Genomic DNA, 57,671 nt, shown 5'->3' with positions numbered 1-57,671 from the left:
AATATACTAATCAAAAAACTGAATAAATAAAAGTATTTATTATCTATAGTTAATTGTTTCCAGCTAGATTGCAAGTAATCCATATAAGTTTTGTTTTTACTAAATTTATTGTTAAACAGCATTTTTCACTTCCATATAATTGATCGCTTTACATACCACTGTTCGGGTTTTATCAGCCTCGTTATTACTATGAATGTTAGCCATCGATATTTTGTCCTATTATTAATTATTAAAAGATCGAATTATGTTCCTTGAAGTCGAAAAAATGAACATTATAACTTATTTCGTCAAAATTGTATCCGGAGAGCATTGGTACATTTTCACGTATTAAGGTAATAGTATTATTGTCACGATAAAATTTCGCAAACTTAGTTTGCTCATATCTCATCTTATTATCTTTTAGGGAGAATATCAACAAATCTTCAGCACAATCTTTTTGATGATTCCGCACATTTGATTTGATGTATATATCATTATTTGATATAGATTTGCAATTACAGCAAAAAGCATTACATTTTTTACTATGTGAAAAATAAAACAATATCATAAAATTAAGTTTTGGTTGATTAGAAAACTAGTATGCAAAGCATAATATGTTCACTAAATTTTAAGTTTATACCCTAAAGTATAATAATTACATTAAATATTAAAAAAATATTCAAAACAAACGTTTGCGTAATTTTAAATAAAAATCAGTCTCGCAAAATGGCAGAATGATAGCTATTTAAAATATTACATTTAAAGCAAAACAACCTACAATACATTGTATTTATAAGATTTTGATGAGATATGAAATTATAGCTAAAATCTAAAAATCAAATATCCTTTTAGATTGAATATCTTGGTTTATACATATAATAGTTAGAATTGCAACAATAAAATGAACATACAACTAGGCAGTAATTATTTGTTTACTTAAGTTTATACCTAATTCCTCAGGAGTGTAGTACGCAAGTACCTGTCGCTTTCAGAAAAAGATTTCCATGACTGGATCTCACGGCCCAGAAATCTCCCCAAGAAACTTTCGGTCTATTACAGTTATGTGAAAGAAACCCTGGAACTATCCGCAGCGCAAGTTGAAGATCGCCTTATGGAGCGATATTCCGACCTCACTGATCATGGATTAAAGGATGAGATAGTACTGCAAAATGTTATGCTGATCCGTAAGGAGCTTCCCCGGTTAGGTACACATAAACTGCATATCAAGCTAAAAAGATCCGTTAAAATCGCATAATATTGTAATTGGAAGAGACTGTTTATTTGACCTGATGAGAAACTACAATCTGCAGATCAGAACCCGAAGACGACATACGTTAAAGACCAACTCCAGACACTGGATGCATAAATACGCCAATCTTATAAAGGAGCTGGATGTATACAGATCGGAGCAATTGTGGGTATGTGATATTACTTATATCCGCCTGTCAGATCGCTGGGGATACTTAAGTCTGATTACCAATATATACTCCAGGCAGATTATGGGCTTCGCTTTCCGCACAGACCTATCGGCCATAGGATGTATCGACGCGCTTAAAATGGCATTGAAAAACCAGCAATATGAAGGCTCTGATCTGATACATCATTCAGATCGGGGCTGCCAGTACTGTAGCAAAGGATATGTGGAACTATTGATCCATCAGCAGATAGCCATAAGTATGATCCAGAACGGAGATCCTTACGGAAAATGCGCTAGCTGAACGTGTAAATAGAACTATCAAGTCTGAATTTGGACTTTATACCTCTAGAAAAGGGCTAAAAGAGACAACAGCTAAAATACGGGATAGTGTCACTGCTTACAACGAAATAAGACCACATAGCGGCATAGATTTATTAACTCCTAAAAAGGCACATAACTGCTCCGGAAAACTGAAAAGACACTGGAAAGGCAACACTGAAAGAGCAAAAAATAAAGTGTGTATAGCAGAAGAAGCAATCACAGAATTGATGTATAGCACAATCAGTATTATTAAAACAACGTGTATAATAATATCAGTAATAATTTATAAATCTGTAAAGCTATAATAGGACGATACAAAAGGTGGAAACATTCTATCCTTATTCGAGACTCCTTTGCCCCTTATTCGGTAAAAGAATACCGATCTTATACCATCCCTATACCTCCCCTATACCCAAACAGTATACTTTTGGTAGACATTTCCCGAAGCCATCCCGAACCGCATGCGAATAAGTACTGAAGATGCATTCCTGAAAAGCTCTGCTTGAAGAAGAAAAGAAAACCTTTTTTATACCAAACTAGAATAGATGAATGATAGATCTAAGGCAATAATTTATGAAGAGCAGGTTTTCTCTGTCGGTTTGGATACTTTTATAGGCTCTACTGCTGAAAATAACAATGTAGTTATATGTGAAGACAATATGAAACAGGAAATTGATTTTAAAGAGTTTATTTCCTATACATCAAAGGTGAAATCCCTGTATATTTTTTGAAATAACGACAAAACATAGAAGAATCAGAAAAATATAATAGTTCTGTTATTTCGGATACAGATAGATCTGTCGCACTTAAATATGATTTGGCTTTTATAATAACTAATTCTGTAATAATAATAGAGATGGATCTTCCGGTACGTTCACGAATTAAAGTGGTTAGATATTTAGGGGTAAGCTTTAACTGATCTGCATAATATTGTACTGAGCGTTCGGAAACATAATATTGATGCACGAGATTAAAAAACTGAAAGACTATTTTCTCTTTTCTCGATGCAAGTTTGAGTGTGTCTTCTTGTTGTTTATAGCATATATTAATTTGACCAATCAAGGAAAATAAGAGATACTTTAATATGCTATCATGAAATACTGAATAGGCATTATCATAATTGGCTTTCAATAATTCGAAATAACGAAAATACATTTCCTTCTCACTTTCGGATAAAGTAAGAACAGGGGTTTGAAGCAAGGTCTTTAAAAAATTATAATCGGTAGGCAGGATCAATTCGGAGATTTCATCAAAAGAAAACAATAAACATAGAAATGAAGAATTTTCATGACAATCTTTTGTATTGACAATACTTTGAGGTAGTAATACAAATAAATCGTCAGCTTGCATCACTACTTTTTGAGAGTTTGCTTGTACATTAATTGAACCTTTTACACATAATGATAGCAATATACCATCTAGATGGTATCCCTGTTCGTAAAACTGATTTGGTATTAGTTTTTCTGATATTATAATTAATAAGGGCTTTTTCTTCAAAGAATGTTTATTGGGGGCTTTCATGTATGTCAAATATGTGGATTTAACAAAACTAGTTTATTTCCAGTAAAAAAGAACTATTTGCACATTGTTTAGTGGTTTATATCCACTGTTCTATAAAATAGATTGACTTATTTTGTAAAAAAAGATGCAGATAGAAAAAATTTCACTCAACGAACAGGTATTTACATTATATATTCAATACCAGTCTGACGATAACTTACGTAAAGAGTTCAATAAATTGAAAAATGAGGTCTGGGAGTTTGATTTTGAAAATTATTATGAATCAGGCTTTTGGGATGATAACTGCATCATATATTCTTTGTTTCATGATAACCAGATTGTTGCCCATACCACTGTAAGTACATTAGAAACTATTGCTGGAAACGAGCATATTGTATTGGCACAATTAGGAATGGTAATGACTCGTCCTGATTATCAAAAACAAGGATTGTCTCGTTATTTAATGGAAAGAATTCAGCAAGATTATAAGGAAAAAGTAAACGGTATGTTTCTATTTGCTAATGATTCTGTTTTAGATTTTTATCCTAAATTTAATTTTTCACCTGTACACGAATTCCAAGCGAGTGCACAAATAAAGTTTAGTGCAAGTAGTCACCTAGTGACAAAACTAAATCTAGATGATTTTGATCAACGTAAGCTATTGGAATCATACGCAAATAATTCAATACCTACTTCATCCTTGTACTCTAAAAATTTTGGTTTGACATTTTTTTACTGTTATGCTTATCCTGATTTTGGGTTTAAAGATGCTGTATATTATATCGAATCCTTAAAGACAATTGCCATAGCACAGAAAGAAGAAAATACATTGACTATACTTCAGCTTTTTCAGATGGAACAACAAAATCTGGATAATATTATTCATGCCTTAGCTACTCCAGAAATTGATACTGTAGTATTCGGATTCAGTCCCTTAAATACAGACTTTAATTATACGATTCATAAGGAAGAAGATTTGACATTATTTGTTTCTGCAGAATTGACAGAACTATTCAATAAACAAAAACTGATGATTCCACTATTATCCCATACTTAGTATTGCAATGATAAGCGAAACTTAAAACTTCATTATGATGCTCAATCTTAGGGTTGGCTTTTAAACTGGTTGTCTTTACAGGCTATATTATGTATTATTTGTAATTGAAGCATCTATAACTTCTAGCATAAATTTACCTAATTCTTGATTATTTGGCAATCGGTCTCATCCGCCTATAGGTTGACAAAAGACAAGTAATTTCAGGACAAGACATCCCTAATTCCATTTTCATAATGATAATGATCTTGACTTGCACTTGTAAATTGTTGGATAAAATTTGGCGTCATTTGAGATTGTTTTTTCACATTGAAAAAACTATTAAATAATGCCCAGTCGTACACTCCTTCATCAATAGGATATTCTGTTAAAACTCCTGATAATTTATGTCTATTTATCCATATTTCTGCCTTTTCAATTGAAGTAAAAACGCCACTTGAAAACCTTCCTCCTTCACCATGAAAAACCCAAATTGTATTTAACGTATCATTCATTTTTATTGATAATTGTAATTAAATAACAGCTTCATATGCTAAAATCTTTAATGATCGATAGCTGTTGACAAACATTGCCAAAACTGTATACCTAAATTATACTGACATCTGCCTTTATCACTAACACTAGTTTTTTTCCGTTTGGATTTGCAAATAAAATCGACATTATAAGCTAAGCAGTTCTTTTTAAATTCTCATTTAAAGTATTCCGGTTCAATAGGGAATTGAAATTAATCTTTAAATAAGTCTTCCATAATTAAAAGTCCTACATTACCTAAAATCCCTTCGGGATCATCAATTATTATCTTTCCAAAAATATCTTTTTTTATAGTTGCCCTATTTCCATTACTGTCACTGGCATCATAATTTCCGAATATATCTTTTTTTACGGATATACGATTACCCTTATCATCAGAAATTGTTTTTCCACCTAAAATATCAGTGCTTATTTTCTTATAATTTCCTTTGTCATCACGAATATTTATATTACCCATGATATCTTTTGATACTGTCGTATTATTCCCTTTGTCGTCACGAAAATTTACATTACCCATAATATCTTTTGATACTGTTGTACGATTCCCTTTTTCGTCACTTATCTCTAAATTGCCCATTGTATTTTTACTTACTGTGGTCTGAGTAGCTTGATCTTTTATTACCACGATATTGCCTGAATAATCTTCCTTAATACGGATTTCAGAACCATTATTAGTCACTTTCGTAAGATTGCCAAAATAGTCTTGCTTGTATTTGATATTTTTAGACCACTGATCTGAAACAGTAATATTACCCCAGCTATCAATTGAAATTTTTATATGGTTTTTATCTAAACCATCCGAAATTGCTGATTTTATAATGTAGTTTTTCAGATTATTACTCAGGGTATCAGCATCGTGAGAAAATAGGTTCTGTACGGGACAGAGCTCAGCCTTAATTGCAGTTGTAGAAAATATCAATACAAAACTAAATATGATAAATAAACGATCCATATATGTGTGATTTATTATTAAATATACACTTTTTTGTGATTCTAAATTGAAGAGGAATAGATTGAAAAATTGATAAACCTTGTGCTAAGTAAGAGCAGATTGGATTTGACAAGAAGGTATGTCTTACTAAACTGATATAGCGTTTAAAGGACTCTGCTATTTACAGTATAATGAAGAAATTGATCAATGTTATAAAAAGGAGTTTGTTGAATGGTGGAAATGGCTAGGTGAAGTGGTCGAGCTTAGAATGGGGTTATTTTTTTATAATTTCAAGTGTAATTTTAGCAATTTCCCGAACCAACTCAGTGGGTGAGTGACAATCACAGTTGCTCAATCCAACGATATAAATATCTCTACTGGGAATGTAAACGGCCATAGATTTAAATCCAAAAATACTGCCCCCATGTTCTCTAGTAGGGATACCATTAATTTCTTTTATATGCCAGCCAAATCCATATGAACTTATTTCACCATTATTTAATCTGTATGATTTAAACGCTTGACTAAGACTTGATGAATCCAATACCTGATTATCATTTAATGCATTTTGCCATTTTAATAAATCTTCTAATGTTGACATCAAAGAGCCTGAAGAAAATGGGACACTAAAATTGATCCATGTTTTATTAACAAAACCATCTGCTTTTTGATGATACCCATATGCCCTAGATTTTATAATTTTTCGGTCTGAAGCATAATAGGAATTATTCATTCCAATTTTTTGAAAAATATTCTTTTGTATAAAATCTTCATAAGTAATGCCCGACACTAATTCTATTATATATCCAAGTAAAACATAACCTGAATTATTATACTCAAATTTTTCTCCGGCTTCAAAATTAACAGGCTCATCTTTAAAAAAGTTAACCATCATTTCAGGGGTCATCTGTTTTTGAGCAATATCTGATATAGATTTCATTTTAGTGAAATCTTGAATTCCCGACGTATGTGTTAACAAATGTTTTATCGTAATTTTATGAGCAGATGGATAATTAGGAATGAACTTAGAGATTGGATCATTTACAGTTAATTTCCCTTGTTTTTCAAGCATTAATATGGCAACAGCGGTGAACTGTTTGGTCATGGAACCTATTTGAAAGACATGGTCGATAGTCATATCAACATCTAATTCCAAATTGGCTTTCCCGAAAGATTTTGCATAAAGCACTTTTCCATTTTTAGCAACTAAAAACGCTCCACCAGGTTCGTTTACCTGCTTAAATTCTGTTTTAATAATGTTATCAATTTTTTCTTTAAAATCTTGAGCTGACAAAATGCCAAAAACAGAAATTAAAATTAGTATTAAAAAGAATCTTCTCATCAGTTAGGTATTCATTAAGAATTAAAACAGTTATCTAAAAATGTACAACAATAAAACTATAATAATATTACACGATATGACAGCCAAAAACGGTGAATATCATCTTATTCTCGGTAAATTAATCTAAAAAGTCGGTTAATCAACATTAATTTAACAGGTTTATTGTTTTTGTCATAAATTTTAAATCATGTCTTACTAAGAATTTCTTTTATTAGCACAAAAAAACCGCTTGGTCATCCCAAACGGTTCTGTATATTTTAGAACACTGTTTTATTTCAGTTTTTCGATCTCTTCAATGGAAAGTCCGGTACCCTTGGCAATTTGCTCTACAGGTAAACCCATCTCTTTAGCCTCAAAGCTGTTTCAATGGCTTTTTTGTACTCGCCTTCAGCAATACCCTCTACTTTAGCTGTTATTGAAACTCTTTTAGCTTCTTTTTCTGCTTTCTTAGCTTCTCTTATAGCTTCTTCCAATTGCTTTTCCAGTCCTTCTTGATACATCCGCACAGCTTCAGCATCCCACTTACGTTTTAAACTAATATCATACATAGTCCGTTCCTCCTTTATCAATTTTACGTAGCTGTCCAACTGAAAGAAGCGTTGAAATACTTCGGAATTCATAATCCTTGGCAAGGTCTTTAACGTAGACATATTCTTAAGCATAAAGTTTTGCAAGCATATAAGCAGAGGAGCGATTTCAAGATAGACCACAAACAGCAACAAGAAAGGTATAGGGCGCATAATAATATTGAAATATAATCAATAATCAACTTTTTAAATTTTAATTTATTATAAGGTATTCCCGATCTCATCAAAGTCGAAATACAATAAACTAAAAACATCAGCTTTATTAAGGTTTAACTGTTGGACCGTCCACTATAAGCTGACCGTTAGGTAAAATTTTCAGTTCATCTAAGAATACTAAGCGCTGACTGCCTGTTTTGGTCGTGCGGGCATGATATACACACCATACTTTACCTTCTTTATCTTTCAAAAGACTGTTGTGCCCCGTCCCTGAAACAATACCTCCATTGGATATATTTTTTTGTAATATAGGGTTTGTTGCAGACTTTTCGAATGGGCCTAGGGGATTGGAGGCTGTTGCATAGCCAACAGCATAATTTTCTCCTCCGAAATGATTTGCGGAGTACATCATATAATAGAGATTGTTATGCTTAAAGAGATAGGATCCTTCTGTCCATCTTCTATTCACTTCACCTGAAGTCACAGACCTACTCTCCCATTCAGATTGTTTATCATCCCTTGAGATAGGAGGACGTAACAATAAGGTTGGCTCTCCTATTACATGTGAAAAATCTGAAGCTAGCTCTACTCCATATATCCAGCTTTCTTCTATTTCATCAAACATCCCCTGTTGCTTTGCCCAAGCTGCAATCTCCGACTGAACTGGATTTTTATAACAGCATCGTGAATAGTAAAGATACAAACGTCCATCTTCAGCAAAGTACACGTTACCGTCAATAATGGGATATCCGGGGTCAAATAACGGACGACCTGTCAAATCTATAAATGGGCCTGTAGGATTGGTTGAGGTTGCGATACCAATGCGATAATTTTCTAATTCATCATTCGGATTTTCTTTCCAATGTGCACTATAAAACATATAGTATTTTCCTCCACGCTTATATACTTCCGGGGCCCAAAAATCTTTCGTCCCCCAGCTTTTATCTTGCTGAGCGGTATAAACTGTACCCCTATTCTTCCATTGTTTCAAATCCTTAGAAGAATACGCTACAAAACTATTCTCTACTCCACCAGTACCATACATATAATAGGCATCTGTTTCTTGATCGTAAAGCACAAATGGATCACCAAAAGCAACATCAAGTGGATTATTTGACTGGGCTTTTGAAGTGGAGAATAACAACAGCCAGCAACCAATCAATAAGGATAAACATAAATTTTTAGTAATCATATTTCAATTAATTTTAAAATACAGTGCCCCAACTCCGCCGAATGAACCAGATCGTCCGATCGTAAGATAGGCATCAATGGATTCCCATTATCATCTCCCCAGTTGTCTTCAGTTTTATAGAAATAGCCAGTTTGTTTATTTCTTATAACTGTAGAATCTACCAAAATGAGTTCAAATACCAGGTTTATGTTTTTGCGTTTTTGATACACCTTCTCATCTACATTACGTCTAGACACAAATAGTCCACAGGATTATGCCGTTGATAATAATCCAATAGATTAAATTAAAAACTTAAAGCGCTGTTTTGATTTCACATCCGTTTACAATTTGGCCTTACACATCTACCTCAGGCTCTGTAATTTCTCTCTTTTATTTATAAATTTTATTTTTTTTATTTATAATTGTATTGAAGCCCAATTACAAATCTATATCACGTAAAAATGTAAATTAAAGTTTACATAACATTGCCCATTTTATTCAAAATTATTCCAATTTGTATCATGCACGAGCAAAATGCTCAACAGATTCATCGGTATTTGAATTTATGGCTAATTCTTCATAAGATTTGAATTCAAAAAAATGAAAATTATGACAAACATTCCTTATCGTTTAATAACGATTATAAGTTTATTTTTTATACAGTCTTTATATTCTAATGCAAATGATAATAAGTCTGTTAAAATTATCGAAAACGATCTACCTATTGCAGACCCTTATGTATTATTCCATGATGGCAAATACTATGCATATGGCACCCGCACAAATGGATTTGAAGTTTATATTTCCGATGATCTAAAGCATTGGAAGCGTCATAAAAATTTAGCACTTTCCCCTCAAGACTCTTGGGGAACACGATGGTTCTGGGCACCAGAAGTATATTATGTAACCGCTCACAAAAAGTTTTACATGTTCTATTCTGTTGATGAACATATTTGTGTTGCTTCTTCCTCAAGCCCAGAAGGACCTTTTATTCAAGAAGAAAAAAAACCTATTATTCCAAATGAAAAAGGAATTGACACTTCTCTTTTTATCGATGATGACGGGACTCCATATTTATTTTATGTCCGATTTACGGATGGAAATGTCATTTGGATGGCCGAGATGAATAATGATTTACAGAGTATAAAAGCAGAAACGCTCACAAAATGCATAAGTGCAAGTGAACCATGGGAGAAGAAACAAGCTACAGTCGTAGAAGGGCCGTCAATCTTAAAACGAGGCAACACGTACTATCTCATTTACTCTGCCAATCATTTTGAAAGCCAGGATTACGCCGTAGGCTATGCAACAGCCAGTTCACCCAAAGGTCCTTGGAAGAAATATAGTGGCAACCCCATCCTAAGGAGAGATCATCCCTCAGCATCGGGATTGCTCGGCACAGGTCATGGAGATCCATTCATTAGTGCTGATGGCGGATATAAATATATATACCATGCTCATGCCAGCTCCACTAGTGTCGCTCCAAGGACATCCTACATTAATGATTTAGCAATTTCATCTGATGGCGTATTAAGCATTGTTGGAGAACCTATTAGACCGCTAATTGTTAAATAAATTATGTCAATATAATTGCCAGCGTTACAAAGAAAAATGTGCAAAAGTCTGCTCTAAAATAGACTTCCATAGCAGATCATCAAAATTGCTGGAAGATTTACTCTTAATAAACGACTTATAATAAAGCTACTATAGTAAAAATATAATTATATACAAATTTGGACTTTAAAAATGATCCTACAAGCGTATTTTGACAACTCTCATTTATTTTAGACTCCTGACATAAGGCTGTCACTTCTCCCTTATAGATTTGCGTCATTAATTAATATTTAAAAGATATAGGAATGACAAACGTAATCAATACTGGATCTAATGCAATCGAATTTCCAGAACCTACAATGATCTCTGTTAATGGAGTAGTTCTGGAAGTATTTGAAGCAGGTCAGCAACATTCTGAGAAACCTATCGTTCTCTGCCACGGGTTTCCAGAGCATGCATTTTCATGGCGTTATCAAATACCGGCTCTTGTCGCAGCTGGCTACCATGTAATTGTCCCAAATCAACGTGGCTATGGTAATTCTTCAAGTCCGACTGAAGTGACGGATTATGATATTGAAAATTTGACTGGTGACCTTATTGCCCTGCTCGACCATTATGGATATAAGGATGCTACATTTGTGGGTCATGACTGGGGTTCAAATGTGGTTTGGAATCTAGCACTATTGCATCCTGATCGGGTAAATAAAATCATCAACTTGGCTTTGCCTTATCAAGATCGTGGTGAAAAGCCATGGATTGAGTTGATGGAAGCAATATTTGGAGCAGACTTCTATTTTGTCCATTTCAACAGACAACCTGGGGTAGCAGATGCGATTATGAATGAAAACACTGCTCAGTTCCTTCGTAACATATTCCGCAAAAACTCAGCTCCCACACCTCCTGAACCAGGAATGCTGATGATTAATCTTGCAAGGGCGGAAAAACGGCTTGGCGAACCCTTGATGAGCGACAATGAACTCGCGGTGTTCGTTTCTGCCTTTGAATCTTCAGGATTTACAGGAGGTATAAATTGGTATAGAAACATGGATAGAAACTGGCACTTAATGGCCGACGTAACGCCAATCATTCATCAGCCGACTCTTATGATATATGGTGAGCAGGACACGATTCCAAAGTCTGAAAACCTAAAAAATATTGTTTCTAATCTGGATGTTGTTAGTCTGGATTGTGGTCATTGGATACAGCAAGAAAAGCCAGAGGAAACTACGCAATCAATTATAAAATGGTTAGAGCAACACAATGATTAACAAGAGTGTAGAAACATATTGTCCTCAACGCCGAACAGATTGGAGACTATGCACATAGCTGAGGATAATAACAAACAAAGCCACATCTCTCGATGTGGCTTCTACTAAACATATGTATGCTAACTTTACTTACTTATACGAGTTGATGGATTGGGATACTTTCCAGTTGCTACCATCATTGATCAATGTTATTAAATCGGTCTTGGTAAAACCTTCAAATTGTTGGGTCACTTTTGCAATCCTATAGTCACTGGATTGCTCAACAATGGTAGTGCTTGTTTTACAATTTAACTGCTCGCCTTTTTGCTTTTTCAAGAATGAAATTACTTCCGAACGGCTGTTTGTCTTATCTGTTGACGCCTTTACTTTCTGATTAAAATCTGAAGTAAACAATTGCTCTACTCCTGCCGACTGTCCTTCGGTCATAACTGCCACGTAGTGATCAATAGCGAGATCTGCTGTGGATAGATTGACGACCGCTTTTTTAGAGTTGTCTCCTGTTGGTTTGCCTGCTGCCATCGTGAATGTTGATACTGCGATCAAGGCTGCTGTTGCGAATGTTTTTGCTAAAGTTTTCATAATATCTTTATGTTATATTGTTAGTTTATTGTTCTTAATTGTTGATTCAAAAGTAGGGTGTAATTCGTCCCTATCCTATGGCAATTAGACTAAACCAACTAAAAACTCGGTGAATGGTAGAAATGGGTAGGTGAATCTTTTTAAACTTTTTTGAATGCAACGCATTAACTGATATTTCTATATCATTAAATCCATTTATGTAATAACTCTTCACAGTATCCTAAAAACCAAAATAATTATTCCTTACAAAGGAATAAAAAAATCTATAAATATCTTATTTACATATAGTTAAAAAATTGAAGATTATCTCTCGATATTTTAGATAAAGCTATAGATGTGAATTTTAAAATATTTAAATAAAATATATATGTATAATTCTATACTTTTTTAAACAAATAATAGTACATTTATATACTTTAAATATAGATATGAAATACGATATGGTAAAAAATGTTTTAAAACTTCTAGAACAATTTGAGCTAGAGAACGCTTTACACATAAAGTACCAATCTAATATTGAAGGCTTTAAGGATTGGATTGCTCTTAACTGTAGGGATGACAATAAGCAAATTGCCCCCTATTGGGAAGGAAAAGAAAATGGACGTAGTGTAGCTAGTGTAATTAATACATTGATTGTACATTTAAATAGATACGCTAAGAGTTATTCGAAATCCGCCATATTTGGATCCGAATTTTCTACTCAAGAAGATTTTATCTATCTCATTATCTTGAAAGATTTTGGAGAAATGATCAAAATGGATTTAATAAAAAGAAATGTACATGATAAACCTGTAGGCATGCAAATAATAAACCGATTGATTACAAAAGGTTGGGTAGATCAAACAAATTCTGACGTTGATAAAAGAAGTAAATTTTTAAAAATAAATGATAAAGGCTTAGCGGTTTTAGAACAGCAAATGGAAAAGATAAGACAAGCTAGCGAGATGGTGACAGGTGATTTAACGGATAACGAAAAAATGGAATTAATAATATTACTGAATAAGCTCAATGAATTTCATATGCCGATCTACGATAGAAATATCGAATCTGAATATTTATTGACTGAAGTTTTAAAAGAAAAAAAATAATGGGGAAAAAGATAGCTGTTATCGGTTCTGGTTTTTCGGGTATGTCTGCTGCTGCCTATTTGGCAAAAGCAGGAAATGAAGTTCATGTTTTTGAAAAACATGACCAACCCGGAGGAAGGGCCAGGCAATTTAAAACGGAAGAAGGGTATGTTTTTGATATGGGACCGAGTTGGTATTGGATGCCTGATATTATCGATAATTTTTTTACTGATTTTGGATTTAAAACTTCTGATTTTTTTGAGTTAATTTCATTGAATCCACAGTTCGAAATGATCTTCGCCGATGATAAAATTGCTGTACCTGAAAATTTAGATGAATTAAAAATCTTGTTTGAAAAAATCGAAGAAGGTGCCGGATCGCAATTAGAAAAATTTATGAAATCTGCCAAATTTAAATATGAGGTGGGTATGCAGGATTTTGTTAATAAGCCTTGCCACAACTGGGCAGAATTTATCTCTCCTAAAATAGCCCGAAGCGCCTTAAAATTAGATCTGCTATCAAATTTCAGAAACTACGTCGCCAAATATTTTAAGAACGAAAAGCTAAGGACTTTGATGGAATTTCCGGTCATATTTCTGGGTGCTTCACCAAAAAATATTCCTGCTTTATATAGTTTGATGAATTATGGCGGGTATGCTCTTGGGACACATTATCCAGTAGGTGGTTTTTATCAATTGGTATTAGCGATGAAGCATGTTGCGGAAAAACAAGGTGCAATTTTTCATTTCAGTAAAATTGTTGAAAGCATAAATACTGAAAATGGAAGCGTTATTTCTCTAACTGTCAATGGAAATAAACTAGATTTTGATACGGTAGTTGCTTCTTCAGATTATCATCATACGGAGACGCTCCTCAATAAAGTGGATCGAAATTATTCTGAAGAGTACTGGAAAAATAGAGTATTTGCTCCTTCGAGCTTAATCTATTATTTGGGCATTAACCAAACTCTTCCTAATCTTAGGCATCATACGCTTTTCTTTGAGCATGACCTGGACGAACATATTGATTGTATATACGAAGATAAAAAATGGCCGGAGAAACCGCTATTCTATGTGTGCTGTCCATCCAAAACTGACCAAGGTGTAGCACCTGACGGTAAAGAGAATGTATTTCTACTGATGCCTTTAGCTACTGGAATTAATGATGAAGAAGCTGTAAGAGAAAAGTATTTGGTAGCCATGCTTAAAAGACTGGAAAATCATCTGGGCATTAGTGATCTAATGACAATGATTGAATATAAAAGAAGTTATTGTGTGCAAGATTTTATTTCAGACTATAATGCCTATGATGGCAATGCGTATGGACTGGCAAATACATTGGGGCAAACTGCTGTTTTAAAACCTAAAATAAGAAACAAAAAAATTAAAAATTTATTCTATACCGGTCAATTAACGGTTCCCGGTCCTGGAGTACCTCCATCTATCATTTCTGGTAAAATTGTATCTAATGAAATTATTAACGCTAAAAAATAATCTATATGAAACAACTATTCGACGAACTTTCTTTCGCAGTAAGTAAAATCACGACGCAAAAATATAGTACAAGTTTCTCGCTAGGCATTTTAGCGCTCAGTCCTTCCATTCGCAATGCGATTTATGCCATATATGGATATGTTCGGTTAGCAGATGAAATTGTAGATAGTTTTCATGGATACGATAAAGAGAAACTTTTGAATAGATTAAAAGAAGAAACAGAAAATGCACTGGAGGAAGGAATTTCACTCAACCCGATTTTACAATCTTTTCAACACGTCGTCCATCAATATTCAATTGATAGAAAACTAATTGGCCAATTTTTACATAGTATGGAAATGGATCTTCACAAAATAGATTATAACTCTGATCGCTATAAAGAATATATTTTTGGCTCAGCAGAAGTAGTCGGCTTAATGTGTCTGCAGGTTTTTACAAATGGTAATAGAGAGCACTATGAAAAATTGAAACCTTATGCGATGAAATTGGGCTCAGCCTTTCAGAAAATTAATTTTTTAAGGGATTTAAAAGATGATTATCATATTTTAGGTCGTACTTATTTTCCAAACATTGATATGGAGGTGTTTGATAATCATGTAAAAAGTAGGATTGAAAATGAAATTGAAGAAGAATTTAATGAAGCATTATTGGGAATAAAAAAACTTCCGAATTCCGCTATGTTTGGTGTTTATCTGGCTTATAAATATTATCTGTCTTTATTTAAAAAAATCAAAAGAAAATCATCCGAAGACATATTGAATAGCAGGGTGCGAATTGCTAATTCTGAAAAAGCATATGTAGCATTTAAAAGCTATGTGAGGTATAAAACTGCTTATTTATGATTGAAACTATTTCCTTATTCCTGCTTTCACCTTGTTTTCTGAAATGCCTCAAGTCTCCCCTTTTGACAATATTATAATGGGAAAAAGAGAAAAGATTAGTGGAGAGATTTTGAAAAAAACATAATACGCTTAAAACAACTAGAAGATGAGACATCAACTATATAGAGAACAACAATTAAATTGCGATATTAAAACTGCTTGGCACTTTTTTTCTTCTCCGGCTAACCTGTCGAAAATAACCCCAGAAGATATGCGATTTAAGATAATATCTAAAGATGATCATCAAGATATTTTTGAAGGGATGATTATTGATTATACTGTTTCGCCCATGTTCAAAATTCCGTTAAAATGGAAAACAAGAATCAGTCAAGTTGAGTTTAATAGGAGTTTTACTGATTATCAAGAAAAAGGTCCGTATAAATATTGGAGCCATTTTCATGAATTTATCCCAAATAACAACGGGGTGCTGATAAAAGATACTGTAGATTATGAATTGCCGTTTGGTATATTGGGTAATATCGCTCATCGGATATTTGTAAAAAAGAAACTAGCTGATATTTTTGATTTCCGATATGATGTACTCGAAAAAATGTTTAACACCGTAAAATAATAGCATGAACTTTTTAATAACAATGATCGTTTTTGTACTGATGGAGGGCGCCACCTGGATTATCCATAAATACATTATGCATGGCTTTTTATGGGGCTTACATAAGGACCATCACGATCACAGCAATGATGGTCCGCTCGAAAAAAATGATTACTTCTTTGTGATATTCGCGATACCCACGATAATTTTAATGTACTTTGGTTCCCTCAAAGAGTTTAATTATCTATTTTATATTGGATTGGGTATCATGCTGTACGGTATGGCTTATTTTTTTATTCACGATATTTTTATCCATCAGCGGATAAAATTTATGACCAAAACTCAAAATGCTTATTTTTTAGCGCTCCGTAGAGCGCACAAACAACATCATAAGCATACTACGAAACACGATGGTGAATGTTTTGGTTTTTTATATGTGCCCTTCAAATATTTTCAAATGTATTTTAATCCGGATAAAAAATGATGACATATACGTATTCTTTGATTTTATTTTTTACAGTCATCATTTGTCTGATCGCTTCTTTTGATAAACGAATTCTTTTCAACCAACATTTTGGAGCATTTTTTAAAGCTGCTGTAGTGGTTGCTATTCCCTTCATTGCCTGGGATGTCTGGTTTACCTCAAAAGGTGTTTGGTGGTTCAATACCGATTACACGCTTGGAATTGTCGTTGCCGGTTTACCTATCGAAGAGTGGTTATTCTTTATTTGTATTCCGTTTTCTTGTGCCTTTACATATTTCTGTTTTGATAAATTTTTCAAATTAGACAGACTTTCAGGTTTTAATAATATAATTGTTTTTGTCAGCATTAATGTTTGTTCGGTGATCGCTTTGCGGCATCATGATAAGATCTATACTTTAGTGACCGCAATAGCGACAATCATAACCTTAATTTATCTCTATTTTATTGCCCGAGAAGATTGGATTAGCAAAGCATCCTTAGTATTCAGTGTTTTGATGCTTGGCTTTCTTCCGGTCAATGGTGTGCTGACTGGCTTTGGATTAGAATCTCCTATTGTAAATTACAACCCCGGTGATTTTTTGGGTATACGCATACTAACAATACCGATCGAAGATGCTGTGTACGGATATACTCAGTTTCTATTGGTCATTTATTTTTTTACAAAATTTAAAAAAAATGAAAACGCATACTAAAACTTTAATCTTTATTTTTTCTCTATTAATTGTACTCTTTAATTCCTGTGCTTCAATTCCAAAAAACACAAAGGCAGTTGCAAATTTTGATGTCAATAAATATTTGGGAACTTGGTACGAAATAGCACGTTTTGATTTTAGTTTTGAAAAAGATCTAGACAACGTTTCGGCTCAGTACAGTTTGAACGAAAAAGGAGATGTAAAGGTATTAAACAGTGGATATAATTTTAGAAAGAATGAATGGAAAAAAGCCGAGGGTTTGGCAAAATTTAGAGGAGAAAAAGATATTGCAGCATTAAAAGTTAGTTTTTTTGGCCCTTTTTACTCGGGATATAATGTTGTTTCAATGGATGATGATTATAAATATGCATTGGTGGCAGGTAAAAACTTAAATTATCTATGGATTTTATCAAGAACAAAAGAGATTCCCGAAGCAGTTAAAACGAAGTTCCTAAATATTGCGACAGAAATTGGTTATGACACGTCTAAATTAGTGTGGGTAAAGCATGACAGAACGGATAGTCCATTTATCCCGAAAAACTAAATTTTCAGTTTTTTGGTTCCATAGGGATCTACCGTTAGATGCTCGTTTGGAGTGATAAAAATCATCTTCTTTCAGCACAAGAAATACAAATCTCAATTTTAATATTAATAACTAAATATCATTCAAAATGAAAAAAATAACTCTTATAGTTCTAGTCTTCATCGGTATAGTGCAAGTTAGTATAGCTCAAGAAACTAAGTTTCAACTTTCAAGTCATATTTTAGACATCACGACCGGTAAACCTGCTACCAACGTTAAAATTACACTGTCGAAAATGAACAAGAATCAAAGTTGGACTATGGTAGAGGAAAAAAATACTGATAGTAATGGTAGAATAAAAGATTTTTTAAAACAGGACGGAAAAGATAATACAGGCATTTATAAGTTAACATTTCATACCAGTTCTTACTTCAAATCTCTTGGAAATAAATCGTTCTACCCGTTTATAGAAGTTGTTTTTGAACTTGTTGACAATGAACATTACCATGTACCTATTACCCTATCTCCTTTTGGTTATTCGACATATAGGGGAAATTAACATCTTTTTCATACGATGATTACCTTACTATTACGCTAATGATATTTAGAGCCTATTAAATTTAAATAGGCTCTAAATATTTTAAAATAAATCAACATGTATTGATCTTTTTGTTTTATTGTTGGATAAAAACAAACAAAGCCACATCGCTCGATGTGGCCTTTACTAAACATATGTATGCTAACTTTAATTATACGAGTTGATGGATTGGGATACTTTCCAGTTGCAACCGTTATTGACCAATGTGACTAAATCGGTCTTGGTAAAACCTTCAAATTGTTGGGTCACTTTTGCAATCCTATAGTCACTGGATTGCTCAACAATGGTAGTGCTTGTTTTACAGTTCAACTGCTCGCCTTTTTGCTTTTTCAAAAAGGAAATTACTTCTGAACGGCTATTGGTTTTATCTGCTGATACCTGTACTTTTTGACTGAAATCGGATGTAAACAACTGCTCTACTCCTGCCGACTGTCCCTCTGTCATAACCGCAACGTAATGATCAATCGCTAGATCTGCTGTAGATAGATTGACGACCGCTTTTTTAGAGTTTTCTCGTACTGGTTTTCCTGCTGCCATCGTAAATGTTGACACTGCGATCAAGGCTGCTGCTGCGAATGTTTTTGCTAAAGTGTTCATAATGTCTTTATGTTTTATTGTTATTAAGTTGCATCAGCCCCACATCCACCAACTCAAACCCTGATGCCTGCTTTGCGGTTGTTTCTAATTGTTGATTCAAAAGTAGGATGTAAATCGTCCCTACCCTATGGCAATTAGACTAAACCAACTAAAAAATCGGTGAATGGTGGAAATGTGGAGGTGAAGTAGTTTTAAATTTTCAAACAAAATGACGACTGTCTCGCTCATGGCAATAGAAAATATAAAATCGACTTTGATGGTAAAATAATAGAAAGAAACAAATAACTTTGATCAATGGAAAGTTATATTTTATAATCAAGCAATATTAAATTAAAGAAACTACTTTACCGATCCTGAAAAGGTCTGCTTAAAGAAGAAAAGAAAGTCTTATATTAATTATATCAAATTAGAATAAATGAATGATAGACCTAAGGTAATAATTTATGAAGAGCAGGTTTTCTCGGTGGGTCAAGATACTTTTATAGACTCTACTGCTGAAAATAATAATGCGGTTATATTTGAAGACAATACTGAAACAGGCTATTTCTATGCCATCGACAGAAACAACGATAAGTTGAATATTTTGGACGCTTTGCACATTTATAATGTTGCTCATGTTATTGACAAAGACAAACCTTCAACTTTGAAAATTCTATGGTCTGAAGATCTTACAAAAGCTTTTTTATCTATTAACAATTATTATCATGCAGTTTTTGATTTTGAAAATAAAGCAGGTTACTGCAGAACGGGCTTCCCGAACTCGAACAGTAAATGGACATTAATTGCAGAAAGACATTTGACTGATGATTTGCTACTGGAATTATCCAGAAACAAAAAGTAAAAGCTTTCTTCTCAATTGAAGTTTACTTGTTTTAAAAATTATGAACCCTCTATATAATAAAAAGTTTAACTTTCCTATCATTAAATAAGGTTCCTTAAAATCTGAAATCATGAAAATGACACCATATATTTTAACTCTCCTATTTCTTATTTTTTCTTTCCATTCAAAAGGACAAGTTAAAGATAAAGCTAAGTATAACTATGACTTGTATTTACCAAAAGATTATAGTTCTAGTGGAAAAAAATATCCGCTCTTAATTTATCTACATGGTGGATCGCAAAGAGGTAATGACCTAAATAAACTTAAAGTGTATGGAATGCCCTACCTCATACAGAAGGGACATGATTTTGATTTTATAATTGCTTCACCACAATGTCCCACTGACAAATACTGGTCATCAGAGAATTGGTTTGAACCTCTTTATTCTGATCTAATTTCGCAATATAGAATCGATACAACTCGGGTTTATTGTACCGGCATCAGTATGGGTGGATATGGAACATATATCGTTGCTTTGGATTTCCCTGATACCTTTGCGGCTATTGTACCATTGTGCGGTGGAATTAACGATAGTGATACTACGAGAGTATGCAATCTTAGTAAAACACCAATTTGGACATTTCATGGTACTGCTGACGATCAAATTTCGATCAATGAAACAGAACGTATCGTAAAAGTCCTAAAGAAATGTAAAGGGCAAATAAGATTTACCAAATTAAAAAACAGGGGTCACGGTATTGAGGATTTATATGAAATCAAACCGGAAATATACGAATGGTTGCTGAAAAATCATAAGTAGACTATTAGTTCGTAATCGGTTATCTAAAAACAAGGATCTCGCAAATTAGAAGATGCCATTCGAATTTTACTTATTGGCATCTTCTTTTCACCTCTTCTCAATTTAAGAGCTTTGTAAATTATAAACTTAATCTATTCGCCCTAATCTTCGATATATGCTATAGCCTGAATCAATAATTCGTCTTTACCCACCTTAATTCCTTCAATTGTGGGTTTTACTTCTATATCGGGACTAATACCTACTCCCTGAGTTTCCCTTCCATCGGCATAATAAATTCCTAAGCCTGAGAAGGCAGTTCTATATCCAAATGGCAAAGGTATCCAACTGATATTACCATCTGCCCCTGAGGTTACAGAACCCATAACTACAGCTCCTGGAATTGTTTGAAAGGCCATGGTTTGAAATTCACCAGCACTCTGTGTGTCTTCATTTATAAGTAGGATGATCTTACCTTTATAACAATTCGGATTAGCCTCCCCGACAGTGGACGATCCTTCAAATCGAAATTCACCTGGAGTAAAACCCTTATTTATAACAAACTTAACAAACTCTCTTTCTGATGGAAAAAGGTATTTTGAAAAATCACGATGAATTGCCGATTGGGGATAATGACGGAAATCAAAAATTAATCCTCTTGTATTTTTTGCATCATTCCAAAATGCTGAAACCTGATTTTCTTTGAATTTACCCACATTTAGGTACCCAATATGCTTATCAATAATACGATATGATGAGGTATCTTGATCAATAAATGGAGTGATATCAGTAATAGCACGTGTAGGGACAATTAATTGAAGATCATCTCCATTTCGCGAGACATTCAAATCTAAATTATTGTCTCTTGTTTGTAACATCCGCGGTGTAGCATCACGCAGTTTCACCGCTTCATTCGAAGCCGCGATAAACGGTTTGATTGAAGTAATGATATCTGAAACTGACCTGCCATTTACTCTTGTGATGATGTCACCAATTTGTATAGTACGATCAAATGATAAACTATCTGCTCCTAATGATGTGACAACAGCTTTGTTTTCTATCATTTTAATTTTAAATCCAACTGTTCGATCCCCAAAAACCGAACTATGATAATTAGTTGATAAATTTCCAAATGCATGCGAATCTTTTATTGATGCAAATAATCTTAAATAGGTCTGGTCCAGGTCAGCAGCTGAATTTGAATTGACAAAAAGTGGTATAAAAGTATTCAGCTGATTGTCCCAATCTGCTAGCAAATAACGGTATGGATTATAATATTGTATGATATTCCAATATCTAAACAGGCTTAATAGACGAAACCCCACATCGTTGATAGAAACGGTTGCATATTTATATTCGTTGATATCTGGGTTATTAGGTCCTTCAAAAAAACTAATATTTTGATGCACTTCTGACCGAATAGCAAGAGTTAGATCATAAAGCTTATCCTTTAATTTTTTTGAATATCGAAGTCGGTTTATCCAATTAAAATCGGCTTCCATTTTAACATTATCGTTTTTAATTCTTGCTGGCTTGACACTTGTAGAATAGTTCCCAAAACCACTAATCCATTTTTGAAGATTATGATCAAATTGGACTTCTGTCTGATCTTCAAGGACAACTGGCAAAAATTTAAATAATTCAGTATCCATATCCCATTTCCCCTCTGCCACAGCAGGATGAAAATACTTGATCAATCCCCATATTTGAGCTGTTGTCTTTAAACGATCTAATCGTTGAGCTGTTATATCAAACGGTGAAACATGTGAATTAAAAACGTAAATCGAATCAGAAGCTATTTGTGGATGATAGATCTTTGATTTTGAATAATCTTCTCCATCAACTTTCAATTTCAAATTACCAAACCAAGCTGTCCCTTTTCCTAAAAGATACAATCCTAAAATAATCTTTTTTGTTTCTTTAGGACTCATTTTAACGGAAATGATGTGCCGCGTCCATTCATTACTGCCTTTATAATCTTCTCTAATATTTTCATGACCGACTTTTGGTTGAATGCTCAGGAAAAATCCAACTGATCCATTTTCACCCATATCTTGCGTTCTGATATCAGCTTCTAAACTCAACTCCTTTCCCAGTAAATTATCTGGAATTTCCATTTGCAAAACATTTGTTTCTTCCCTAGTGTCAACGTTGCTACTGACTTTTAATACAGGAAATTGAGAGCGACTTTTATCCGTTTCAAAATGTAATGCATCTGTTTTTCCTTCAACTACCTTCCAGCCTTTTGGAACATTCATATGAATGTCGTTAAACTCTAGGTTATAAGATGATCTAAGATTCTGTGCAAAAGAAATAATAGACACAAAAAAGATTAAACCAAAAAGGTTAATAATTTTCTTCATTTGAGATAGTTTATAATGTTAATCCAAACATATTAAAAATTTATCTTCAGATATGTTAAAAAACTATAAATCAATAGGCTCCTAAATAAATTTACAACGTATCGTTCCTATTATAAGAAAGTCTGGTACCAGGCAGTTATTAAAAGGAGAAGAAATTTGAGATTAGCCATTCATTTTCTCCAATAATCGAAGAATCATAGCATTAAGGAATTAATTGGTATCCTTCAACTCCTTTTCCTGCTTTGTATGTTAAATTATTATAATCACTATTATCAACTTGCTCACATATTATTTTTATAGTTTTGAAACTATCTTGAACAGCAATCTTAATCTCTTTCTTAGCATAGAGAAATAAGGTATCACCACTAAATTTATAAATAAATGGTTCAATGCCTTTTATAGCATCCGATGTATCAGATCTACTCTTTAACTTATTCATATCTTTAGTGACCATCGTAAATTGATAATCATCCGTAACACCCCAATTAAGTGTATTAATGTATAGTTTTTCTCCTTTACTTGAAATAAGCTCTTTACTTCGGAATGTATCCTCCTCTCCTACGCAACCAATTATTAATACATTGGTAGAAAGTGCAAGATAAAACAATAAATTTCTATTTACCTGTGTCATATAATTATGCTGCTTAAACTATTGTCTTTTTAAGAATGTGCTGTAATTTAGTATTAATGATTTACGAAGTGCCAACTTAATCTGCAAATGAAGTTAGAATAATATTCATATCATATTTGAATTTTTGTTTATCAAAATCTTTTACAGACTTGGTCAACTTATCTAAATTTGATAAAGATTCCAAAATTTTGTTTTTAACTAGTTCTAAACTATCGGCATCACTGCCAGAAACAAAATCTTCATACTCTTCTTCTTCTATCGTGATATGATCTATAAACAACCTAAACATTTTAATTTTTTCTCCTGTAAATCTATTCGTACTTATTTTATCAAAAAAATAAACAGGTTTTTTCTTTACGAATAAATTTTTAATACCTTCTGGTGTGCAAACACAAGTGAATCCAATAATATAATGTTGTATACTATCCCCATAAATTCTATCTGCAAAAAATATTGTTAATTTATCAGAAAGGTCAATAATCAAACCCGATTTAGCCTGTGACCTATTATCTGTAGTTAAACTGATACTAAACTTCATATTTTAAAATTATCTAAAATCTTCGATTTATCAGCTCGTTTTTTAGTTGCATTTACGCGAGTGCTGGAGCATTTATAAATGAACTTATCCATAAGTGTATGTTTGAAATTCTGAGAATATCTCACTTTTTTCTATTTTACATCTACCTGCTCTAAATACACACAAATTATCACTATCTACTCATAATAAAATGGATTAAATCCATTCGCTATATGAAATCGTGGTGGATAGATAATTTCTTTGTTCATCTCACATGCAGGAAGGAATTCCATAAGAATAAACTGATTAGGGAATATTAATAAAGTCTCTTTACTGTATACATTAGCTTTTATTGATATAATCTCTACTCTTCGAAAACCAATACCCAATTTCCTTTTTATCATATTAAATTTATATGGATTACTGTTAATGCTATCCTTTTTAATCAATTCTCCATCTATTACAACCTCTACATCAATACTTTGCCCATCAGCAGTTGGAGAGGCCATTCCCAAATATATCGTTGTATCATACTTCATCTCAAAAACGAAAAAAGAGATCGAAACAAGAATAATTAGAGAAATTATAATTTTTTTTTTCATTGTCGAGATTTTAATGATTTCTAAAAACTTGATAAACTTATAGGTTTATTAAATACGTTCAAGATTTATTGAAGTAATGTCAGAATAACCATAAACTTGAATTACGTGCTTTTGAATTACTATATTTTCATAACTGGCATAATCACTTTTATATGTTAATGATAAACGCTTTGAAGAAATGGGAAATTTAAAGGAGCTAAATCTGTAATATTACCCGAACGTACTATACCCAAAACTAATCAATTCCAATCAGATTTGTCGAATATATGCTAAAGCAATCTCTCAGTTCAAAGTACAATTAAAAAGGCAAGTAAGCAGAAACTTAAAACATTTTCCTTCGGACTTCATATTTGAACTAACTAGAGATGAACACCATATCTTAAAGAACCAAATTGGCACCTTATGATTTCAATAACGCAATAAACTTTTATTAAAAAAGAAAAGCCACATCGCTCGATGTGGCCTTTACTAAACATATGCATTGAAACTTACTTATACGAGTTAATGGATTGAGATACTCTCCAGTAGCTTTTAAGCCCTTGATCGCAGTTATACTTAATATTGAGCGCCAATAATCGTTATTTCCAATAATCCATGCTTGTCTATTGCTTGAACTCTAGTCTCTGGTTTCACAAAAGACAAGTATTCCCACAAACTCCGAAAGATAATAACGGTCCAATCTGAATACAATCATTCATCCTACCTTTACATAATCTGCAGTATCATTTCTCTGCAAAGTGTATCAATCCTATACCGATTATGTAGACAACCGGTAGGCAAACAATAGACAAACAGCATACTTTTGGTAGACATTGCCTGAAGCCTTCCCGAACAGCGCGCGAATAGGTGGCGAAGCTTCGGCTTTGTTTTCCTAATGCAACATTTGTATAAATATATCTTATTTTTGCTTCAAAAATCTGATGTTAGGTTGTAAATTAAAAAAGAATGAATGATAAATTATACCAGGATTCAAATTTGGTGCAATTCTATGATTATGATAATCCATGGTCAGAGAGTTATGATGTGATTAGTAATTTCGTAAAAATAGATGATAGCGTTTTAGATATTGGCTGCGGCACAGGTACATTAGCAAGCGAGCTTATCCGTAAGTGTAAAGAAATATACGCTTTGGATATATCTGTAGAGATGTTAACGATAGCGAAGGAAAAAACATCAAATATCAATTGGATTCATGCTAATGCTTCAGAATTTTCGTTTGATAAAAAGTTTGATTTCATTTTTTTGTCGGGTCATAGTTTCCAAACACTTTTAACTGAAAATGACCGTTTAAAACTCTTGAGAAATATCGAGAATCACTTAAAAGATAATGGAACTTTCATTTTTGATAGTCGAAATCCATTAGTACAAGAATGGACTACATGGGGAGAAAAAGACTCGATTCGATATTTTAAGCATCCTAATTACGGAATCATAAAAGCATGGAATGATTGGGAAGCGAATGATGAAATTATAACATACCAAACTTTTTATGAGATTTTGCACACTGATAAAAAGTGGGTTGCTTCTTCTCAAATATCTTTCCCTGAGAAAGAAGAAATCTATTCATTACTTGATCAAGCAGGATTAACTGTCAAACATTTGTATGGGGACTGGCAATTAAATCCATATACTAATAAAAGTGAAGAAATGATCTTTTTAGGTGGCAAAAGAATAAATCAATCTTAAATGATTTTAAAGATTTATTGTCAGTAACCTGTTTTGATAGTGCACATAACGAAATTAAAAAAAATGGATAAAAACCGTCCTTCGCTCATCAAGAGAATATCAAAAATATTATTGAAATCAATCATCGGAATTGTAGTGATAATCGCTATTTTACTCTTTGCGACATTTGTGATTCATCAAATCAATTTAAGCAGCGAAGCCGATAAAATTGAAGATTATGGTCAAAAAATAAAAATTTTTGACGGTACAATAAATACGACAATAGATGGACAAGGTGCAGACACGATTGTATTACTCACCGGATTTGGAACGGCAAGCCCAAGATTGGATTTTGAACCATTAATCAGAGAATTAGACAAAAAATATACAGTGATCACGATTGAACCTTTTGGTTATGGATTGAGCAGTGAAACAAATCGTGAACGCAATTTGAATAATATGGCGGAAGAAATCCACGAAGTGGTGAAGCAATTAAATCTAAATCGTTTTATACTAATGGGGCATTCCATTGCTGGGCTTTACAGCTTAGCATATATCAATAAATATCCAGGTAAAGCAACCGCTTTTGTAGGTATTGATACGAGCGTGCCAACACAACCTTGGCCGGGTTATAATTCGGCACCTTTGGATTTTTTAGCTAAAGCAGGTGTAATGCGTGCATTTTTTAAGTTTTTCGGTGACGAAAAACCTAAAGACGAATCAGAAGCACACCGTTTTGAACAAAAGCACATGATTACGATGAAAGTGACCGGAAACAGTACTTTGGGCAGAGAAGCTACATCATTGAGTAATAGTTTTAATGATGCACAAAAACTAGCTTTCCCGAAAGATTTGCCGGTTTTATTATTTGCAGACGAAAACTCGGCTGTCAAAGGCTGGACAGAACTGCACCAAGAGCAAGCCAACAGCGTGGATAAGGGCAAACTAATCTTATTGCCCGGTTCTCATTATCTACATCACACTCAATCGAAACGAATTGCAGCAGAGCTTGAGTCGTTTTTAGGAAAACAAAATAATTGAGCAAAATATAACTGCAATTTGTTGCGGCCAACTGAAAGAAGCGTTCAAATACTTCGGAATTCATAATCCCTGGCAAAGTCTTTAACGTAGACATATTTTTAAGCATAAAGAATACTTTATCCAGTTCGGCTTCACCCTCAGCTTCTCTTTGAAATTGGTAAATAGATCACCTTCATCTTTGAGGATGACCTCATGTTGACCTAAAACGCAAAGTTGGTCGATAAGCTCTTTCTCTAAAAGTTATTCTGGTCGGCTGGTTAAGTTGATTCGTAATTAACATATTTCAACTAAATAACGATAAGCAGTTGTTTATAATTAGAAAGTCTTGCTCTAAACGCTCATTAACCAATGCTTATTGATGGAATTACTTCTATAATCTTTACATTCATTATTACAGAGATGAACAAGGACAGTTAGTCGACTATTATAAATATTTCATCAACACTTCGTTCTGTTTCACTGGATACTAACATAAAAAGCCACATGTCATGACGTGGTCCTTAATAAACATATGCATTCAAAATTAACGCACTTATACGAAAATAGCCGGTGATCTCCATCACCGGCTATTTTATTTATTCTTATGTCCACCTATTTTTTGGCGTAATCTTTCTCAAATTTATCTGAAGCGACATTGACACCATTTGCCATATCTTCAAATGCCTTATTAATATTGTCCAGTAATCCTTGTTCTACCACCGGATCTTGGGTAGTACTCTTTCTAATATTAATCAGTTTTGGGTAATCTTCTGAAACAATTTTACCATAACCTTTCAACCCTTTTAGAATGGCTTGCTGCAACTGGTCATCACCGTTGAAATCGCCAATTTTTTCAACCTTTTTAATGTCTTCTTTTACAGCTTGGTCCCATTTTAGGGCTACTTTTTCTGCTTCATCATATTTTTTTGACTGCATTGCGCTGTTCATTTCGCTAATATGTACCTCTTCACTGTTGATAATCGTCATCAGTTCATTGTTATAGGCAACTGCATCTTTCTTTTGGCCACAACTTAAAAGTGTGCAGAACATAATTAAAGCAGCACTTCCTGAAATCACTTTTTTCATCTCTTTTTATTTTTTGTGTTGATAATTTGTTAAAACCTCTTCTGAAGGATAAACAAATTTAAAGGATGAAAAAATTTCAGCAAATCCCTGAATGTAGTGGTTTTTTGGCCCTTAGTCACGAAGAATACCATATTCAAGTGCAAGTTTGATGACAGATGCTATGCTTTTCACCTCAAATTTTTCGATGAGATTCTTTCTATGACTTTCAACTGTATGATGACTGATAAATAAAGTTTCGGCGATTTGAACGGTAGTTGATCCCTTGATTGCTTCCATTAATATTTCCTTCTCTCTGCGCGTGAGCTTAGGTACATTTTGAAGACCAATATTGTCTTTCTTACTCATTTTTAACTTAGTCTTCGCGCACAAAAAAAGTTCTCCCTGACACACGCTCCGAATACCCGCTATAATCTCCGGTCCTAAAGCATTCTTTTGGATATATCCGTCCGCACCCTGTGTGATCATACTATTAATAACAGCGTATTCATTATGAACACTGATAGCAACAATCTTCATGTGTGGGCACCGTTTCTTAAATAAGGCGACTAACTCTATACTATTCGTATCAGGAAGATTAATATCAAGCAATAATATATCAGGATTAATCCGTTTAATCCGTTCGAGTGTTGATTTACCATCTGTAAAGCAATCCAAAATTTTAAAATCGGGTTCTGCCTCTAGAATATTTTTTAAACCTTCCAGCATCATCGGATGATCATCAGTAATTACTATATTAACCATAATAAGGATTATTATTTATCGGAAACTCTATTTCTATACTTGTACCTTTTCCGGTACGGGAATAAATATGCATCTTCCCGCTTAAAAATTCGAGGCGAGACTGTACATTGTGTATTCCGGTTGATTTTTTTCCATCTGCAAGATGCGGATCAAAGCCCTTTCCATTATCTTCCACAGTGATCAGGATATGATCATTGTGTTGCGACAGTTGCACTATAATCTGTGAAGCCTGAGCATGTTTCACCGCATTATTTACCAGCTCCTGGATTATTCTGTAGACGACTATTTGTTTATCTTTTGAAAGGTCGGCTTCCAACTTTACAAATTGGCTGGAAATCTCAAGCTCATCGTTACTCATGCGTTCAGCATATTCTTTAAGAGCTTCCTCTAAGCCATATTTATCCAATAGTTCAGGCATAAGGTTATGTGCAATGCGGCGCAACTCGACTACAGCAACATCGAGCTGATCTAAAGATTTACCCAGTGTATTTCTACTGGAATCATTCTCATTCAATAGCGTAAGACCGGATAAAGTGATTTTTGTCCCGGACAAAATACCGCCTAATCCATCATGAAGATCTCTGGCTATACGTGAACGTTCGGTTTCCTGCCCCCCCAACATGGAGACCAAAACCTGTAGGCTTTCTTTCTGTTTTAATGTTTTGAGATGCTGGCGATAAGCATAATAGATCAACATGGCAGCTATGATAAATGTCAGGATAAGGAAAAAATAGACTGAATTTATTTTTGATTTGTATGCAAGTTCTTTTTGAGAAGTTTTAAGTTGTGCTGCCCGTTGCTGTATCTCAACACGTGAAAGTTTAAGTTCTTTACCTCTGTTATCTGCCTCTAGCTGGATAACTTCTATCTGCTGACGCTGAATTTCTTCATTTAATTTTAAGTTTTCCAAATCCTGCAGCTGCGCCTTATTATGCGCATGCATCAACGAGATTTGTTGTTTTCTCTTTTCGGCTTCAAATCGCAGTCTTATCAACTGTTGTTGCTGTCTCTCTTTTTCAAACTGCGCTTCTAATCTGCGCCCCTGTTCCATTTTATTTGCATTGAAAACTTCTTCGTAGAGCTTGACATATTGTTTATAGTAATGATAGGCTTCATGATACTGACCTTCTGTCTCATATACCTCTGCGAGCTTTTGATATAAGCTAAGGGCAATCGTATTTTCTATTACAGTATCTTTCATGAGCGCGGCTAATGAAGCAAGGAGGTATTTTTTTGCGGTTTCTGTATCACCTTCTTTCATGCTATATTCTGCCATTATTCCATAAGCCGAAGCTACCTGGGCATATTGTTCTGTTTTTTGTCCAACTTCTAGTCCCTGTTGCGCATACTGGAGCGATTTTGTTTTATAGGACGCCGGATAATACTGTAAATACAGATTGGCCAGGTTAATTGCTGCAAAAGATAAGTCAGAGGGCACAGCCATTGTTGAGCTGTTCTTTTCATAGAATTTAATAGCTTGGAGGTAATAACTTTCAGACTGGTTACGAAGATGCTCATTTTCGGGCTGATTGATGTAGTGCTCCTGATAATTATATCCCATAGACATGTAAGCGTCAAAAATATCCATGGGTCTATTTCTTAATTTAGCGACTTCCAGAGTAAGTTTAGCGTATTTTTCCTGTAAGTCATATGTTTTCCAGTTTGAATAGATCGATGATAGCTCCTTATAAATTGCAGTTTTTCTAGATATAACGATATCTGTCTGAGGGGCTTGATCGTAAAACACTAAAGCGTTCTGGAAGCATCGGATCGCCTGTTGCTCCTGATTATTCCTCGCATGCATCCAACCCTCACAATACGACACATATCCTTTAATGCTCAGCTCTTTGGTTTTTTTTGCAAATATTTTAGCCTGCGCGAGATATCTGTTAGCGGATGTATTATCTTCTAGTATCTTGCTGTTCATTGCGGCAATACCACACAGCTGTGCGGCGTATTGTCCATCAAGCTTTTTAGATGCTCTAGCTATATTTTTTTGCAGCAACACCATCGCTTCCTTTTGCTGACCATTAAAAAAAAGTGCATGCGCATATTTGCCCGCCAACAATAGCTGTTGCTCACTGCCTTCAGCGACCTGATGATATTCACTTGCAGCGGTTTCAACAGCACTCTGAGCACTAATCTTCCCGAAGAAAAACATCACTAAAATTAATACTAAATACTTCTTCACTGTACAGATTTTCATGTTTGCTTTTGAAAGCAAGATTTAGGACAGGAACAACATCTTTTTATAATCATATTTTCTTTAACAATTTATAATTAAACCAAAATATAAAAAGACCGTTGAAATGCTCGTAAAAAGACAAAATAGTTAAACAATAATAAGATATTCCATTCGATTTGCTATTATTTTTACAGCATCTTGTACTTATTGATGTTCGGAGCGGCGAGAAAAATGCTGATATAGCTTCTGGCCCTTAAAATAAAATTAACAAAGGAAGGTAATCACAGCTTGATTTTCTGCTACCGCTAATTGCAAAAATTCTTTCAATTTTCGGAATTCCTGAATCAGATAATTTAGCGCTTCAGGATCTTCCCAAAATTCAGGATAAACACCTTCCTCATTCATTTTTTCGGCATCAAATCGATCTGATAAAGAGGATTCAGAGATGTCATTCACAGCTTCTAATAATTCTTCAGTCTGGGGTGACGTAAGGTATTTCGCAGGGCCATATCCCATATCCTGTTCCACGTCAAGTATATTGGGACCAAATATTAGCCATTGCAAAGGTGGGGGCACTATTTTGTAATTATTTAAGGGTTCACCTGTAACAACGTAAAACAAGCCATCCCAGCTTTTACCGATGTCTAATAGGTTTGTTTTTTCAGAATTAGAAGTAGAAAAAAGGTCATCTTCCAATAGCTGACTGTTATCAAGATAACGCAGTAAAGTACTTTGGTCTATCCGTAGATATTGTTGTATTATTCCCATCCAATAAAATTAACTAATTTTAATTTTATTCTAAAGCAAAGAGTTTTGATATTTCAACTTTACTTTGACTTTGACTAAAACTTAGTTAATAAAAAGATTGACAACCTGATCTTATCAACCTGTTTTAAAAAAAAAATGCATCGATGAAAAGTAGTGATATATTTTATCAATATGTTGTATCTTTCTAAAAAAAATATGAAGAAAACCAAACTACTTATTCTTAGCCTTTTTATTGCCAATTTCAGTTATGCGCAAACCTCACTAATGGATAGCTTAATTCAAAAAAACTATTCCACTTTTAAAAAAAATAATAGCAACGCATTCGAAGGAAAAGGATGGACTACCCTTCAGGGTGAAATCAGCAAAAACAATTCTGTATTATTGGGCGAATACCATTTCACCAGTGAAATCCCTTACTTCACAAATGCGATTGTAAATAGTATTAAGTTCGACAACTATTTTATGGAAATTGATCCCTATACAATCAATACCATATCAACAAAAATTAAATCCTTATCCCCTGCTGAACTGGACAAATTCCGCAATGAAAACGGTTCTGCTTTATCTTTTTTACAAGGTGAGGCTGAGTTTGATTTGTATAAAAACATACTTCAGCAGAACATCAAGATATATGGAGCTGAACAAATTAGTTTATTTTCAGACCAGTTACTCTTTTCTGAACTGAGTAAAAAATCCAAAAATAATAAAGCAATAGAAATTTATAAGCAGATGATCGCTAATTCGGCTGCCTATGACACAAAACACAACACCACATTCTATTTGTTCTCTGATGATTGTCAGGCTAAATTGGACGCACTGAGCGCTCTAAATTTATCAGCAAACGAAAAAGAGCAACTTGAAGCACTCCAATTAAGCAAAGAACTTTATTTAAATCGAATTCATCCTTTAAGAATTCAATACTTGAAACACTTGATTCTTGAAAAACTCCCTGAATGGAAAGACAAAAAGAATCTATTCAAATATGGTGCTAATCACATGCCTAAAGGAGAGAGTTTAATGGAAGTATTTGATATTGGAAACCTAGTGTCTAATATTGAAGAGGCAAATTACCGCAACTCATTGCATATTATGATTATCGGAAAGGGTGAAGGTGAAACATTGGCTGATTTAGACGAATATAAACCTTTCTTAACCGTTGTGAAAGATGACAATTGGTATACCTATGATTTAAGACCTCTGAAACAAGCTATTTCTAAAAAGAAGCTTAAAGTGGAGGATTTAACGCTGGAAAGAATTATAAAAGGTTATGACTATCTGGTTTTCATTCCAGAACTAACTAAGACCCCAAAAACAGGTAAACAAAATCATTAAATAAGCTCAAAAGAAAACTTACGCCACTAGAGTAATTAAAAATTACTTGGTAAATAACTACTTCAATTAATTTTCTTACATTAGAGTAATTTAACCAATTAACCGATGAAGTACTTACTCTTAGTGGTCAGTTTATGTGTACAAGTGGCTGTGGCACAAAAGAAGCCAACCGTTCATTATATCGTAAAAAAAAACAGCAATTACAACCGAAATGCTGATGAAAAAACCTATTATATAGCATTAATAAAACTAAAGAAGGTAGCCAGCCAAGGTGATCTTATGGAATTGCGCGTAACTGGTTTTGAAAGTAAAAATGGAGACCGTATATTTTCTACTGAAGACCTGAACAAAGGGGAAAATTTCTTGGCTTCGACAGCCGCGATCTCCGACATCTATGGTTTGACAAAACCTTTGCAATTTACAGTCAATAAGGGAGTAATAAGCATAGATACGCTGAAATGGAAGGATGAGATAAGACAGCAACTTACTGCATGGGAAATTAAAGATGATATTGCTGAAAATGCCTTAACCAATACATTTTCAGAATACGGTAACCTGCTGCAATCTCTCTATTTTGCGGCATTATCATCTTCGGATGAAAATGCATTGAAGAAATCTGATATCACAAAAAATGGCCTAGTATACCATATGGTAAAACAGAATAAGTCTGAAATTGCCGTCAACTATTCGCAAAGCGACAGCTCTTCAACAACGGAAGGAAGTACCAGCTTTGATCCTAAAACCCACCTTGTACGAGATGAAAATCGAATAGCTAACTATTCATTTTTAGATGCGAATGGCAAAAAGATAAACGGCCACTCTTCCAGTTCAATAGAACGTGCGAGCAAATATACTGCAGCTGCGATTGAAAATGATTATTATGATATGCTCGTAAAAGGTAGCTATTGGAGCAATGCAATAAATACAAATGATAAAACAGATAGTATTAAATTACAACGGTATATAGAGCTATACGAAGCGAAATATGCAGGAAATCGTGATTACGTTAAAAATAAACTGGGACATCTGCAAAGCTTTCGAGATAAGCAGTATTATGATGCTTTATCATCCATATCTCCAAAGTTGCTGGCCGGGACGTACCATCTGAGCAACAAAGTTTCATTCGATAATATCTCAGACAATGACTTTAAGGAAATCATACCACTCCTGAATGATAAGCAACTATTCGAATATCTACAACAAACGCTAAGTCAATACATCATGTCTCTAAACAGTTCAGCTCTGCAAAAGCTCGATCTTATTGCCAATCAATTTAGCGAGAGAGAGCGAGTGGCGGCTAGACCAATGTACTTATGGGCAAAGGCAATGCAGACTCAGAATATAGATAGCCTTAAGCAAATCCAAAATGAAGTGCTCGATATGGATAATGATTACTGGAATCAAGGAAATGCCAGTCGGTATGCACTTTTGATTCAGAAGATCCTTTCTGAACATGGTAGATATGATGCACAGACGATGCAAATAATAATCGATAAAATTACAGCTCTGTATGAAGACGAGGCAAATAAGAAACGTTTCCTACAAAAAGCTCATTTAGCTTATGCATATTATCTGGCGTATGAAAAGACACCAGTAGACCAAGAAGATCACGCGCTCCTGTTTTTGGAAAAAGCGGCCTATTATTCTCCAAAAAATTCGGCTGAAAAGGAATATGGAACTTTTTATGACCGCGTCTTTTTGAAATCAAAAGAAAACTACAGTGACGATTATATGGTGTTATTAAGTAAGAGGGGTAAAAAGGATGTGGCTCTTCAAAACTATATACAAGAGTTTTTGAATAATCCGGCGAGTAGTTTTAAAAGCTTATCATCTTTTTATCGAGAAAATTATGCTGAGAGCAGTTTCAATGATTTTTTCAAGAAAGAGATTATTTCAAAACTTGCAGATGCACCATCCTTTTTGCTAAAAGATATGCAGGATAAAGAATTTTCATCCGCGCAATTGGCTGGAAAATGGACCGTCGTCGATTTTTGGGGTACCTGGTGTGGCCCTTGTGTTGCTGAAATGCCAAAACTCAACAAGTATTACCTGGAACTAAAGCAGGATAAAATGAGCAAAATTAATTTTATGAGCATTGCCTGTAGCGATACAAAAGAAAAAGTGCAACGCTTTTTAACGAACAATAATTATGAAATACCGGTACTGATGTCCGATTCTAAAGTAGAACAAAATTATAAAGTCCGTGGATATCCAAGCAAATACATCCTTACACCAGAAGGGAAACTGATTCCTACAGAATTTGGATTCGACTGGGAAAGTTTAGTCTTGGAATTAAGTAAGCTATAAACAGATGAAATAGTCTTATAGTTGTCATATTTAAAATGGCTATATACTTTAACACCCCTATTTCTTATTGTTGCTTTCAATTCTAACGGACAAGTTAAAACTAAGTGTAACTACGTGGTGTTTTTACCAATAGATCTTGGTTTATAAACTAATTAATATTAGTAGTAATGGTATCAAAACACGCAATATAAAATGAGAATCCCAACAATTCACGGAATAATTGAAAGACGAATATTAGTAAACTATGTTGCTGAGCCGGAGTTTGTCGAGAAAATTTTACCAAAACCTTTTCGGCCAAAGCTTTATAAAGGAAAAGCAATAGTTGGCATTTGCCTGATAAGGCTTAAAAACATCAAACCAAAAGGACTTCCGAATTTCATCGGCGTAAATTCTGAAAACGGAGCTCATAGAATTGCTGTTGAATGGGATGAAAATGGTAAAACTAAAGAAGGTGTTTATATTCCAAGGCGTGATACATCTTTAAAACTAAACGCACTTGTTGGAGGAAAAATATTTCCAGGAAAGCATTATTTAGCAAACTTTAATGTGAAAGAGCAAAACAATCATTTTCACATTGACTTTGTGAGTTCTGATCATACAATAATTGAGATTGACGCAAAATTGAACCATAAGCTAAACGATAACTCCATATTTGAAACTATAGAAAATGTTTCAGCATTTTTTGAGAACGGATCTGTTGGCTACTCCCCTAATGGAAAAAATTTTGACGGTCTAAAACTTGAAACGTATAATTGGGAAGTTAAACCGCTTGAAGTAGCAAATGTAAAATCAAGTTTTTTCGAAAATAAAGACATCTTTCCAACGGGTTCAATACAATTTGACAACGCTTTATTGATGGAAAACATTGAACACGAATGGAAATCATTGAAAACTATCAACCAATGTTGCTAACACTTATTAAGAGATTAAAAATATTCTTGATTTACAAGCTTTTAAAAAGCGTGATACTTTGATCAAATTTTGTTTATATTAAATCAATCTCGAATAGATAATAATGAATAACCCCATTCATAGATATACTTAACACTTACGTGATCTTATCTTCTACAATTACTTGATATATCAAATAAATAATTATATTTGTTTGATATATCAAGTAAATATGAAATTCGAAACTCCAACTAACACCGTATTATACTCCATTGAAGAAACTATAAAAGCTTATCGTAGATTATGTCAACAGAATATATCTAGTATAGTTCCAACAATTACTGTGGACCAAGCTTTGATTCTAATTATCATTGACAGAGAGGATAAAAGTCAATCTGAAATTGCCGATTTAGTTTTTAAGGATTATGCATCAATGACCCGAATAATTAAGTTGATGATAAACAAAAACTATCTAACAAAGACTATTGACGATGCTGACAAACGAAAATCGGAGTTAAAAATCACACCTAGTGGTAAAGAAATCATTAAAAAACTAAATCCTGTTATAAAGAAAAATAGAGAGATTGCGTTAAACTCATTGTCAGAACAAGAATTAAAACAATTATTTGAAATATTAAACAAAATTACCCAAAACTGTAAAACATCTATGAAATGAAAAAATGTATCCAACTATTAGTTGTCACCATTATATTTTCTTGTACAAATAATAAAACCGTTTTTTCGCAAAACACTAAAGCAAGGGAGATTGTTAGCTATCTGGATTCTTTAGGCGGTTTTAGCGGTGCTGTTTTAATAGCGAAAGATGATCATGTTTTAGTGCAGAAATCTTATGGATTCGCGCATTTGGGGCACAAAGTCAAAAATAATACGGACACAAAGTTTTCTTATGCTTCCATAGGGAAATCATTCACAGCAGTTGCTATATTCCAATTAATCCAAGCAGGAAAATTATCCTTAGATGATCCTATTGGAAAATTTCTCCCAAATTATCCAAATAAGGTCGCAAGAGATTCTATCACAATTAGATTATTACTCATACACAGAAGTGGGCTGGCTGATTATTTTTATTCTGATAAGTTTTTGAATACTTCTAAAGTAAAATTTAGAACAATAGAAAGCCTTAGCGATTTATATGAAAATGAACCGTTGGAATTTAAGCCGAATGAGCAATTCTCTTACAGGAATACAAACTATATTGTGCTCGGTAGAATTATAGAAACTGTGAGTAAAATGCCTTATGAAGATTATATTAAAAAGCATATTTTCGCTAAAGCAAACATGCAAAATACGGGCAATTTTGATATTGACCATATTATAGAAAATGAAGCAGAAAACTATACACTCTCGGATGTTTATCCAAACCAATTACAAAAAACATTTTTTATGAGTGCTGTCAAGGGTAGTTCTGCGGGAGGAGGCTATACCACCATAAATGATCTGTATAAATTTGCATTGGCATTTAAAAATAATAAGCTCTTAAATGCTAAGTATACAGATTTTATGAAAAAGGAACCTGAAAATGGTTGGTATGGATACGGAATGCAGTTTGCAGGAGCAAAAGGATCTGGAATATACGGCCACAGTGGCGGACATTTTGGTGTTGGTGCTGAATGGCGGATATTTGACAAACAAAATTATACTGTAATTCTACTTACGAATAAAGACCTGGATCAAGGATTTTTAGATGCTCGTTTTTTTATTGAAAAAACAATTGCAGGTTCAACACCAAAGCTCGATATTTATTTTTATACAAAAAAAGTGATCAACACTTGTTTGGATAAGGGTCTTGATAAAGCTGCAATTCTTATAAAAGAATCAAAATTAGAACTATCTGAAGCCGACCTGAATGCCAAAGGGTACGAGATGATTAAAAGAGGTTTATATAAAAAAGCAATAGACGTATTCACACTCGAAATTTTATCTTTTCCGAAATCGTATGAAGCTTACGATTCTTTAGGAGAAGCTTATATGATAGACGGTAATCTTAAAAAAGCTATTGAAAATTATAAAAAAAGTTTAGCATTAAACACGGAAAACACGAATGCAAAGGAAAAGTTAAAAGAATTGATAAAGTAAAATACAACGTAATACTCCAACTTCTGCAAGCTGTAAAATTAACAGCAGTTAATTACTTTATCATAAATAATTCTTCTTGATGAAATGATAGAGCCCTTCGGGGCTCTATATAAATAAAGCCGAAACATTTACGCAACCAATTGATTTCTTTCTGTAAGTATCTCTAAAAAATATTTTACTTCATGAGCTGAAATTAGAGGAAGAACTTTGCGCTAAGTTAAGCCTCCTACATTTCTTTGCAATATCCCTGATTCGAGGGGTAATCTAGGTGAGCCATTCTCTGTAATTTTGTAGAAAACATCTCTGATTTTCCTATCCAAACTTAAGTAGATGATAAAAAATACTTTCATTACGATTGTGTTAACAGCAAGACCTGCAGCTGCACAAAGTAACGCAAAAAGAAAGTGAAAATCAGAAAGAATACTATTTTTAGACAAATAGCACTATGATATGAATAGATTTAATGACATTGATCCCACGATCATCCAAAAGGGAATCGCTTTCGCTAAACAAAAAATAGAAGCTGATTACAGCGACAAATTTGTTTATGCACTTCCAGATTGGGCGATGCTAACTGGCAATCCAGAACCGATTGCTATAGTTCCGGTTCACGGAAATGAAGGCATTTTGGTTACTAAGCAACGTGTGGATTTTGAAGTAGATTTTAGTGACGAACGCTCAATCGTTTTCTACACAAACTATCTGAACAGTCAAATGAACACGCACTTACCCCTTTTGGGTTATGTATTGTTTTACAAGAATGTATTAATGGTACAAAAAGATCCAAGTTATGCGTTAGCATTAAGTGACTTCGAGTCGGCCGAAATCATCCGTTATAACAGTAATAATATAAGCACAGATTTTTCTTTTATTACCTTTAACAAAGATTTGGAATTAGTGGTTTATACTGCAGATTTGCAAAATTAATCCTGCCATGAAAGGCATACTTTTCAGGAAAGTTATCAGGCAACACAAAAACTGTCAAAATTAAATGCTAACATGAAACTGGAAATGGTACTTTGAAAGTGCATACATGTGGCTTCAATCGGCTATATTTTAAAACGGATTATCATTTTTTAATCTATCACCTTTCGGGTAATATTTTCTTTCTTACGAAAGTTATTAAGACAGGTAAATCAATTTGTTTTTGCACAAAATAAAGCGTCCGTTATATAACGGACGCTTTATTTAAATTTATTGACGGATAAAACGGGCGACTAAACCACCCCCCGATATAAAATCGTATTTAATGTTACTTTTAGATGTCACCACTGATGTTTTGATTATGATTTTCTTGGCATCATCTGTATTATCCTGAATGAGTTCCATTTTGTATTTGCCTTTGGGCAAAAAGTCAAGTGAAAAAGTTTCTGATCTGACTCCCTCACCATGTAGCACGCTGAGGTACCAGAGATCATCTTTTCTTCTTGCAAATGCCGCTAATTCTCCAATAGTACTCTGCGGCAAAACAATTGTTTTGTCCCACTCCACAGGAACACTTTCAATAAAACTCCGCGCTGGAGAAGATTGCAGATCTTCAATATCTGCTGCAAACATCAAAAATGGTGAAGTCATGATATACATGGAAACCAGCTGATGCGTATAGCTCGTTCCTCCTGGCCAAAAGGCTCTAAAATTGAGCAGGGTATAATCTGCAGGCCCTGCTAACCAACGTGTAAAAGGAATAACGGTATTGTGATATGGCCACGGTGGTCCTGGAGCCCATGAATTTTCTCCGCCAACGGTTTCTAAACCCCTTACTGCTTCTTTTGCTAGAAGATTGGGATAGGTTCTCGAATCTCCAGTCGGTTTATTCACGCCGTGGAAAATGACCATCAGTTTTTCTTTTGCTGCATCTTTCAAGATGTCTTCCATTAGGTTAACGGTGTATTCATTTTCCGTGTGGAAAAAATCAATCTTTAGGCCTTTGACCCCTATTTCTGCACATTTCCTCATAAATGCACGACGTTCTGAGGGTAAATTTAGGCCGATGTCACTACCATTGCCATAACGCGGTGCTACGGGTCTCCACACCCAGATATCTATTCCTTTTGCTGTAGCATAGTCTGTGACTTCCTGCAACAGCTGCCATTTGTTTTTAGTGCTTCCTTTCTCTGATCCCCATTTTTCCCATCCATCGTCTATAACCAGCGATTTAATATTCAAAGCAGGGGAATCGTCAATATATTTTTTATGAGTCTCCACACTTAGCCGTTCCTCTCCCCCTTCCCGTAACCAGGTGAAAATGGAACGGCTTGGATGGATCCACTCGGTCTCCATGCCTTTAGGAAAAAGCTTTGGATCTGGTTTATCGGCAACATTGCTGACCATATCATTATTAACTAGGCCGTTCAGATCCGAACTGATGGTCAGCACACGCCATGGAGATACGATTTCATTCGAATCGGTATTTGGTTTTGCGATCCAGGGAAGTCCGGTCACTTTCTCATGCCAGTATTGACTGGACGGTAGTCCGATCTTAGCTCCAGTAACCACATGTCCTTTGTTTTCCACAAAACCAAACTTGACTTGATTGGCTTTTGTTCCGAACAGGACAGCCCCATGAAAATTGAACAGATTACTCTCTGTAATGGAGGCATAAACGCCATTGGGTAATAAGAAAGTAGGTGGCGGTGCCAATAGCTCACCTTCGATCTTTGCTAGATCACGGTGCTGATACTGTTGCAACCAATCATACTGAAAGGGTCCGCTGGAATACCATACTTTGGTACCCTGTGGAAATTGGAAGGTTGTTTTGTCATCATAGATAGCACGGGATTCTTTTGCTTCAAGGCGGTATCTGATCGCTATACCGTTTGGGTAAACGCGGGTATCTAAATAGAAAACCTGACCGGTTGGATTATGCTTCAGCTCGAAAGTCTTACCGATATAATGATCGCGATTGAATTCGTGATTGCCACGACTCTTATAAGTTTCGTCATGTTGCGTATCTTTAACATTTAATATGGTAACATCGCTCGCTATGTTTTGGTTATCTACCACCATACCTAAGGGAGAAGCCAAAATAGCTGGCTGACCTTTGTATTCAACAGCATAACGAATATCATCTTTTAAGATCTCTACATTTAGTCTGAGTACTCCTGCTGCAATTTCTTTTTCATCTAAAATCGATTGTGGTGAGCTTAATGTGTAATTTTGTGCATGTAAACAGCCGTATAGAAATGTACTGCTGAAAAGCAGGCCTACGGCCTTAATGGTTGTATTGGTCATATGTACGATTTTGTTTTTTTTCGGAGTTACATAAATTTTGGTCTTCATCCATATACCTTCAGATTCCTTTTATAGCTGACCTTATATCGCGTATCCATCAGAAAATAAGCACTCGAGTTCTCCACTTTCATTTTAACACTCCGAATCCAGAGCTGAAAGAAAAAACCCTTTCAGAATTTTTCATAAATTGAGAGTAATCGTTGACTCCCCCACTTACTTTCAACAATGAAACCAACTCCTGATCTTTGTATTTTTTTATCAAACATAATTTCAGATTCCACATCGAAAACAGTTAACTGCGTAATGCATTCTTCCTTAATAAAGGATAAAGATTTATAAATCAGATTATATACCCATAAGATGTACATACGGATATCTAATTGGTAACTATACAGTATTTAAGCAATATTGTAGTACAATAATATTGTAAATCTATATAATATTATAAGTCAATATTGCTACATGTACATGCTATATTACCATAAAGAACCTTTAAATTATAAACCATCAAATAGGTATCATTATTATGATAGAGTTGAGATAGAAAAAATCTTTATTACTGCTTTTATATTCACTGACCACTATGGCACATACCCAAGATATATGTTCATTTAGCTTCCGCTTTTTACTGAAATGAGTTTGTTTGCCTAATACAATATCTGTGATACATATATGGTATTCTTTTAAAAATCTGGCATTAGGATGTGAATGAAGTCTATAGAAAAATTGGAATATTCACTTTTGATAGTCCAAATTCCTTCGTTTAAGAATGGACTTCAGGAGAAGAAAAAGAGTCGGGTCAACTTTTAATTATAATCGCTTAAATATAAGCACTAGGGCTATCTGAACTAAAAATAGAGACTGAAATTTGGAGAGTGAAAAACGAAAGTCCAACCGAGACAAGGCCCCTTTTTACTCTTCTAACCTTTTAGTAAGATACTCCAGGTTTTCGGTTATCATTTCAATATCCCAATCCCACCATTGCAAGTCTAAAAGCTCTTGTACTTTCTTTTGTGAGAATCTCATTTTAATGAGTTTTGCAGGATTTCCCCCCTAAAATCGAATAGGGCTCCACATCACGTGTGACGGTAGAATTTGCAGCTATAATAGCACCATCACCTATTTTTATACCGGGTAAAACTGTTATATAATTAATAAAGATCTTTATCAGAAAATTTAATATCTTGTATTTTGGGTAAAGGTCTTATTAAAACTCTTTTTTTTCGAACCGCCAGCGGTTTAGTAGATCCTAACTTTTCATCAGATTCGGTTCTAATACCTGTAATCAAGTCAAATTTAGTTTCTGTGAATATCGTATTTTCATCAATATAACCTTTGGTAGCACTGTATATAAGCTTATCGACATAAATCAATTCAAAATTCCCTTTCTTATATTTGAAGTGGTAGGTAATATTTCCACCTTTAATTTCGCTCCACATTTTTAATATTCCATTTTCTATAAAGAAACTAGGAATTTGATAGCCATTAAACTTGCCGTGGTTTTCGGTGGGATACTGAGGTTCGATAATTTTATCTGAGGATGCCGTCAAAGCTAGCTTTCCGTTAGGTTGAGATAAGAAAATTTGCAATCTTAACGGCCTGGTTTCATCTATAGTATCCATTTTTACAGTTACTCTATCGATTTTACCATCGTGATTTAAGTCCCCCTTTTCTTCTCTTACCTCGTAAGTATACTTGTTTTTATTTTTAATACTTTGGGAGAATACATGCGTCGGGACTGAAATTAAAATGAAAATAAAAGAGCGGTAAAAATATTTATTGATGTTATTCATTTTATTTGGTTAATGAAGTGATAAGTATCGCAACTTGTATGATTACCTATTTTATTTATTTTTTTATATGCCTGACGTCGTTTGTGCGTATTAATCAAAACTGAAATTTCCCTGATTATGCTAAAAGGGCATTGTTACAACTCTAGCTTTATAGATCCCCTTTTCTATCTTAAACAATACAACATACCCTCCCGCTCCATCACCATTGAGAGTAGTGATGTATAAAGTATCATTTAGATTGTCATAGTAACATCCTGCAAACTCATTATTTACATTAAATAAGTTCTCAATTTCCTTTTTTGGGATCTGGATATTTCTTCCTTTTATCGTAGCTGTTATGGATGTATAATGGCTTGCAGGAACTGTACCATCTGTGCCCCAGACCTGTTGCCCTTTGAATTTGTCTTCAACGATATAATCCTCATATTTTGTCGATGAAAAGTATCTTTTATTTTTTTTGTAATCAAATTTTTCTGACTTAATTTCCAGAGAAACATCTTTCGATATAAATTTTGCAATGCTATCATTAAAGGATTTAATTGGGATCTTTTCATAGGATTCGATTAGTTTAATCCTAGATTGGTGTACATATCCAGTAATATTCTCATTTTGACGATCGGTATAGTCAACAATAACCCAATCTCGCAGTTTTTCATCGGGAAATGCATACACAATCTCCTCTGTATTGATTTTTGAAACGATGTCGCTCGTAATTGTCGCTTGCTTCCTCACATTTACATAGCCATCTTTATCAATAATTTTTGCAAATTGTGCGTAGGTAAAATGGCTTAATGTAAGCAAAAGTAATGTAAGTAGATATTTTTGATTCATTTGAAATAAAGTTATTAATTATAATATCTTAACCTGGCTTCGAAAAAGAATTTGATTTTTTGCAAAATCGTATATTTTCCCAAACCAGATCAAGTGTCTCGTGTGTATACAAGATCTTTAAAATGCTAAGTTGCTCAATTGATTATTTCAGAGGCATAACTTTGTCCTATAAAATTAATATAATTAAACTAGTTTTTGACAAGAGGATTATATGTTATCACTTATTAAATAACCTTATGCTTACTTGCTCAATTTAGAAAATAGCATTTCGAATATCTCATTTTGATTATTATCAAAAACCTTAACCCTTACGTTAGAACCTAGTTTGAAAATATTCCAATTTCAAAAGTATTGCTCGAGAGAAATATTTAAAATCAATATAAGTCGTAATTATAAAAAGTTCCATGATCAATATTAGTTAAACAATATGAATTAAAAAATTGGAAAAACTATTATCTTAGACAGATAATCCAATATGTGTTTAAATGAAAACTCTGCTTTTATCTGCTTTTTTATTTTAAGTAGCCATTGCTCAAAAAAACAAAATTGTGAATATTGAATTTACAGTTTTTGAGATCAACAATAAGCAGGGCAATGATAAACCGTATTGGATCGATGTTATGGACGCTATTTTAAATTGGTCATTAAAAATTTAGAAAACATCCATGCAGAATCTTTATAAAAAAAATACATTTCAATACAAATCATGTTAATGTTGGCTTTGCACAGTCCTTTTACTGACCAATTGGATGAAATCTCTACTAAAGCATTTAATTTTGCTACAGGTAAATTAAAACAGTGCTACTTGCCCCTTCTTCAAATCAGTAAGAACAATAATATATTACCAAACAAAATACCCTTATGTCCCAAACAAACCCAGTGATCTACTTTGAAATTCCAGTCCATGATCTAAATCGTGCGGAGAAATTTTACACTGCAGTATTCAATTTTAAATTCGAAAAAGAAATCATCGATGGTTATGAAATGTCCCTTTTTCCTTTTGAGGAAGCTAGTGGTGGTATTTCTGGAGCACTGGCCAAAGGTGATGCCTATACACCTACCAAACAGGGTGTTATTATTTATTTTAAGACGCAAGATATGGATGCAGCACTTGAAAAAGTTATTTCGGAAGGTGGAAAAATATTATATCCAAAAACTATAAATGATTTACTTGGTTTTATTGTTGCTGAGTTTGAAGATAGCGAGGGGAATAGAATTGCTTTACACCAAACGATCAACTAAAAAAAGGAGCCATATTACAGTTTGGCTCCCTTTCTATTTATTGTTTAGCTCTTACAGCTGTTCTATCTGTTGATCAACTAAATACAGCAAAGAGGCAATAGCCGCTACTCCTGATTGCAGTTCTCGTTTATCGACGGCTTCAAAGACATCTTTTGCCGTATGGTGCAGATCAAAATAACGATGCGGATCTGGTCTAAAGTTGAACATTACGGTATTTGGAAAATGCTGTCCCCAGACTCCTGAATCTACTCCCGGACTTCCCTGTAAAAAACGTGATACCCAGAATTTCTGTTCAAATAAAGGCTTCCAATGTTGTTGCATCCACACAACACTTTCGGCAGATGCTTTAATGTCAAAACCCCTAGGTGCAAACCCACCAGCATCACTTTCTATTGCGGCAACAATCTGTTCCCGCTTATTTTTAGCGACCTGTCCATAGGTTGATGCACCATGCACTCCATTTTCCTCGTTCATATAAAATACTAAACGGATGGTGTGCTTAGGCTTATATCCTAATGCCATCAAAGTACGTATCGCATCTAAAGTCCCCATAGTACCGGTTCCATTATCGTGTGCCCCTTCTCCTACATCCCAAGAATCAATATGTCCACCGATCGTGATAATCTTATCAGGAAATTCTGCACCTTTCCATTCTGCAATAACGTTGTGTGTCTGCACCATTCCTTTCCAAGCGGAATGCTGTTCCAGATAAACTTTTGTGTGAGGATTGGTTTTTAATGCTTCACTCAACTTAATGGCTGAAGTCGCAGATATTGCCATAGCAGGAATACTATCGATTCCTTTGACATAACCCGTTCCTCCTGTATGGGGATAGTCATCAGTTGTGGATGATGATAAAGATCGAAATAAGTAAGCTACTGCTCCTAATTTAGCAGCCTCAGCTGGACCGCGGCTTCGTTGACTTGAGTTGAGTCCATATGCAACACCAGTTTCTACGATAGACTCGTCCCATGGTTTATTGACGAAAACAATTTTTCCACGTACCTGGTCACCAAATTTCTTCAGATCACTTAACAATTGGACTTCAATAACCTCGGCTGTTATCCCTTTGGATGGAGTGGCTACTGAACCTCCTAACGCGAGGATATTTAGAGACTCCTTTGAACCTACTATGTAGGCTTTTTCTTTTGGACCGCGATCCCAATAAGGGAGTTTTACATCCTGTAGGTATACCTTGTCGAAATCAAGTTTTTCCATCAGGCTTTTGGACCAGACTACAGCTTTATCAGCCGCAGGTGATCCGGCAATACGATGGCCGATCTGTTTTGTGAGGTAGTGCAAATTGTCGTAAGCTTGTCCTTGATAGAAAGATTCATGATAGATTTTATCTAACATCATGGAATCCTGCTGTGCAAAAACTGCAGTGGTAAAGGTGGAAATAGAAAGTAAGGTTAGTAATGCTGTTCGTTTCATTCGTTTATTTTGTATTCAATGGAATAAACATAGTTATTTTTTTTAGGATACGGGTATTTCTTTTCCTTTGGCGTTCAATTTTATAGATTAACATTTCCTTAATGACAACTTTACATCTTGATAGCATTGATTGGATAGCTTTGTCTACCATAAAATGGATTGCAATTGCAAATCCTGAAACGATCTGCCAAATACATGTACTGCTATGGATAACTTTCTAATTACAGATACCTCACAACAACCTATTGCTATCGACATGCATAAGTTTGCACAGTTGTATGAAACATATGCAAATGCTGTATACGCTAATATTCTGCGTTTGGTTAAACGACCTGAATGTGCTGAGGATTTATTGCAAGAGGTATTTACTGCACTTTGGCAAAATAGACTAAAGCTGGTGGATGAAAAATCAATTCCTGGGTGGCTATTTGTGGTGAGCTATAATAAATCCATTACTTTCCTTAAGAAAAAGGTGAAAGAAGCTATTGAAAGTGTGGATACTTATGATCAATACCTACAACTTGAAAATGAAGATGTGATTGATGAAGATCTGTATGAACAGCAAATCAGGATGATCCATCAGGCGGTTGAAAAATTACCAAAAAAGAAACGGGAGGTTTTTAAACTTTGCCGATTTGAAGGGAGATCTGCGGATGAGGTCGCAAAAATAATGGGGATAAGCAGTCATTCTGTTAAAGATTATCTGAAACAGTCTAACCGTGCAATCAAAGATTATATCCAAAATGAGGCTCCATATACTGCACTGGGACTATTGGTGATCTTTTATACCGAGCATCTTTAGAATTTACATAATCTTAATCATTTGTTAATCCAAAATTTCATCCCCTAAACCATCATTGCTAGTATTTATACCAACGATATGAATACAAAGCAACTTATACAGAAATTTTGGTCCGGTTATGCTTCTCCAAAGGAGAAACAGCAATTACTCGACCAACTCGAAATAAAAGATCATGAACTCAAAGCGGAACTGCAAGAGGAATTTGATCAGCCGACTCTTTTATCGGAGAGACTAAGCCCAGAACAAAAAAAGAAAGTTTATGACCGTCTCATCGCGACTATCGGAGACCACTCTGCTCGTAAAAAACAATCGTTATCCCGTATTATTGTCAAAATAGCGGCAAGTTTACTTCTCGTTGCAGGTGGAGTCTCGATTATTTGGAAAAATCAACAGGATTTTGTTCATACTTCGGTCACAGTACTACCCCTTCAAAAGCGGATTGTGAGCAGCACCAGTGTATTTGTGAGACATATATTGCCAGATGGTACAAGCGTCACTTTATCTCCTCATAGTTCCCTGACTTATAACCCTCAGTTTACGGATACCTCCCGTATGCTTTCTCTAACCGGAAAAGGAAAGTTTGATGTTACAAAAGATAAACACCGACCTTTTACGGTTATCTCAAATGGAATAGCAACTACTGCTCTGGGTACAGTCTTTATCATTGATGGGCAAAATAATAAAGAGACCAATATTCATCTGGTAGAAGGATCTATCCGAGTAGCCCCTACAGCCCAAAGTTTGCACAGATTTCATGAAACGGTATTGCGTGCCGGCGAACAGATCGTCATCAATAATATGACCCAGCTATTGGAATGGAAAATCTCAAAAAAAGCGAAAAGTCCTATCAAGAATACGGATCCTATTCCGCAGCATAGCGTTGCTGTATCGTTAGCAGCAACTTCTTCAAGTCTGAATTTTGAAAAAGAAAATCTAAAAACGGTATTTGCTTCAATCGCAAAAGCAAAGCAGGTTGCAATTATATATGACGGTGTGAACGTCAATCAACTGACCTTTACCGGTGCTTTTGAGGCATCTGAAAGCATCGAAAATATCCTACATATTTTATGTGGTCTAAACGAGCTTGAATATAGAAAAGAGCAATCTACTTACTATGTGAGCAAAAAGGCTGAATCTTCCAATTAATGAGCTGATCCACTGAAATTTCCTTGGATAGACAAAGTATAATTAATGTATTACGTGAAATCATATTGACTAATTTTTTAAAATAAACATGAAAATTAACGAACACCTAAAAAAACGAGCATTGATTTTCGCACTGGGGAGCATTGTGCTTACATCTCCGCTGTACGGGCAACAAAAAGGTCGTGTAAAAGGAACTGTCGTCAGCCAAACAGGTTCGCTCCTGTCTGGCGTAACTGTTACGGTCACCGATTCTCTGAACAAAGTGATCACCAATACCGCCACAGATGCTAAGGGACTATTTCTATTTGAATCCCTTGAAGCTGGTAAATCGTATAACATTCGATTTTCAATCGTCGGTTATGGAAACAAAGAGGAAAATAATTTTATTGTTAAACCTGCGGACAATAACTCCATTTTGATCCGAATGGAAGAAGGTTCTTCTCAACTGGACGAGGTTGTTGTGGTGGGTTACGGTACGCAAAAAAAAGCTAATCTTACTGGAGCTGTCGATATGGTCGGCAAAGAAGTGTTTGAAGGACGCATGGCTGCTAATGCAACGCAAATGCTACAAGGTGCTGTTCCAAATTTAAATATCAATCTGGCCGATGGCAAACCGAGCCGTTCAGCGAGTTTTAACATACGCGGCACGACTTCCATTGGTCAAGGTGGAGCTGCTCTTGTTCTGATTGATGGTGTGGAAGGTGATCCTGCAAATTTAAACCCGGATGACATTGAGTCTGTATCTGTTTTAAAAGATGCTTCATCGGCTGCGATATATGGATCGAGGGGTACTTTTGGCGTAGTACTTATCAGTACAAAAAAAGCAAAACAGGGTCGCACTTCTGTCAATTATTCGGGTTCCCTGGCAAGCCAGAAGCCGACCGCAACGCCTCAATTTGTAACGGACGGCTATACCTATGCATCCCATTTTTCGGAGGCTTACAATTCCTGGAATAATTATTCATCAATTCCGAGTAAGATGAACAAGACACAACCTTTTTCACTGGCCTGGCTGGAAGAATTTAAAAGGCGCAATGATGCCGGTATTCAGGAACAGGTGACTGTCGATGGTAATGGAAATTACGTGTATTATGGCAATGAAGATTATTATAAAGCTTTGATCAAGGATAATACGATGGCTCAGAACCATAATATCGCGATCAATGGATCTTCTGGAAAAACAGATTTTTACCTTTCGGGAAGATACTATGGCTACGATGGTCTATATCGCTATAATACCGATAAATTTAGAAGTCTTAATTTAAGAGCAAAGGGAGGCATACAGGTGACCAACTGGTTACGTATCGCTAATAATTTAGACTATTCGGCCAAAAAGTACCATATCCCGATGACTGTTGGTGAAGGCGGAAATATTCTGCGTAACATCGCCGATGAAGGGCATCCGACCTCTCCTATCTTCAATCCTGATGGAACGCTTTCATATTCTGCGGCATATTCTGTGGGAGATTTTATCATGAGTAAAAATGGTAAAGATACCGATGATGGTCTATTGCGTAATACAACAAGTTTTGAAACTAAATTTTTCAACAACACGTTCAGAGTAAAGGGAGATTTCACTTTTATGAATAAGGATGATGTGGCGACAAGAATACGTATTCCTATTCCCTATAGTATAAAGGAGGGTGAAATCCTTCAGCTGGCAACCCAGTATAATGATATATCAAAGTATGTGCTTCAAGAACGTAACTTATTTACAAATATCTATGCGGAGTATGAGAATACGTTTAAACAGAATCACTACTTTAAAGGGTTAATTGGGTATAACTATGAGCAAAAGGTAAGAGAAAGTGTTGATGTTTCTAAAAATGGACTATTAACCAATGATGTCAGCAATATTAATCTTGCTCTTGGGGATGCCATTACTGCTTCTGGTAATTATGAAAAATACCGGATCGCAGGATTATTTTTTAGAGCTAACTATGCTTACAAAGACCGCTATCTGTTTGAAGTGAACGGTCGTTATGATGGCTCTTCCAAATTCCCGATAGGTTCGCAATGGGCATTCTTTCCTTCTGCTTCTTTGGGCTGGAGAGCATCGCAGGAAGATTTTTGGTCTGTAAATCCTGAAATTATCTCAGATTTGAAATTTCGAGGCTCCTATGGCTCTTTAGGGAATGGTAATATTAAATCCTATTCCTTTTTACAGATTTATAACATCAGTACTTCTGACCGTATCATAAACGGTGAACGGCCACGCTATACGCAACAACCGGTAGTACTGCCCGATCAGCTGACCTGGGAAACCGCGACCACTGCCAATTTCGGTGTGGATATGAGTTTCTTAAATGGTAAACTGCAATTGGTAGCCGATATGTATACACGTAAAACAACTGATATGTTTACTGTAGGCATGACTTTGCCGGATATATTTGGTGCTACATCTCCTAAAGGAAACTATGCTGATATGACCACAAATGGTTATGAACTTACACTTTCTTACAACAATCGATTTGATGTGGCGGGTAAATCATTGCGCTATAGTATTAGAGGAACCTTAGCTGACTATAAATCTAAAATCGATAAATACAATAATCTAACGGGTACGTTAGGCGATTACTATGCCGGTCAAACAGTCGGTGAAATCTGGGGATACGAAACTCAAGGTCTGTTCCAATCGCAAGCGGAGATTGACAATGCCGCAAAGCAGATTTTAATCAAATCGTCTAGTGCTGGTATTGTGTATCCAGGCGATGTCCGTTTTGCAGATCTAAACGGTGACGGGAAGATCGATTACGGCACCAATACATTAGACAATCATGGTGATAAAAAAATCATCGGCAATAAGGATCCCCGGTATATCTATGGATTTAACTTTAATGCGGACTGGAACGGCATATTATTGTCCACATTTTTTCAGGGAGTAGGCCGTCAAAACTGGTATCCAAGCAATGAATCAATTTTCTGGGGACAATATAATAGACCGTACAATAATCTGCCGGAATGGCACTTAAATAACTACTGGACTGAGAACAACAAAGGTGCTTACCTACCGCGCTACGCTGGCTATAACCAGTCTATCAAAGAAACGCCTCAAACACGTTACTTACAAAATGTGGGTTACATTAGACTGAAAAATATTCAAGTTGGATATAGTCTTCCTAAATCTATCGTATCACGATGGGGCTTTCAGGATATAAAAGCTTCGCTATCGGGTGAAAACCTATGGAGCTGGTCACCGTTCTATAAGCATACACGCGATCTGGATGTAAGCAATATCGGTTCATCCGACCCGGATATCAGCGACAGCAATGCTGGTGATGGCTTCAACTATCCGACCATGAAATCAATCAGCTTAGGTATATCAGTCACTTTTTAACATTTATGATTAGAAAGATGCTTCTGGATAATCAGAAGCATTATGCAACGATTAAGAAAAAACACACATGAAAAAGATATTCTATTTATTAAGTATACTGGCTTTATGCAGCAGCTGTGAGCTAAATGAATTTCCGGAATCGTCAGCCTTAGAAGAAGACGTATTTGGAACCGAGGGAGGACTCCGTCGCTATTCGATCTCATTTTACAATGATCTGCCTTCTTCTTCTGATGCCTACAGATTGGACCAGATGTCTGATTATGGCGCTGTCAATAACCTCGACAATTTTTTAAAATTGAATGCCTATACGGCACAGACAAGTTCTGGATGGGATTGGAAGAACCTTAGAAATATCAATCATTTTTTAGCAAGCAATAACCGGTCAAACGTATCGGAAACAAGTCGTAACCATTACAATGCTGTTGCTCGCTTTTTTAGAGCATACTTTTACTATAAAATGGTCACTCGTTTTGGCGATGTGCCCTGGGTGGATAAGGCTCTTTCAATTACTGACAACGATATCTTATATGGTGACCGCGGAGACCGTACTGTAGTGATGGATCATATCTTGGCAGATCTGGATTATGCCTACGCGAATATACAGACCAGCTCCTCTACAGACGGTTCCGAGATCACGAAATGGACTGCTCTGGGACTGAAAACAAGAATTGCACTTTTTGAAGCTTCATTTCGTAAATACCATACTGAGCTGGGCTTAGCATCAACTGCAAACAAATATTATAAACAGGTGGTGGATGCCGCTCAGGAACTGATGACAAAGGGACCGCACAGTATCTATACCGCTAAAGGCCCCGAACTATCGCAACGTCAGCTTTTTGTCAGTGATGCTGCAGTTACTCAAGAGGTCATGCTAGCTATTGCTTTTAATAAGAACCTGGCCATCCTAAGTTCTGCGAACTGGTATTGGACTTCTCCGACCTATGGCCCACGTTATAGTTTTGTAAGACCGTTTATCAATACGATATTAAACCGAGATGGTACACCATATACGAATAGAACGGGGTACAATACACAAGAGTTTTATGATGAGTGTCAAAATAGAGATTACCGCTTATCTCAGCTGATCCGTACCCCAGGCTATAAAATAGATGGAAAACCAGCAGCACCAAATTTTAATGGTTATTCGTACACAGGTTATCAGCCAATAAAATATACACTTGATGAAAGTAAATATGATAATGGCCAGCTAAATACGAATGCTATTCCATTGATGCGCTATGCAGAAGTACTGCTTAATTATGCTGAGGCACGTGCTGAATTGGGTGAAATTACAGATGGCGACTGGCAAAAAACTATTGGTGCACTACGTTCGCGTGCAGGTATTACAGGAGGTACCTCGCAATTACCGACAGTGATTGATACTTACATCAAAGAAAAATTCTTTAAAGATATCGACAACCCTGTACTGCTAGAAATAAGACGTGAAAGACAAGTTGAACTGGCGCTTGAAGGTTTTAGATTTAATGATCTAAAAAGATGGAATGCGGGTCATATCATGGCTTCTTTAGAATGGTCCGGTATCTATATTCCGGAATTGGACAAACCGATGGATCTGGATCGCGACGGCAATGTAGATGTTATCTTCTATGATGGCAATAATAAAGGTCCTTCGGTAACGGTTGGAGCCAAAGTTGCAAAAATAGCTATTGGTGGACCAGCGACTAACTACCAGACGTTAACTGCAGATAAACATCTGGAGTGGCTTAAAGCGCAGACACGTACCTGGTATGATGACGGCAGACAGTACTACTATCCAATACCAAGCAATGCGATTGTTTTAAACAAAAATTTGAAAAATTATCCTTTCTGGCAATAGTAGGTCTGCTGCTTAACCTAGTAAAATGAATATTTAGAAAAAATATGAAAACACGCTATATCAAAACCATGCTCTGCCTCATGATTTCGGCAGTTACATTAACTGCTCAGGCTCAAAAAATGCGTGTGGCGACGTATAATCTTCGCTATGATACGCCTAATGATAGTCTGGACCGCTGGCAAAACAGAGTGACTCCGATCGCACAATTAATCCAATTTCATGAATTTGATATCTTTGGGACACAAGAAGCATTAAAGAATCAATTGGATGACCTTAGTAAGCAACTTCCTCAATTTGAACGTTATGGACTAGGACGAGATGACGGTAAAGCTGCGGGCGAGCATGCGGCAATTTATTATAAAAAGGACCGTTTTGAGCTGGTCAGTAAAGGCGACTTTTGGTTATCTGAAACTCCAGATAGACCGAGTCTAGGATGGGACGCGCCATCCAACATCAGAATATGTACTTGGATACAGCTAAAAGATAAGGATTCTAAAAAGTCGTTCTTCCTCTTCAATGCTCATTACGACCATCGCGGAATATTAGCCCGCAAAGAATCGAGCTTGTTAATATTAAAAAAGATTACTGAAATCGCAAAAGAACAGCCAGTTATACTTATGGGTGATTTTAATGGCGATAGCAATTCTGAATGGTATAAGAGTTTAGCGACATCTGATTTATTGAAAGATACTTATCATATGGTAAGCATGCCCTATGCTTTAAATGGAAGCTCCAATGGTTTTCGGACAGGTGAAAAATTCCCTGTTCATAATACGATCATTGATCATATTTTTGTATCTAAACACTTCAAAGGTCATAAATGGGGTATTTTGACAGATACTTATTCCGGTAAATTTCCTTCAGACCATTTCCCTGTACTTACTGTACTGGAACTCTAATGATACATTTTAAGCTAAAAAGCTGTACTACCTAAAAAATAGTACGGCTTTTTTGCGATATAAATTATTCTAACTATTTTCAATTAGCTCTGTTTTTTGATCCAAATTCTTCAAATCTACCGTAATCAGTGTATCGATACTGATCTGATGATATTGACATAATTTCAATAAGACTTCTATCGGAGGCTCTGAGAGGGCTTCCTCGTACTTCGCGTACCTAGCGCGTGTAATGGTTAAGTCTGCTGCTATCTCGCGCTGTGATATCCCTTTTTGTGCTCTTAAATACTTCAAGTTTTTTGACAACATCATACTGCTAATATTTATAGCTTCAAATTTAATAAAAATACTAATATAATTAGTATTTTTGTTGTATCATATTTTAATAAGCATAATAGGAACGTTACTATATATAAATCCGAAGAGCCAGCTGCTGTTTTTGATAACCAAAAAACGTACAATTGGAGACTCTAAAGTTTATAGTAAATGAAGAAAACACCTATTGACTGTTACCACTTTACTAAAACATATACGATGAATTTATTTAATGACACTGAAATATTCGCACCTGGCCATGGAGGTAAGGTTGTATTCGATCTACCTGATACGGAACTCATGCTAATTGATTCTTTTTTTTCAAAGGAAGAATCGGACCATTACTACAATACTTTGCTCCATACTACGAAATGGCGCGAATATGAAATGGAGATCTTTGATAAAACAGTTAAAGCGCCACGCATGATCGCTTGGTATGAAGATAAAAGCAATTTGGGTGCTGATCCCGCAGGTCCTGACTGGACCACAGCACTATTAGCCATCCGAAAACGAGTGGAAGAAGAAACTGGTTTAAGCTTTAATGCTGTTTTGCTCAACCTCTACCGTAACGGGAAAGATGGTGTTGCGTGGCATAGTGATCATACTGATAAGTCTGGTCCTAATCCTGTGATTGCATCGGTCAGTTTTGGGGAAACACGTTTATTCCGATTGCGTCATAAATTTCTAAAGGATATAAAGCAGATCGAAATTCCTCTGCATCATGGATCTTTCCTGCTGATGGCTGGTACGACAAACAGTTGCTGGCAGCACCAGGTACCTAAAACAGCTCGACAAATCCTGCCCAGAATAAATCTGACCTTTAGAAGGGTCTGCCGTACTAATACTCGTGACGATGTGGCTTTATAGGAGTGTCCGGCTGTTAAAATTTAATTTACATTAAAATCCATCAACCGGACACTGTTTATGAAAACGATCGTCTTAAAATACGAGTTTTATTTTCTTTTATTGTTCCCAAACGAGTGCACTTGCACCTAAAATTGCGGCATCTGCTTCAGGAAGTTCACTAAATACCAATCTCACTTTATCTCTAAAGATGGGAAGTAGGTTTCTTTCCATATGTAATTTTGCAGGCTTGAGAATAAAGTCTCCGGCTTGAATAACTCCGCCAAACAATAAGATCGCCTCAGGAGATGAAAACATCACAAAATTAGCTAATGCTTCACCCAGCTTCTGTCCTGTATAGCGGAATACTTCAATAGCAATTGGATCTTCTTTTATGGCACACTCGTAAACTGTTTTAGAATTGATTGATTCTTCTGGATATTGATTGAGCATAGAACTTGGAAATTCTGCTCTCATTTTCTTTGCTGTAATGGCTATGCCGGTAGCAGATGCATATGCTTCCAAACTTCCTTCCGAACCTGTACTCCAGTGTTTTCTACCTCCTGGTTTTACAATGGTATGTCCTAACTCTCCCGCAAAACCATCATGTCCATAGATTACATTTCCATTGGCAACGATTCCGCTTCCTACACCTGTTCCTAAAGTAATCATGATAAAATCTTTCATACCACGTGCTGCTCCGAAAAGCATCTCTCCCAAAGCTGCCGCATTCGCATCGTTGGTAATGGTACACTCCATACCAAATTTATTTTCCATAAGTTCGGCAAAAGGAATTACACCTTTCCAAGGTAAATTAGGAGCTAATTCTACCGTACCTGTATAGTAATTACCGTTAGGTACACCGAGA

General features: G+C 35.0%; 55 protein-coding genes and 1 pseudogene (1 of these 56 cut by a window edge). 32 read left to right on the top strand and 24 right to left on the bottom strand.

Annotation, left to right across the window (positions count from 1 at the left end):
* Positions 1-1,042 precede the first annotated feature (1,042 nt).
* From EDF66_RS11095 to EDF66_RS26590, 3 genes are read left to right on the top strand one after another with little or no spacing between them, the layout of a single operon-like run.
* Positions 1,043-1,234, top strand: coding sequence for a hypothetical protein (locus EDF66_RS11095; RefSeq protein ID WP_132842644.1), 192 nt, complete (start codon positions 1,043-1,045; stop codon positions 1,232-1,234).
* Positions 1,235-1,268: 34 nt separating this feature from the next.
* Complete coding sequence (locus EDF66_RS11090) at positions 1,269-1,697, top strand: DDE-type integrase/transposase/recombinase (protein WP_132842643.1); 429 nt, start codon at positions 1,269-1,271, stop codon at positions 1,695-1,697.
* Positions 1,672-2,022 carry an integrase core domain-containing protein gene (locus EDF66_RS26590; RefSeq protein ID WP_132842686.1) on the top strand — a complete coding sequence of 117 codons (351 nt, stop codon included), beginning with the start codon at positions 1,672-1,674 and terminating at the stop codon, positions 2,020-2,022. The genes EDF66_RS11090 and EDF66_RS26590 overlap by 26 nt, the downstream gene beginning before the upstream one ends.
* A 382-nt stretch (positions 2,023-2,404) precedes the next feature.
* Here the strand turns inward: EDF66_RS26590 and EDF66_RS11080 are convergent, their stop codons facing one another.
* Complete coding sequence (locus EDF66_RS11080) at positions 2,405-3,238, bottom strand: helix-turn-helix domain-containing protein (RefSeq protein ID WP_132842642.1); 834 nt, start codon at positions 3,236-3,238, stop codon at positions 2,405-2,407.
* Positions 3,239-3,362: 124 nt separating this feature from the next.
* Here EDF66_RS11080 and EDF66_RS11075 point away from each other — a divergent pair, with 124 nt between their 5' ends.
* Positions 3,363-4,274: a GNAT family N-acetyltransferase gene (locus EDF66_RS11075; RefSeq protein WP_132842641.1), complete on the top strand. Its 912-nt coding sequence runs from the start codon at positions 3,363-3,365 to the stop codon at positions 4,272-4,274.
* 200 nt (positions 4,275-4,474) lie between these two features.
* Here the strand turns inward: EDF66_RS11075 and EDF66_RS11070 are convergent, their stop codons facing one another.
* From EDF66_RS11070 to EDF66_RS11045, 6 genes are all read right to left on the bottom strand, one after another.
* Entirely contained in the window at positions 4,475-4,765 is a 291-nt protein-coding gene (locus tag EDF66_RS11070) for a hypothetical protein (protein ID WP_132842640.1), read from the bottom strand.
* A 230-nt stretch (positions 4,766-4,995) separates the two neighbouring features.
* Entirely contained in the window at positions 4,996-5,754 is a 759-nt protein-coding gene (locus EDF66_RS11065; protein ID WP_132842638.1) for a hypothetical protein, read from the bottom strand.
* A gap of 253 nt (positions 5,755-6,007) precedes the next feature.
* A complete protein-coding gene (locus EDF66_RS11060; protein ID WP_132842636.1) occupies positions 6,008-7,075 on the bottom strand; it encodes a serine hydrolase domain-containing protein in 1,068 nt (355 codons plus the stop codon).
* Between the two features lie 326 nt (positions 7,076-7,401).
* Positions 7,402-7,725: a hypothetical protein gene (locus EDF66_RS11055; protein ID WP_132842634.1), complete on the bottom strand. Its 324-nt coding sequence runs from the start codon at positions 7,723-7,725 to the stop codon at positions 7,402-7,404.
* Positions 7,726-7,924: 199 nt separating this feature from the next.
* Complete coding sequence (locus EDF66_RS11050) at positions 7,925-9,010, bottom strand: glycoside hydrolase family 43 protein (RefSeq protein ID WP_132842632.1); 1,086 nt, start codon at positions 9,008-9,010, stop codon at positions 7,925-7,927.
* Entirely contained in the window at positions 9,007-9,246 is a 240-nt protein-coding gene (locus EDF66_RS11045) for a hypothetical protein (RefSeq protein ID WP_132842630.1), read from the bottom strand. The genes EDF66_RS11050 and EDF66_RS11045 overlap by 4 nt, the downstream gene beginning before the upstream one ends.
* Positions 9,247-9,589: 343 nt before the next feature.
* Here EDF66_RS11045 and EDF66_RS11040 point away from each other — a divergent pair, with 343 nt between their 5' ends.
* Together EDF66_RS11040 and EDF66_RS11035 are read left to right on the top strand one after the other, a co-directional pair.
* Complete coding sequence (locus tag EDF66_RS11040; RefSeq protein ID WP_132842628.1) at positions 9,590-10,564, top strand: glycoside hydrolase family 43 protein; 975 nt, start codon at positions 9,590-9,592, stop codon at positions 10,562-10,564.
* Between the two features lie 284 nt (positions 10,565-10,848).
* Positions 10,849-11,811, top strand: coding sequence for an alpha/beta fold hydrolase (locus EDF66_RS11035; RefSeq protein ID WP_132842626.1), 963 nt, complete (start codon positions 10,849-10,851; stop codon positions 11,809-11,811).
* Between the two features lie 129 nt (positions 11,812-11,940).
* Here the strand turns inward: EDF66_RS11035 and EDF66_RS11030 are convergent, their stop codons facing one another.
* A complete protein-coding gene (locus EDF66_RS11030; RefSeq protein ID WP_132842624.1) occupies positions 11,941-12,390 on the bottom strand; it encodes a nuclear transport factor 2 family protein in 450 nt (149 codons plus the stop codon).
* A 428-nt stretch (positions 12,391-12,818) separates the two neighbouring features.
* Here EDF66_RS11030 and EDF66_RS11025 point away from each other — a divergent pair, with 428 nt between their 5' ends.
* From EDF66_RS11025 to uraH, 8 genes are all read left to right on the top strand, one after another.
* Positions 12,819-13,478, top strand: coding sequence for a MarR family winged helix-turn-helix transcriptional regulator (locus tag EDF66_RS11025; RefSeq protein ID WP_132842622.1), 660 nt, complete (start codon positions 12,819-12,821; stop codon positions 13,476-13,478).
* Positions 13,478-14,950: a phytoene desaturase family protein gene (locus EDF66_RS11020; RefSeq protein ID WP_132842620.1), complete on the top strand. Its 1,473-nt coding sequence runs from the start codon at positions 13,478-13,480 to the stop codon at positions 14,948-14,950. Before EDF66_RS11025 ends, EDF66_RS11020 begins: the two co-directional genes overlap by 1 nt.
* Before the next feature lie 5 nt (positions 14,951-14,955).
* A complete protein-coding gene (locus EDF66_RS11015) occupies positions 14,956-15,792 on the top strand; it encodes a phytoene/squalene synthase family protein (RefSeq protein WP_132842618.1) in 837 nt (278 codons plus the stop codon).
* A gap of 145 nt (positions 15,793-15,937) precedes the next feature.
* Entirely contained in the window at positions 15,938-16,402 is a 465-nt protein-coding gene (locus EDF66_RS11010; protein WP_132842616.1) for an SRPBCC family protein, read from the top strand.
* A 4-nt stretch (positions 16,403-16,406) separates the two neighbouring features.
* Positions 16,407-16,865: a sterol desaturase family protein gene (locus EDF66_RS11005; protein ID WP_132842614.1), complete on the top strand. Its 459-nt coding sequence runs from the start codon at positions 16,407-16,409 to the stop codon at positions 16,863-16,865.
* Positions 16,862-17,557, top strand: coding sequence for a lycopene cyclase domain-containing protein (locus EDF66_RS11000; RefSeq protein ID WP_132842612.1), 696 nt, complete (start codon positions 16,862-16,864; stop codon positions 17,555-17,557). The genes EDF66_RS11005 and EDF66_RS11000 overlap by 4 nt, the downstream gene beginning before the upstream one ends.
* Complete coding sequence (locus EDF66_RS10995; RefSeq protein ID WP_132842610.1) at positions 17,541-18,101, top strand: lipocalin family protein; 561 nt, start codon at positions 17,541-17,543, stop codon at positions 18,099-18,101. The genes EDF66_RS11000 and EDF66_RS10995 overlap by 17 nt, the downstream gene beginning before the upstream one ends.
* Before the next feature lie 127 nt (positions 18,102-18,228).
* A complete protein-coding gene (gene uraH, locus EDF66_RS10990) occupies positions 18,229-18,639 on the top strand; it encodes a hydroxyisourate hydrolase (protein ID WP_132842608.1) in 411 nt (136 codons plus the stop codon).
* Positions 18,640-18,825: 186 nt separating this feature from the next.
* On the opposite strand, the gene EDF66_RS10985 is transcribed toward uraH, so the two are convergent.
* Positions 18,826-19,275 carry a nuclear transport factor 2 family protein gene (locus EDF66_RS10985; RefSeq protein ID WP_132842606.1) on the bottom strand — a complete coding sequence of 150 codons (450 nt, stop codon included), beginning with the start codon at positions 19,273-19,275 and terminating at the stop codon, positions 18,826-18,828.
* 415 nt (positions 19,276-19,690) lie between these two features.
* Between EDF66_RS10985 and EDF66_RS10980 the strand changes: the two genes are divergently transcribed.
* Both EDF66_RS10980 and EDF66_RS10975 read left to right on the top strand, forming a co-directional pair.
* A complete protein-coding gene (locus EDF66_RS10980) occupies positions 19,691-20,116 on the top strand; it encodes a DUF2251 domain-containing protein (protein WP_132842604.1) in 426 nt (141 codons plus the stop codon).
* 109 nt (positions 20,117-20,225) lie between these two features.
* The gene (locus tag EDF66_RS10975) at positions 20,226-20,915 is read left to right on the top strand and encodes a prolyl oligopeptidase family serine peptidase (protein ID WP_165902419.1); all 690 of its coding nucleotides are present in this window, start codon (positions 20,226-20,228) and stop codon (positions 20,913-20,915) included.
* 140 nt (positions 20,916-21,055) lie between these two features.
* On the opposite strand, the gene EDF66_RS10970 is transcribed toward EDF66_RS10975, so the two are convergent.
* The 4 genes from EDF66_RS10970 to EDF66_RS10955 form a co-directional block, all read right to left on the bottom strand.
* On the bottom strand, positions 21,056-23,254 hold the full coding sequence (locus tag EDF66_RS10970) for a S41 family peptidase (RefSeq protein WP_132842602.1): 2,199 nt from the start codon (positions 23,252-23,254) through the stop codon (positions 21,056-21,058).
* 202 nt (positions 23,255-23,456) lie between these two features.
* Complete coding sequence (locus tag EDF66_RS10965; protein WP_132842600.1) at positions 23,457-23,885, bottom strand: hypothetical protein; 429 nt, start codon at positions 23,883-23,885, stop codon at positions 23,457-23,459.
* Positions 23,886-23,961: 76 nt separating this feature from the next.
* Complete coding sequence (locus EDF66_RS10960; RefSeq protein WP_132842598.1) at positions 23,962-24,423, bottom strand: hypothetical protein; 462 nt, start codon at positions 24,421-24,423, stop codon at positions 23,962-23,964.
* 176 nt (positions 24,424-24,599) lie between these two features.
* Positions 24,600-24,941: a hypothetical protein gene (locus EDF66_RS10955; protein WP_132842596.1), complete on the bottom strand. Its 342-nt coding sequence runs from the start codon at positions 24,939-24,941 to the stop codon at positions 24,600-24,602.
* Between the two features lie 301 nt (positions 24,942-25,242).
* Here EDF66_RS10955 and EDF66_RS10950 point away from each other — a divergent pair, with 301 nt between their 5' ends.
* From EDF66_RS10950 to EDF66_RS10940, 3 genes are all read left to right on the top strand, one after another.
* A complete protein-coding gene (locus EDF66_RS10950; protein ID WP_132842682.1) occupies positions 25,243-25,410 on the top strand; it encodes an ORF6N domain-containing protein in 168 nt (55 codons plus the stop codon).
* Positions 25,411-25,949: 539 nt separating this feature from the next.
* Positions 25,950-26,690, top strand: a complete 741-nt coding sequence (locus EDF66_RS10945) for a class I SAM-dependent methyltransferase (protein WP_132842594.1) — start codon at positions 25,950-25,952, stop codon at positions 26,688-26,690.
* Between the two features lie 63 nt (positions 26,691-26,753).
* A complete protein-coding gene (locus tag EDF66_RS10940) occupies positions 26,754-27,710 on the top strand; it encodes an alpha/beta fold hydrolase (protein WP_132842592.1) in 957 nt (318 codons plus the stop codon).
* A 591-nt stretch (positions 27,711-28,301) separates the two neighbouring features.
* On the opposite strand, the gene EDF66_RS10935 is transcribed toward EDF66_RS10940, so the two are convergent.
* From EDF66_RS10935 to EDF66_RS10920, 4 genes are all read right to left on the bottom strand, one after another.
* The gene (locus EDF66_RS10935) at positions 28,302-28,775 is read right to left on the bottom strand and encodes a hypothetical protein (RefSeq protein ID WP_132842591.1); all 474 of its coding nucleotides are present in this window, start codon (positions 28,773-28,775) and stop codon (positions 28,302-28,304) included.
* 111 nt (positions 28,776-28,886) lie between these two features.
* Positions 28,887-29,516, bottom strand: coding sequence for a response regulator (locus tag EDF66_RS10930; RefSeq protein ID WP_132773625.1), 630 nt, complete (start codon positions 29,514-29,516; stop codon positions 28,887-28,889).
* The gene (locus tag EDF66_RS10925) at positions 29,509-31,722 is read right to left on the bottom strand and encodes a sensor histidine kinase (RefSeq protein ID WP_132842589.1); all 2,214 of its coding nucleotides are present in this window, start codon (positions 31,720-31,722) and stop codon (positions 29,509-29,511) included. Before EDF66_RS10925 ends, EDF66_RS10930 begins: the two co-directional genes overlap by 8 nt.
* A gap of 243 nt (positions 31,723-31,965) precedes the next feature.
* Positions 31,966-32,469, bottom strand: a complete 504-nt coding sequence (locus EDF66_RS10920; RefSeq protein ID WP_132773622.1) for a YfbM family protein — start codon at positions 32,467-32,469, stop codon at positions 31,966-31,968.
* 195 nt (positions 32,470-32,664) lie between these two features.
* On the opposite strand from EDF66_RS10920, the gene EDF66_RS10915 reads away from it, so the two are divergent.
* The 6 genes from EDF66_RS10915 to EDF66_RS10890 all read left to right on the top strand — a co-directional run bounded on the left by EDF66_RS10915 (position 32,665) and on the right by EDF66_RS10890 (position 40,023).
* Positions 32,665-33,801, top strand: a complete 1,137-nt coding sequence (locus EDF66_RS10915; RefSeq protein WP_132842587.1) for a hypothetical protein — start codon at positions 32,665-32,667, stop codon at positions 33,799-33,801.
* Positions 33,802-33,906: 105 nt separating this feature from the next.
* Positions 33,907-36,108 (top strand): TlpA family protein disulfide reductase, encoded by a 2,202-nt coding sequence (locus EDF66_RS10910; RefSeq protein ID WP_132842585.1) that lies wholly within the window; start codon positions 33,907-33,909, stop codon positions 36,106-36,108.
* A 192-nt stretch (positions 36,109-36,300) separates the two neighbouring features.
* Positions 36,301-37,020, top strand: coding sequence for a DUF2071 domain-containing protein (locus tag EDF66_RS10905; protein ID WP_021187782.1), 720 nt, complete (start codon positions 36,301-36,303; stop codon positions 37,018-37,020).
* A gap of 211 nt (positions 37,021-37,231) precedes the next feature.
* Entirely contained in the window at positions 37,232-37,675 is a 444-nt protein-coding gene (locus EDF66_RS10900; protein WP_132842583.1) for a MarR family winged helix-turn-helix transcriptional regulator, read from the top strand.
* Positions 37,672-39,096 (top strand): serine hydrolase, encoded by a 1,425-nt coding sequence (locus tag EDF66_RS10895; protein ID WP_132842581.1) that lies wholly within the window; start codon positions 37,672-37,674, stop codon positions 39,094-39,096. Before EDF66_RS10900 ends, EDF66_RS10895 begins: the two co-directional genes overlap by 4 nt.
* 450 nt (positions 39,097-39,546) lie before the next feature.
* Positions 39,547-40,023, top strand: a complete 477-nt coding sequence (locus tag EDF66_RS10890) for a hypothetical protein (RefSeq protein WP_132842580.1) — start codon at positions 39,547-39,549, stop codon at positions 40,021-40,023.
* Between the two features lie 267 nt (positions 40,024-40,290).
* Here the strand turns inward: EDF66_RS10890 and EDF66_RS10885 are convergent, their stop codons facing one another.
* The 4 genes and pseudogenes from EDF66_RS10885 to EDF66_RS10870 form a co-directional block, all read right to left on the bottom strand.
* Positions 40,291-42,375, bottom strand: a complete 2,085-nt coding sequence (locus EDF66_RS10885) for a glycoside hydrolase family 97 protein (RefSeq protein ID WP_207898595.1) — start codon at positions 42,373-42,375, stop codon at positions 40,291-40,293.
* An 864-nt stretch (positions 42,376-43,239) separates the two neighbouring features.
* A pseudogene (locus EDF66_RS10880) lies at positions 43,240-43,474 on the bottom strand (acetyltransferase); the annotation flags it as partial.
* A gap of 4 nt (positions 43,475-43,478) precedes the next feature.
* Positions 43,479-44,120 (bottom strand): hypothetical protein, encoded by a 642-nt coding sequence (locus EDF66_RS10875; protein ID WP_132842578.1) that lies wholly within the window; start codon positions 44,118-44,120, stop codon positions 43,479-43,481.
* Between the two features lie 120 nt (positions 44,121-44,240).
* Positions 44,241-44,951: a hypothetical protein gene (locus EDF66_RS10870; RefSeq protein WP_132842576.1), complete on the bottom strand. Its 711-nt coding sequence runs from the start codon at positions 44,949-44,951 to the stop codon at positions 44,241-44,243.
* A gap of 861 nt (positions 44,952-45,812) precedes the next feature.
* Here EDF66_RS10870 and EDF66_RS10865 point away from each other — a divergent pair.
* A complete protein-coding gene (locus EDF66_RS10865; protein ID WP_132842574.1) occupies positions 45,813-46,193 on the top strand; it encodes a VOC family protein in 381 nt (126 codons plus the stop codon).
* A gap of 51 nt (positions 46,194-46,244) precedes the next feature.
* Here EDF66_RS10865 and EDF66_RS10860 read toward each other — a convergent pair whose 3' ends face one another.
* On the bottom strand, positions 46,245-47,627 hold the full coding sequence (locus EDF66_RS10860; RefSeq protein WP_132842573.1) for a M20/M25/M40 family metallo-hydrolase: 1,383 nt from the start codon (positions 47,625-47,627) through the stop codon (positions 46,245-46,247).
* Between the two features lie 205 nt (positions 47,628-47,832).
* Between EDF66_RS10860 and EDF66_RS10855 the strand changes: the two genes are divergently transcribed.
* The 5 genes from EDF66_RS10855 (at position 47,833) to EDF66_RS10835 (ending at position 55,648) form a co-directional block, all read left to right on the top strand.
* Complete coding sequence (locus EDF66_RS10855) at positions 47,833-48,429, top strand: RNA polymerase sigma factor (protein WP_132842572.1); 597 nt, start codon at positions 47,833-47,835, stop codon at positions 48,427-48,429.
* 78 nt (positions 48,430-48,507) lie between these two features.
* On the top strand, positions 48,508-49,575 hold the full coding sequence (locus EDF66_RS10850) for a FecR family protein (RefSeq protein WP_132842570.1): 1,068 nt from the start codon (positions 48,508-48,510) through the stop codon (positions 49,573-49,575).
* An 88-nt stretch (positions 49,576-49,663) separates the two neighbouring features.
* Positions 49,664-52,912, top strand: a complete 3,249-nt coding sequence (locus EDF66_RS10845) for a SusC/RagA family TonB-linked outer membrane protein (protein WP_132842569.1) — start codon at positions 49,664-49,666, stop codon at positions 52,910-52,912.
* Positions 52,913-52,979: 67 nt separating this feature from the next.
* Positions 52,980-54,749: a RagB/SusD family nutrient uptake outer membrane protein gene (locus EDF66_RS10840; RefSeq protein WP_132842567.1), complete on the top strand. Its 1,770-nt coding sequence runs from the start codon at positions 52,980-52,982 to the stop codon at positions 54,747-54,749.
* 44 nt (positions 54,750-54,793) lie between these two features.
* Positions 54,794-55,648, top strand: a complete 855-nt coding sequence (locus EDF66_RS10835; RefSeq protein WP_132842566.1) for an endonuclease/exonuclease/phosphatase family protein — start codon at positions 54,794-54,796, stop codon at positions 55,646-55,648.
* A gap of 69 nt (positions 55,649-55,717) precedes the next feature.
* Here the strand turns inward: EDF66_RS10835 and EDF66_RS10830 are convergent, their stop codons facing one another.
* Complete coding sequence (locus tag EDF66_RS10830; RefSeq protein ID WP_207898592.1) at positions 55,718-55,939, bottom strand: helix-turn-helix domain-containing protein; 222 nt, start codon at positions 55,937-55,939, stop codon at positions 55,718-55,720.
* A 192-nt stretch (positions 55,940-56,131) separates the two neighbouring features.
* On the opposite strand from EDF66_RS10830, the gene EDF66_RS10825 reads away from it, so the two are divergent.
* Entirely contained in the window at positions 56,132-56,827 is a 696-nt protein-coding gene (locus tag EDF66_RS10825; protein WP_207898590.1) for an alpha-ketoglutarate-dependent dioxygenase AlkB family protein, read from the top strand.
* Between the two features lie 96 nt (positions 56,828-56,923).
* Here the strand turns inward: EDF66_RS10825 and EDF66_RS10820 are convergent, their stop codons facing one another.
* On the bottom strand, positions 56,924-57,671 hold the 3' portion of the coding sequence (locus EDF66_RS10820; RefSeq protein WP_132773587.1) for an ROK family protein. Its footprint extends 221 nt past the window's final position; the window shows 748 of its 969 coding nt (coding positions 222-969); the start codon falls outside the window, past its right edge — the gene reads right to left on this strand; its stop codon occupies positions 56,924-56,926.

Source organism: Sphingobacterium sp. JUb20 (assembly GCF_004342035.1).
In the GTDB taxonomy this organism is placed as follows: domain Bacteria; phylum Bacteroidota; class Bacteroidia; order Sphingobacteriales; family Sphingobacteriaceae; genus Sphingobacterium; species Sphingobacterium anhuiense.
The sequence above is the reverse complement of the archived record's forward strand: the minus strand, read 5'-3'. Positions and strand labels throughout refer to the sequence as shown.

Bases quoted from the DNA above. Each gene is read 5' to 3' on its own strand.
- EDF66_RS11090 (WP_132842643.1), top strand. From the start codon at position 1,269: ATGAGAAACTACAATCTGCAGATCAGAACCCGAAGACGACATACGTTA.
- EDF66_RS11080 (WP_132842642.1), bottom strand. From the start codon at position 3,238: ATGAAAGCCCCCAATAAACATTCTTTGAAGAAAAAGCCCTTATTAATT.
- EDF66_RS11075 (WP_132842641.1), top strand. From the start codon at position 3,363: ATGCAGATAGAAAAAATTTCACTCAACGAACAGGTATTTACATTATAT.
- EDF66_RS11070 (WP_132842640.1), bottom strand. From the start codon at position 4,765: ATGAATGATACGTTAAATACAATTTGGGTTTTTCATGGTGAAGGAGGA.
- EDF66_RS11065 (WP_132842638.1), bottom strand. From the start codon at position 5,754: ATGGATCGTTTATTTATCATATTTAGTTTTGTATTGATATTTTCTACA.
- EDF66_RS11060 (WP_132842636.1), bottom strand. From the start codon at position 7,075: ATGAGAAGATTCTTTTTAATACTAATTTTAATTTCTGTTTTTGGCATT.
- EDF66_RS11055 (WP_132842634.1), bottom strand. From the start codon at position 7,725: ATGTCTACGTTAAAGACCTTGCCAAGGATTATGAATTCCGAAGTATTT.
- EDF66_RS11050 (WP_132842632.1), bottom strand. From the start codon at position 9,010: ATGATTACTAAAAATTTATGTTTATCCTTATTGATTGGTTGCTGGCTG.
- EDF66_RS11040 (WP_132842628.1), top strand. From the start codon at position 9,590: ATGAAAATTATGACAAACATTCCTTATCGTTTAATAACGATTATAAGT.
- EDF66_RS11035 (WP_132842626.1), top strand. From the start codon at position 10,849: ATGACAAACGTAATCAATACTGGATCTAATGCAATCGAATTTCCAGAA.
- EDF66_RS11030 (WP_132842624.1), bottom strand. From the start codon at position 12,390: ATGAAAACTTTAGCAAAAACATTCGCAACAGCAGCCTTGATCGCAGTA.
- EDF66_RS11025 (WP_132842622.1), top strand. From the start codon at position 12,819: ATGAAATACGATATGGTAAAAAATGTTTTAAAACTTCTAGAACAATTT.
- EDF66_RS11020 (WP_132842620.1), top strand. From the start codon at position 13,478: ATGGGGAAAAAGATAGCTGTTATCGGTTCTGGTTTTTCGGGTATGTCT.
- EDF66_RS11015 (WP_132842618.1), top strand. From the start codon at position 14,956: ATGAAACAACTATTCGACGAACTTTCTTTCGCAGTAAGTAAAATCACG.
- EDF66_RS11010 (WP_132842616.1), top strand. From the start codon at position 15,938: ATGAGACATCAACTATATAGAGAACAACAATTAAATTGCGATATTAAA.
- EDF66_RS11005 (WP_132842614.1), top strand. From the start codon at position 16,407: ATGAACTTTTTAATAACAATGATCGTTTTTGTACTGATGGAGGGCGCC.
- EDF66_RS11000 (WP_132842612.1), top strand. From the start codon at position 16,862: ATGATGACATATACGTATTCTTTGATTTTATTTTTTACAGTCATCATT.
- EDF66_RS10995 (WP_132842610.1), top strand. From the start codon at position 17,541: ATGAAAACGCATACTAAAACTTTAATCTTTATTTTTTCTCTATTAATT.
- uraH (WP_132842608.1), top strand. From the start codon at position 18,229: ATGAAAAAAATAACTCTTATAGTTCTAGTCTTCATCGGTATAGTGCAA.
- EDF66_RS10985 (WP_132842606.1), bottom strand. From the start codon at position 19,275: ATGAACACTTTAGCAAAAACATTCGCAGCAGCAGCCTTGATCGCAGTG.
- EDF66_RS10980 (WP_132842604.1), top strand. From the start codon at position 19,691: ATGAATGATAGACCTAAGGTAATAATTTATGAAGAGCAGGTTTTCTCG.
- EDF66_RS10975 (WP_165902419.1), top strand. From the start codon at position 20,226: ATGAAAATGACACCATATATTTTAACTCTCCTATTTCTTATTTTTTCT.
- EDF66_RS10970 (WP_132842602.1), bottom strand. From the start codon at position 23,254: ATGAAGAAAATTATTAACCTTTTTGGTTTAATCTTTTTTGTGTCTATT.
- EDF66_RS10965 (WP_132842600.1), bottom strand. From the start codon at position 23,885: ATGACACAGGTAAATAGAAATTTATTGTTTTATCTTGCACTTTCTACC.
- EDF66_RS10960 (WP_132842598.1), bottom strand. From the start codon at position 24,423: ATGAAGTTTAGTATCAGTTTAACTACAGATAATAGGTCACAGGCTAAA.
- EDF66_RS10955 (WP_132842596.1), bottom strand. From the start codon at position 24,941: ATGAAGTATGATACAACGATATATTTGGGAATGGCCTCTCCAACTGCT.
- EDF66_RS10945 (WP_132842594.1), top strand. From the start codon at position 25,950: ATGAATGATAAATTATACCAGGATTCAAATTTGGTGCAATTCTATGAT.
- EDF66_RS10940 (WP_132842592.1), top strand. From the start codon at position 26,754: ATGGATAAAAACCGTCCTTCGCTCATCAAGAGAATATCAAAAATATTA.
- EDF66_RS10935 (WP_132842591.1), bottom strand. From the start codon at position 28,775: ATGAAAAAAGTGATTTCAGGAAGTGCTGCTTTAATTATGTTCTGCACA.
- EDF66_RS10930 (WP_132773625.1), bottom strand. From the start codon at position 29,516: ATGGTTAATATAGTAATTACTGATGATCATCCGATGATGCTGGAAGGT.
- EDF66_RS10925 (WP_132842589.1), bottom strand. From the start codon at position 31,722: ATGAAAATCTGTACAGTGAAGAAGTATTTAGTATTAATTTTAGTGATG.
- EDF66_RS10920 (WP_132773622.1), bottom strand. From the start codon at position 32,469: ATGGGAATAATACAACAATATCTACGGATAGACCAAAGTACTTTACTG.
- EDF66_RS10915 (WP_132842587.1), top strand. From the start codon at position 32,665: ATGAAGAAAACCAAACTACTTATTCTTAGCCTTTTTATTGCCAATTTC.
- EDF66_RS10910 (WP_132842585.1), top strand. From the start codon at position 33,907: ATGAAGTACTTACTCTTAGTGGTCAGTTTATGTGTACAAGTGGCTGTG.
- EDF66_RS10905 (WP_021187782.1), top strand. From the start codon at position 36,301: ATGAGAATCCCAACAATTCACGGAATAATTGAAAGACGAATATTAGTA.
- EDF66_RS10900 (WP_132842583.1), top strand. From the start codon at position 37,232: ATGAAATTCGAAACTCCAACTAACACCGTATTATACTCCATTGAAGAA.
- EDF66_RS10895 (WP_132842581.1), top strand. From the start codon at position 37,672: ATGAAAAAATGTATCCAACTATTAGTTGTCACCATTATATTTTCTTGT.
- EDF66_RS10890 (WP_132842580.1), top strand. From the start codon at position 39,547: ATGAATAGATTTAATGACATTGATCCCACGATCATCCAAAAGGGAATC.
- EDF66_RS10885 (WP_207898595.1), bottom strand. From the start codon at position 42,375: ATGAAGACCAAAATTTATGTAACTCCGAAAAAAAACAAAATCGTACAT.
- EDF66_RS10875 (WP_132842578.1), bottom strand. From the start codon at position 44,120: ATGAATAACATCAATAAATATTTTTACCGCTCTTTTATTTTCATTTTA.
- EDF66_RS10870 (WP_132842576.1), bottom strand. From the start codon at position 44,951: ATGAATCAAAAATATCTACTTACATTACTTTTGCTTACATTAAGCCAT.
- EDF66_RS10865 (WP_132842574.1), top strand. From the start codon at position 45,813: ATGTCCCAAACAAACCCAGTGATCTACTTTGAAATTCCAGTCCATGAT.
- EDF66_RS10860 (WP_132842573.1), bottom strand. From the start codon at position 47,627: ATGAAACGAACAGCATTACTAACCTTACTTTCTATTTCCACCTTTACC.
- EDF66_RS10855 (WP_132842572.1), top strand. From the start codon at position 47,833: ATGGATAACTTTCTAATTACAGATACCTCACAACAACCTATTGCTATC.
- EDF66_RS10850 (WP_132842570.1), top strand. From the start codon at position 48,508: ATGAATACAAAGCAACTTATACAGAAATTTTGGTCCGGTTATGCTTCT.
- EDF66_RS10845 (WP_132842569.1), top strand. From the start codon at position 49,664: ATGAAAATTAACGAACACCTAAAAAAACGAGCATTGATTTTCGCACTG.
- EDF66_RS10840 (WP_132842567.1), top strand. From the start codon at position 52,980: ATGAAAAAGATATTCTATTTATTAAGTATACTGGCTTTATGCAGCAGC.
- EDF66_RS10835 (WP_132842566.1), top strand. From the start codon at position 54,794: ATGAAAACACGCTATATCAAAACCATGCTCTGCCTCATGATTTCGGCA.
- EDF66_RS10825 (WP_207898590.1), top strand. From the start codon at position 56,132: ATGAAGAAAACACCTATTGACTGTTACCACTTTACTAAAACATATACG.